The organism is Undibacterium sp. Ji49W, from assembly GCF_049340205.1.
Taxonomy (GTDB): domain Bacteria; phylum Pseudomonadota; class Gammaproteobacteria; order Burkholderiales; family Burkholderiaceae_D; genus Undibacterium.
In genome coordinates this window covers 57,672-106,192 of sequence record NZ_JBMPOW010000022.1, presented here as the reverse complement: position 1 = coordinate 106,192, position 48,521 = coordinate 57,672, and the positions used below count along the sequence as shown (strand labels likewise).

Annotated in this window: 44 protein-coding genes (1 of these 44 only partly in view); 20 read left to right on the top strand and 24 right to left on the bottom strand. The window is 51.9% G+C overall.

The genetic code is table 11. From position 1 onward, the window contains the following. Positions 1-202, top strand: a 202-nt coding sequence (locus ACO0LK_RS23230; protein WP_422979304.1) for a hypothetical protein, incomplete at its 5' end; no start/stop codon positions are given. Between the two features lie 89 nt (positions 203-291). Here the strand turns inward: ACO0LK_RS23230 and ACO0LK_RS23225 are convergent. From ACO0LK_RS23225 to ACO0LK_RS23210, 4 genes are all read right to left on the bottom strand, one after another. Next, positions 292-801 carry a Crp/Fnr family transcriptional regulator gene (locus ACO0LK_RS23225; protein WP_422979302.1) on the bottom strand — a complete coding sequence of 170 codons (510 nt, stop codon included), beginning with the start codon at positions 799-801 and terminating at the stop codon, positions 292-294. A 163-nt stretch (positions 802-964) separates the two neighbouring features. Further along, positions 965-2,464, bottom strand: coding sequence for a serine hydrolase (locus ACO0LK_RS23220; protein ID WP_422979300.1), 1,500 nt, complete (start codon positions 2,462-2,464; stop codon positions 965-967). A 282-nt stretch (positions 2,465-2,746) separates the two neighbouring features. Then, a complete protein-coding gene (locus ACO0LK_RS23215; RefSeq protein WP_422979298.1) occupies positions 2,747-3,730 on the bottom strand; it encodes an aldo/keto reductase in 984 nt (327 codons plus the stop codon). A gap of 220 nt (positions 3,731-3,950) precedes the next feature. Next, positions 3,951-4,889: an AraC family transcriptional regulator N-terminal domain-containing protein gene (locus tag ACO0LK_RS23210; protein WP_422979296.1), complete on the bottom strand. Its 939-nt coding sequence runs from the start codon at positions 4,887-4,889 to the stop codon at positions 3,951-3,953. Positions 4,890-5,041: 152 nt separating this feature from the next. On the opposite strand from ACO0LK_RS23210, the gene ACO0LK_RS23205 reads away from it, so the two are divergent. The 4 genes from ACO0LK_RS23205 (at position 5,042) to ACO0LK_RS23190 (ending at position 9,473) form a co-directional block, all read left to right on the top strand. Further along, the gene (locus ACO0LK_RS23205) at positions 5,042-5,425 is read left to right on the top strand and encodes an NAD(P)H-dependent oxidoreductase (RefSeq protein WP_422979294.1); all 384 of its coding nucleotides are present in this window, start codon (positions 5,042-5,044) and stop codon (positions 5,423-5,425) included. A gap of 282 nt (positions 5,426-5,707) precedes the next feature. Next, positions 5,708-6,181, top strand: coding sequence for a (2Fe-2S)-binding protein (locus ACO0LK_RS23200; RefSeq protein WP_422979292.1), 474 nt, complete (start codon positions 5,708-5,710; stop codon positions 6,179-6,181). A gap of 10 nt (positions 6,182-6,191) precedes the next feature. Continuing rightward, a complete protein-coding gene (locus tag ACO0LK_RS23195) occupies positions 6,192-8,420 on the top strand; it encodes a molybdopterin cofactor-binding domain-containing protein (RefSeq protein ID WP_422979290.1) in 2,229 nt (742 codons plus the stop codon). 12 nt (positions 8,421-8,432) lie between these two features. Continuing rightward, positions 8,433-9,473, top strand: a complete 1,041-nt coding sequence (locus tag ACO0LK_RS23190; protein WP_422979288.1) for an XdhC family protein — start codon at positions 8,433-8,435, stop codon at positions 9,471-9,473. A gap of 242 nt (positions 9,474-9,715) precedes the next feature. Here ACO0LK_RS23190 and ACO0LK_RS23185 read toward each other — a convergent pair whose 3' ends face one another. Further along, positions 9,716-11,851 carry a serine hydrolase gene (locus ACO0LK_RS23185; protein WP_422979286.1) on the bottom strand — a complete coding sequence of 712 codons (2,136 nt, stop codon included), beginning with the start codon at positions 11,849-11,851 and terminating at the stop codon, positions 9,716-9,718. Between the two features lie 199 nt (positions 11,852-12,050). Between ACO0LK_RS23185 and ACO0LK_RS23180 the strand changes: the two genes are divergently transcribed. The 4 genes from ACO0LK_RS23180 (at position 12,051) to infA (ending at position 17,428) form a co-directional block, all read left to right on the top strand. Beyond that, positions 12,051-13,829, top strand: a complete 1,779-nt coding sequence (locus ACO0LK_RS23180; RefSeq protein WP_422979284.1) for a histidine kinase — start codon at positions 12,051-12,053, stop codon at positions 13,827-13,829. After that, positions 13,810-14,529 (top strand): LytR/AlgR family response regulator transcription factor, encoded by a 720-nt coding sequence (locus ACO0LK_RS23175; protein ID WP_422979282.1) that lies wholly within the window; start codon positions 13,810-13,812, stop codon positions 14,527-14,529. The genes ACO0LK_RS23180 and ACO0LK_RS23175 overlap by 20 nt, the downstream gene beginning before the upstream one ends. A gap of 375 nt (positions 14,530-14,904) precedes the next feature. Beyond that, entirely contained in the window at positions 14,905-16,662 is a 1,758-nt protein-coding gene (locus ACO0LK_RS23170) for a phospholipase D-like domain-containing protein (protein ID WP_422979280.1), read from the top strand. Positions 16,663-17,164: 502 nt separating this feature from the next. Further along, positions 17,165-17,428, top strand: coding sequence for a translation initiation factor IF-1 (infA, locus tag ACO0LK_RS23165; RefSeq protein ID WP_162039515.1), 264 nt, complete (start codon positions 17,165-17,167; stop codon positions 17,426-17,428). Positions 17,429-17,521: 93 nt separating this feature from the next. On the opposite strand, the gene ACO0LK_RS23160 is transcribed toward infA, so the two are convergent. Genes ACO0LK_RS23160 through dctP form a run of 11 tightly spaced genes read right to left on the bottom strand, consistent with a single transcriptional unit; the run spans position 17,522 to position 27,306 of the window. Continuing rightward, positions 17,522-18,154, bottom strand: a complete 633-nt coding sequence (locus ACO0LK_RS23160; RefSeq protein ID WP_422979277.1) for a carboxymuconolactone decarboxylase family protein — start codon at positions 18,152-18,154, stop codon at positions 17,522-17,524. 35 nt (positions 18,155-18,189) lie between these two features. Next, positions 18,190-19,125 carry an ACP S-malonyltransferase gene (locus ACO0LK_RS23155; protein ID WP_422979275.1) on the bottom strand — a complete coding sequence of 312 codons (936 nt, stop codon included), beginning with the start codon at positions 19,123-19,125 and terminating at the stop codon, positions 18,190-18,192. Continuing rightward, positions 19,118-20,047: a triphosphoribosyl-dephospho-CoA synthase MdcB gene (gene mdcB, locus ACO0LK_RS23150; protein ID WP_422979273.1), complete on the bottom strand. Its 930-nt coding sequence runs from the start codon at positions 20,045-20,047 to the stop codon at positions 19,118-19,120. The genes ACO0LK_RS23155 and mdcB overlap by 8 nt, the downstream gene beginning before the upstream one ends. After that, complete coding sequence (gene mdcG, locus ACO0LK_RS23145; RefSeq protein WP_422979271.1) at positions 20,041-20,757, bottom strand: malonate decarboxylase holo-[acyl-carrier-protein] synthase; 717 nt, start codon at positions 20,755-20,757, stop codon at positions 20,041-20,043. The genes mdcB and mdcG overlap by 7 nt, the downstream gene beginning before the upstream one ends. 3 nt (positions 20,758-20,760) lie before the next feature. Beyond that, on the bottom strand, positions 20,761-21,471 hold the full coding sequence (mdcE, locus tag ACO0LK_RS23140; protein WP_422979269.1) for a biotin-independent malonate decarboxylase subunit gamma: 711 nt from the start codon (positions 21,469-21,471) through the stop codon (positions 20,761-20,763). Further along, the gene (locus tag ACO0LK_RS23135) at positions 21,471-22,388 is read right to left on the bottom strand and encodes a biotin-independent malonate decarboxylase subunit beta (RefSeq protein ID WP_422979267.1); all 918 of its coding nucleotides are present in this window, start codon (positions 22,386-22,388) and stop codon (positions 21,471-21,473) included. Before ACO0LK_RS23135 ends, mdcE begins: the two co-directional genes overlap by 1 nt. Next, entirely contained in the window at positions 22,385-22,705 is a 321-nt protein-coding gene (gene mdcC / locus ACO0LK_RS23130; protein WP_422979265.1) for a malonate decarboxylase acyl carrier protein, read from the bottom strand. The genes ACO0LK_RS23135 and mdcC overlap by 4 nt, the downstream gene beginning before the upstream one ends. Positions 22,706-22,716: 11 nt before the next feature. Next, positions 22,717-24,384, bottom strand: a complete 1,668-nt coding sequence (gene mdcA, locus ACO0LK_RS23125) for a malonate decarboxylase subunit alpha (RefSeq protein ID WP_422979264.1) — start codon at positions 24,382-24,384, stop codon at positions 22,717-22,719. Further along, a complete protein-coding gene (locus ACO0LK_RS23120) occupies positions 24,381-25,730 on the bottom strand; it encodes a TRAP transporter large permease (RefSeq protein ID WP_186950060.1) in 1,350 nt (449 codons plus the stop codon). Before ACO0LK_RS23120 ends, mdcA begins: the two co-directional genes overlap by 4 nt. Continuing rightward, complete coding sequence (locus ACO0LK_RS23115; protein ID WP_422979261.1) at positions 25,727-26,281, bottom strand: TRAP transporter small permease; 555 nt, start codon at positions 26,279-26,281, stop codon at positions 25,727-25,729. The genes ACO0LK_RS23120 and ACO0LK_RS23115 overlap by 4 nt, the downstream gene beginning before the upstream one ends. Then, positions 26,278-27,306 carry a TRAP transporter substrate-binding protein DctP gene (dctP, locus tag ACO0LK_RS23110; protein WP_186950056.1) on the bottom strand — a complete coding sequence of 343 codons (1,029 nt, stop codon included), beginning with the start codon at positions 27,304-27,306 and terminating at the stop codon, positions 26,278-26,280. The genes ACO0LK_RS23115 and dctP overlap by 4 nt, the downstream gene beginning before the upstream one ends. A 197-nt stretch (positions 27,307-27,503) precedes the next feature. On the opposite strand from dctP, the gene ACO0LK_RS23105 reads away from it, so the two are divergent. From ACO0LK_RS23105 to ACO0LK_RS23095, 3 genes are all read left to right on the top strand, one after another. Continuing rightward, positions 27,504-28,157, top strand: a complete 654-nt coding sequence (locus ACO0LK_RS23105; protein ID WP_422979259.1) for a GntR family transcriptional regulator — start codon at positions 27,504-27,506, stop codon at positions 28,155-28,157. Between the two features lie 291 nt (positions 28,158-28,448). Next, on the top strand, positions 28,449-29,159 hold the full coding sequence (locus tag ACO0LK_RS23100) for a queuosine precursor transporter (protein WP_422979257.1): 711 nt from the start codon (positions 28,449-28,451) through the stop codon (positions 29,157-29,159). Between the two features lie 141 nt (positions 29,160-29,300). Then, entirely contained in the window at positions 29,301-29,615 is a 315-nt protein-coding gene (locus tag ACO0LK_RS23095) for a hypothetical protein (RefSeq protein ID WP_422979255.1), read from the top strand. A 19-nt stretch (positions 29,616-29,634) separates the two neighbouring features. Here the strand turns inward: ACO0LK_RS23095 and ACO0LK_RS23090 are convergent, their stop codons facing one another. From ACO0LK_RS23090 to ACO0LK_RS23080, 3 genes are read right to left on the bottom strand one after another with little or no spacing between them, the layout of a single operon-like run. Next, the gene (locus ACO0LK_RS23090; RefSeq protein WP_422979253.1) at positions 29,635-29,844 is read right to left on the bottom strand and encodes a YgaP family membrane protein; all 210 of its coding nucleotides are present in this window, start codon (positions 29,842-29,844) and stop codon (positions 29,635-29,637) included. After that, complete coding sequence (locus ACO0LK_RS23085; protein WP_422979251.1) at positions 29,841-33,059, bottom strand: efflux RND transporter permease subunit; 3,219 nt, start codon at positions 33,057-33,059, stop codon at positions 29,841-29,843. Before ACO0LK_RS23085 ends, ACO0LK_RS23090 begins: the two co-directional genes overlap by 4 nt. Before the next feature lie 8 nt (positions 33,060-33,067). Then, positions 33,068-34,132, bottom strand: coding sequence for an efflux RND transporter periplasmic adaptor subunit (locus tag ACO0LK_RS23080; protein WP_422979249.1), 1,065 nt, complete (start codon positions 34,130-34,132; stop codon positions 33,068-33,070). Positions 34,133-34,299: 167 nt separating this feature from the next. On the opposite strand from ACO0LK_RS23080, the gene ACO0LK_RS23075 reads away from it, so the two are divergent. Further along, positions 34,300-34,641, top strand: coding sequence for an ArsR/SmtB family transcription factor (locus tag ACO0LK_RS23075; protein ID WP_422979247.1), 342 nt, complete (start codon positions 34,300-34,302; stop codon positions 34,639-34,641). Between the two features lie 87 nt (positions 34,642-34,728). Here the strand turns inward: ACO0LK_RS23075 and ACO0LK_RS23070 are convergent, their stop codons facing one another. Further along, complete coding sequence (locus tag ACO0LK_RS23070) at positions 34,729-35,541, bottom strand: sulfite exporter TauE/SafE family protein (protein WP_422979245.1); 813 nt, start codon at positions 35,539-35,541, stop codon at positions 34,729-34,731. Between the two features lie 185 nt (positions 35,542-35,726). Between ACO0LK_RS23070 and ACO0LK_RS23065 the strand changes: the two genes are divergently transcribed. After that, the gene (locus ACO0LK_RS23065) at positions 35,727-36,587 is read left to right on the top strand and encodes an MBL fold metallo-hydrolase (protein ID WP_422979309.1); all 861 of its coding nucleotides are present in this window, start codon (positions 35,727-35,729) and stop codon (positions 36,585-36,587) included. 186 nt (positions 36,588-36,773) lie between these two features. Further along, complete coding sequence (locus tag ACO0LK_RS23060; protein WP_422979243.1) at positions 36,774-37,259, top strand: hypothetical protein; 486 nt, start codon at positions 36,774-36,776, stop codon at positions 37,257-37,259. Here the strand turns inward: ACO0LK_RS23060 and ACO0LK_RS23055 are convergent. After that, positions 37,256-37,450, bottom strand: coding sequence for a hypothetical protein (locus ACO0LK_RS23055; RefSeq protein WP_422979241.1), 195 nt, complete (start codon positions 37,448-37,450; stop codon positions 37,256-37,258). The two genes, ACO0LK_RS23060 and ACO0LK_RS23055, sit on opposite strands and share 4 nt — an antisense overlap. Here ACO0LK_RS23055 and ACO0LK_RS23050 point away from each other — a divergent pair. Next, entirely contained in the window at positions 37,358-37,708 is a 351-nt protein-coding gene (locus ACO0LK_RS23050; protein WP_422979307.1) for a DUF4214 domain-containing protein, read from the top strand. The two genes, ACO0LK_RS23055 and ACO0LK_RS23050, sit on opposite strands and share 93 nt — an antisense overlap. A gap of 25 nt (positions 37,709-37,733) precedes the next feature. Continuing rightward, on the top strand, positions 37,734-38,846 hold the full coding sequence (locus tag ACO0LK_RS23045) for a 6-phosphofructokinase (RefSeq protein ID WP_422979239.1): 1,113 nt from the start codon (positions 37,734-37,736) through the stop codon (positions 38,844-38,846). Positions 38,847-38,852: 6 nt separating this feature from the next. Here ACO0LK_RS23045 and ACO0LK_RS23040 read toward each other — a convergent pair whose 3' ends face one another. Then, on the bottom strand, positions 38,853-42,488 hold the full coding sequence (locus ACO0LK_RS23040) for a bifunctional diguanylate cyclase/phosphodiesterase (RefSeq protein WP_422979237.1): 3,636 nt from the start codon (positions 42,486-42,488) through the stop codon (positions 38,853-38,855). 291 nt (positions 42,489-42,779) lie between these two features. Continuing rightward, positions 42,780-44,081 carry a hemolysin family protein gene (locus tag ACO0LK_RS23035; RefSeq protein ID WP_422979235.1) on the bottom strand — a complete coding sequence of 434 codons (1,302 nt, stop codon included), beginning with the start codon at positions 44,079-44,081 and terminating at the stop codon, positions 42,780-42,782. 202 nt (positions 44,082-44,283) lie between these two features. Here ACO0LK_RS23035 and ACO0LK_RS23030 point away from each other — a divergent pair, with 202 nt between their 5' ends. The 3 genes from ACO0LK_RS23030 to ACO0LK_RS23020 all read left to right on the top strand — a co-directional run bounded on the left by ACO0LK_RS23030 (position 44,284) and on the right by ACO0LK_RS23020 (position 48,224). After that, positions 44,284-46,314, top strand: coding sequence for a site-specific recombinase (locus tag ACO0LK_RS23030; protein WP_422979233.1), 2,031 nt, complete (start codon positions 44,284-44,286; stop codon positions 46,312-46,314). Between the two features lie 101 nt (positions 46,315-46,415). Further along, the gene (locus ACO0LK_RS23025; RefSeq protein WP_422979231.1) at positions 46,416-47,405 is read left to right on the top strand and encodes a tetratricopeptide repeat protein; all 990 of its coding nucleotides are present in this window, start codon (positions 46,416-46,418) and stop codon (positions 47,403-47,405) included. A gap of 183 nt (positions 47,406-47,588) precedes the next feature. Continuing rightward, entirely contained in the window at positions 47,589-48,224 is a 636-nt protein-coding gene (locus ACO0LK_RS23020) for a YitT family protein (protein WP_422979229.1), read from the top strand. Here the strand turns inward: ACO0LK_RS23020 and ACO0LK_RS23015 are convergent. Next, a protein-coding gene (locus ACO0LK_RS23015) for a GlxA family transcriptional regulator (protein ID WP_422979227.1) crosses the window boundary here: on the bottom strand, positions 48,184-48,521 show its end. 709 nt of this gene lie beyond the right edge of the window; only the last 338 of its 1,047 coding nucleotides appear in the window; its start codon lies off the right edge, out of view; its stop codon occupies positions 48,184-48,186. The two genes, ACO0LK_RS23020 and ACO0LK_RS23015, sit on opposite strands and share 41 nt — an antisense overlap.

The window sequence follows — 48,521 nt, the reverse complement described above, 5'->3', positions numbered from 1 at the left end:
GCGTATTTCATCATGCGTCAGCAGTCATCAAGCGGCTGCAATAAAGACCGAATGTATGGCTGCAATCGACTACGTCAGGTTTAATTTGAAAATGCTCTTGCAAATGGGGGGCGTCCATGTATGCGCTGAGCGCACCGAACTTGCCTGGCTTTACTGCTATGGTGCGCGCGGCGCACAGGTACTGCGTGCGTTAACGCTCTAATCGCACACACGGGGCATTTGATCACGAAGTTGCGGGTGTAAAAAACGGTGCGCGTGGCGCACCCTAAGTACGGTTATTTACTATCGTGCTCACAAATACTCAACCAGTTGCCCACTGACGCTGCGCAGGCGCTGGCTCATCAGCTTTGCCAGTTTCGCCAGGATGTGGACGGCCAGTAATGGTTTTTCCTTGATGATGCGTGCGTAGTTGTCTTTGGTCAGCAGCAGCAAGATGCTGGTTTGTGAGGCGACGCAGTTAGCGGAACGTTTTTCGCCGTCGATGATGGACATCTCGCCCACGGTCTTGCCGTGGCTTATCCGGACGATGCTGTGCAGGACGCTGTCCTGGTCGGACTTGAGTATTTCGACCTCGCCTTTCACCAGCAAGAACATGTAAGTGCCAGAATCACCTTCCTTGAAGACGACGGTGCCAACTGACACTTCATAGCATTGCACGTAGCCCGCCAGGGCCTGGATGTCTTTCCATTCCAGGTCGGCAAACAACTGGGATTCGGCGATCATGTCGCATATGTCTGTCGACTGGAATGTCGTACCTGTACCCACGAGGCGAAAACCGTCCAAAGCATGATCTGGATTCATTGTGTACCCGTCAATTTGATATTCTTGCCTGTCATAAACCACACACGCAACTGCACGTATCAACTGTACTTATTCATCAATAGTCCGTCAACTGGGCGCAGCAATGTCATCCCTGATGATAGAAAGTGTATCGCCGTCCAGCTGGCTGTGGTAGCAGCATTCATTACCTGGCACCCAACGCCTGCAGGCGCTCTGACGCATGCTTGTTCTGCACATCAAGCGCCAGTGACAAGCGATAATGTTTTACGGCTGATACGGTATCGGCCTTGAACTCATATACCTCTGCCAGGCTGTCATGGAGGTTGGCACTGTTGGGATAAACCTGTATCCCCAGGCCAAATACCGCTACGGCATGATCGGCCAGCTTCTTGCCAAGCAAACGATATCCCCAGGAATTGAATTCATCTTCTGATGGATCGGGCAAACCCTGGTCCGTTTTGATTTTTTTTAATTTGTCCGCCAGCCTATCGTAACCACTGTAACCACTCTGTGCAATCTGCTCACGCAAAAGATGTGCTGCGTAAGTACCGCCGTGCGCCTTTCTTAATCCCGGCAAATAGAAGCCGGCGATGTCATCGATCATCGCCTGCGGTTCGGCACCCGCCAGATTGGTCAGCGTGACAATGGCAAGATCATGATCGGGATACACATAAAACGCCGAACGCGCCCCGCCCATACCGGCGACAGCAGCATACTCACCCTGGCGCACCACTGGCCAGCCAAGCGCCCACACAGTCGGTTTGCCGTTATTGAGGGTAGCGGGCGTCCAGAGTTGTTTTAAACCTGCGGCAGAAATCAGCTTGCCCTGTTGCAGCGCGATGAGCCAGTTGGCAATATCTTCAGCACTGCTGTTCATGCCCGCACCAGTGCGCAAGAAAGGAGGAAAAACCTCAACGACATGCTTCAGGTTGGTACTCTGTCCTTCATATCGGTACGATAGCGCCTTGTGTGGAATGACATCGCGTGAATCACCAAAGCCAACGCTACGCATACCGGCCACGGCAAACTGGCGCTGCTGGAAAAAATCTGTAAACGGCATGCCACTCAACCGGTCAATCATCTTGCCCAGCAAAATATAATTGGTCTGGTTGTAGCGATAACGCTCACCTGTCTTGAATTCCATAGGCCAGGTTTGAATCGCCGCCCAGGCAGCGTCGACTTCTTGCGGCGTCGCCAGCGATGGTATTTTGCTGCTGATGATGTCAGGAATACCTGATGTATGCGTAAGCAACTGCCTGACAGTTACCGTCTGCCAGGCGACCGGCAAACCATCCAGATAACGCGACACCGGTGCCGACAGATCCAGCTTGCCGTCTTCCACCAATTGCATGATGGCTACGCCAGTAAACGACTTGGTTGCAGAATTGATGGAAAACACATTCTGATCATTGACTGCAACCGCGTTGGGAATCTCCGCCAGCCCATATGACTGCAACAGAACAATCTTGCCACCCTTGACTACGGCCAATTGCATGCCCGGAATGCGCCGTTCTTGCATTTCGCTTTTCACATAACGCTCAATTTGCTGCCTGATGTCTGCGTCCGGGGACGGGGACGGGGACGCGTTTGACACGGCAGTATCACTGAGATTTGCAGAAAAACTATCTGTTACCGTCCCGACCAAACTGCCGGCCAGGAAGAGTGATGCGATCAGTCTTGTCATTTACATGTGCTTTCGAGCGGAAAATATCTCTGGGAGAAAGTAAATCTGTGTATATACAGCGCATACACAGATACTACTTCAAGCTGGCACTTGTTAAATGACATGCCAGCGCTAAAAACAATTCGACTTGCTAATGGTCAAATAGTTCTATGCGCATGGCCAGTCCATGAAGAAGCAGGCATCAGGATTGCTGACATGCCAGGGTCTGTTAAAACTACAATCAAATTGAGAGATACCTTGATTGACCACAGATCCCGAAGACGCCCCCAATCTTATTGTCTGTCAGCGATTCACCATTTTTTGGTTGCTTTCCGAATAGCGACCACCCTGCACCGTGAAGCTGGCAAGAACGTGCTGGATATCTTGCAGATCGTCGGCAGTCAAGACTACATCCGTGCCACCGATGTTTTCGACCAGGCGGTGCTGCTTGGTGGTGCCAGGGATAGGAACGATCCAGGGCTTGCGTGCCAGCAGCCAGGCGATTGCTATCTGCGCTGGTGTTGCCTGCTTGTGGTCGGCGATTTTCTTGATCAGTTCAACCAAAGCCTGATTGGCTTTGCGTGCCTCCGGCGCGAAACGGGGCAGAGTGTTTCTGAAATCTGTGCTGTCAAAGCTGGTGCTGTCGTCAATGGCGCCTGTCAAAAAACCTCTCCCCAAAGGACTGAATGGAACAAAGCCGATTCCCAGCTCTTCCAGCGTTGGCAGTATCTCTTGCTCTGGCTCACGCCACCACAGGGAATATTCACTTTGAAGTGCAGCGACAGGCTGCACGGCATGGGCGCGACGTATCGTTTGTGCGCCAGCTTCAGACAAACCGAAGTGCTTCACTTTACCTTCTTCGATCAGGCGTTTCACAGCGCCGGCAACGTCTTCAATAGGGACATCCGGATCAACCCGGTGTTGGTAGAATAAATCGATGCAATCTGTCCGGAGCCGTTTGAGAGCGGCTTCGGCGACTTCCCTGATATGTGCAGGCCTGCTGTCAAAACCAGCTTTTGCATCGCCATTTTTAAAGCCGAATTTGGTCGCGATCACTACCTGATCGCGTATCGGGGCCAATGCCTCACCGACGACTTCTTCGTTGATGAACGGGCCATAGACTTCGGCAGTGTCGAATAGGGTAACGCCGCGTTCGGCGGCAGCACGTATCAGTGCAATCGCCTCTTGCCTGTCGATGGCTGGGCCATAAGCATAACTGAGCCCCATGCAGCCAAAGCCGATTGCTGAAACCTCCAGGCCGGTATTTCCAAGTTTGCGCTTTTGCATATAATTTCCCTTTGAGTGAGAAGCAACATCAATGCAAGCCGGTTTGCTTGCATGTGCCATGGTGTTCACTTTAGCTTGTATGTATTGCTTTGATTAGATGGCTGGTCCAGCATGCGCTTATGAACTGTACTCATGAATGGTGTACTGCTTGCAGTATCAAAACTGGAACTCACTTCATTATTCACTCATTGACAATTGTCACCCGCTGTTCACCGGGCATTTACGTCGCCAGCCTCACCCGCTTGATATCCCGCAACGGTGGTGCGCCAAACAGTCTGGTGTATTCACGGCTGAACTGGGATGCACTTTCATAGCCTACCCGCAAAGCGGCGCTGCTGGCGTCGATGTCTTCATTGAGCATCAGTTGCCGCGCATCTTGCAGCCGCAAATGTTTCAGGTATTGCAAGGGGCTCATGCCTGCGACTGCACGAAAATGCTGGCGGAAGGTGGATGGGCTCATATGGGCTTTGTCTGCCAGATCGTCCATGGCTATATTTTCGGTGTAGTGCTGTTTCAGCCAGGCGATGAGCTTGGCGATTTGCTGGCCAGGTGAGCCAGCCGTCATCAACTGGCGCAATGCCGGGCCATGTTCACCATTGAGCAGACGCACGATGATTTCCTGCTGTATCAGCGGTGCTACCAGTGGTATCAGTTGTGGTTCGTTTTGTAGGCGTACCAGGCGGGTAATGGCATCCAGCAGCCCTTCATCCAGCGTCACGACCGACATCGCCAGTGAGGTCGATGCTTTCAGCGGTGCCGAGAAATTCATGTCAGCTGCGCATTGGGTAATGACGCGGGCGTCCAGCACCAGGCCCATTCCCAAAAATGGCTGCGCACCGCTGGCGCGCGTGACGTAAGACACCACGGGCAGGTCCAGCGAAGTCACCAATGATTGCCCGGGTGCATAGTCAAATATCTCGTCCCCCAGCATGACGCGCTTGCCGCCCTGCACGGTCACGCCCAGGCCCAGACCATAGATGCAGGGCATGGGGTCGGTCACCCTGCTGCGTCTGTACATCATCAGGCCAGGGATATGGGTGGTGTAGTCGCCATCGGATTGGGCAATATTGCCGACCAGTTCAGCCAGCGTGTAGCTATTCGCAGATGGTGTTGGATGTCCGGGTTGCATGGCGGTGCCAGAGAATTCTTGAATAGGCATAGCCTACCATTTTCAATGCGGTGTTTTCCATTTCTGCGGATGATTCATCAAATTGGGCAAGAAATGCATCGAATCAGGCAAACGTCTTTTATGGCTGTGGGCACACAATAGCCGTCAATAAAAGTATTCCGGCATATCAAAAGGACTTATCAATGAAACATGCACTGATCATCAACGCACACCAGTTTTATGAAGGCATTTCTACCGGCAAGCTGAACCAAAGCGTGGCCAGCATCATCCAGACAGAACTGGAAAACTGCGATTACCAGGTCAGGCAAACCCGGATTGAGCAAGGCTATGACATCAACGCCGAAGTACAAAGTCATCTGTGGGCCGACCTGATCATTTTGCAGTCACCAGTGTACTGGTTTGGCATGCCATGGATATACAAAAAGTATGTGGATGAAGTCTTCACGGCGGGCATGATGCAGCAAAGTTTTCTGGATGGCGATGGCCGCACCCGTGAAGACCCTAGCAGGCAATATGGCAGCGGCGGCAAGATGTTCGGCAAGAGGTATATGTTGTCACTGACCTAGAATGCACCGCAAGAAGCCTTTGGCGACACCGCGCAGTCATTATTTGAAGGCAGGACGGTTGACGATGTCTTCATTGCCAACACGGCCAATTACAAATTTTGCGGCTTTGATGTCTTACCCTCTTTCTCTTGCCATGACGTGATGAAGCAGCCAGATATTGAGAATGATATGGCAAGGCTGCGCACGCATCTGGCGCAGGTGATCTGATCAATTTTCGTCATCAATCCAAACTCATCAATCCCACATCAGCAAGCGCACATCATTCCCATTCTGGAGGTTTACATGATCAATACGACGATTAACGGCAAGAATACCAGCGTTGATGTCACACCCGACACACCCGTACTGTGGATGCTGCGCGATGCGTTGCAACTGACCGGCACCAAGTTTGGTTGCGGCGCTGCCTTGTGCGGCGCCTGCACCGTGCATCTGGATGGGCAGGCGATACGTTCCTGCATCACGCCTGCTTCTGCCGTGCAGGGCAAGAAACTCACCACGATAGAAGCAGCGACCGGTGGCAATGACAAGGTAGGCAATGCCGTCAGCGCCGCCTGGATCAAGCATGACGTGGCGCAATGTGGTTATTGCCAAAGCGGGCAGATCATGAGTGCCACCGCGTTTTTAAAATCGCTGCCGCGTGGCAAACAGCCGACGGCTGCGGAAATTGATTCGGCCATGGCAGGCAATATCTGCCGCTGTGGCACGTATGCCCGCATCCGCGCCGCCGTCGCCGACGCTGCCAAAGCCATTATTTGAAGGAGATACCATGTTGCCGAATATCGATTACAGCGAAATGCCGCGTGCCTTGCAACACATGCTGGAGCGCGACCAGCCCGCTAAAGTTCTCCCTCTCAGCCGCCGCAGCTTTCTCAAATTTGCCGGTATAGGTGGCCTGGCCCTGGGTGCATTCCCCCACCTTGCGCTCGCCCAGGCGGCCACTGCATTGAAACCGACACAGCAGCCATCTGCTTTCGTGCAAATTGCTACAAATGGCGAGGTCACGGTCATCATCAACAGGCTGGAATTTGGCCAGGGTGTGCAAACTGCCTTGCCAATGATACTGGCAGAAGAACTGGATGCAGACTGGAACCTGGTACGCAGTCACCATGGCAGCAGTGATGCGGCCTATCACGACCCTTTCTTTGGCATCCATCTGACCGGCGGTTCCAATTCCGTCAAGAACAGCTTCATGCAATATCGTGAACTGGGTGCACGCGCCCGTGCCATGTTGCTGGCTGCGGCGGCAGCGCGCTGGAATGTGGATGTGACCACGCTGCGCACGCAGGCAGGTAATGTGATTGCCGCCGATGGCCGCAAGCTGGGCTATGGCGAACTGGCCGAAGCGGCGATGGCATTGCCGGTACCAGAAAAAATTGAACTCAAAAATCCGAAAGACTTTCGCTTGATCGGCCAGCCAACCGGCCGCCTGGATGCCCGCCCAAAAAGCAGCGGCAAACAGGATTACGGCATCGACATGCACTTGCCCGGTCAGTTGACAGCAGTTGTGGCACGCCCACCGGTATTTAGCGCGAAACTGAAAACTGTCGATGACAGCGCAGCACGCGCCATCAAAGGTGTGAAGGCAGTTTTCCGCCTGCCGCTGGATCGTGGTGCCGAAGGCGTGGCCGTGGTAGCCGATGGCTATTGGGCCGCCAAGCAGGGGCGTGATGCCTTGAAGCTGGAATGGGATACTGCCGGTGTCGAAAAAGTCGATAGTACAAAACAACTGGCTGACTACCGTAAGCTGGCCAATGAGCCGGGGCCACGCCACTTTGATGCAGACATCGCGGCACTGAGTACAGCGCCAAAACATCTGGAAGCGGAATTCATTTTTCCTTACCTCGCACATGCCGCGATGGAGCCGCTAAACTGCACCGTTGCACTGAAGGATGATGCTGCAGATATCTATACCGGCTCGCAATGCCCCGGCCTGGATGCAGCAGCCGTGGCACGTACGCTGGGCATCAAGCCGGAACAGGTAGCCATGCATGTGCAGATGGCTGGCGGTGGCTTTGGTCGCCGCTTTGCCAGCAGCAGTGACTTTGTGGTGGAAGCCTGCGAGATCGCGAAAGCCACCCGTACGGCAGGTTTGAATGTGCCAGTGCGTACCATCTGGAGTCGCGAAGATGATATGCGCGGCGGCTATTACCGGCCCATGCATTTGCACCGCGCCCGCATCGGTTTTGACGACAAGGGTAAGGTATTGGCATGGGACCATGTGATCGTTGGCCAGTCCATCACTGCCGGTTCAGTGTTTGAACAATTCCAGGTCAAGAATGGCATAGACGCCACTGCCACTGAGGGCATGCGTGAGCCCTACCCTTTCCCCATGCGTTTAACTGTGCATCACCCAAAACTGAACGTGCCGGTGCTGTGGTGGCGCAGCGTGGGCTCTACCCATACCGCCTTTGTCATGGAAACCCTGTTGGATGACATCGCCCGTGCTACCAAACAAGACCCGGTGGCGTATCGCATGAGTCTGTTTGGCGACAAGCACCCGCGCCACCGCGCGGCCCTGCAACTGGCGGTGGATAAAAGCGGCTACGGCAAAAAGCGCCTGCCAGCAGGACGTGCCTGGGGCGTGGCGGTGCATGAATCCTTTTCTACCGTGGTGGCCTATGTGGTGGAGGCGAGCATGCAGCAAGGCCGCCCCGTACTTAAAAAGGTAACGGCTGGTGTGCATTGCAACCTGGCTGTCAACCCGCGTACGATAGAAGCACAGGTACAGGGCGCGGCGCTGATGGGTCTGGGCATGTGTTTGCCGGGTGCAGCTATCACACTCAAGGATGGTGTGGTCGAGCAAAGCAATTTTGGTGACTATACCGTGGCACGCATCACTGACATGCCCGCCATTGAGGTGCATGTGGTACCCAGTGCAGAACCACCTACCGGCATGGGTGAACCTGGCTTGCCACCGCTGGCACCGGCATTCGCCAATGCCATCGCCAAGCTGACTGGCAAGTCTTTGCGCCAGTTGCCTTTCAATATCAGCTAGAGCAAAAATACGATGGAAGATCTCGATACCCTGGTCTTGCGTACTGCACTGGCGTGGCATGTACAGAGATTGCCGGTCATCCTCGTCACGGTGGCGCGCACCTGGGGTTCATCACCACGGCCACCCGGTTCGCTGATGGCGATCAATGGGCGGGGTGAAACCGTGGGCTCGGTATCGGGTGGTTGCATAGAGGATGATCTCATCCATCGCATCAGGGAAGAAGGGGGGCAGACAGTCTGCGCAGGCGACCGACCTCTGGTGCTGCGTTATGGCATCTCCGCCGACCAGGCACATCGCTTTGGCCTGCCCTGTGGTGGTACTGTGGAACTGGTGCTGGAACCTGTTTCTGTGCATAGCCGTCTGGATGAACTGCTGCTGGCTTGTGAACAGCGGCGCAGCATACAAAGGACGCTGGATTTACAGACCGGCCATGCAGCCCTGCAAGCAGGCCAGCACGATGGCTTGCCACGGTTGGATGAGCACAGGCTGGTCACTTACCTTGGCCCGCAGGCCCGCATTATTGTTATCGGTGCCAGTGATCTGTCGGGTTACTTGTGCCAGTTTGCCTTAAGCCTGGGGTTTGAAGTCATCGTCTGTGATCCACGTGAAGAATACCGGGCCAGTTGGCAATTGCCGGGTGTCATGGTCAGCGAAGAAATGCCGGACGATCTGATACTGCGACTACAGCCCGATAGCCGCACTGCCATCATCGCATTGACGCATGACCCAAAGCTGGATGACCTGGCGCTGATCGACGCCTTGCAATCACAAGCGTTTTACGTCGGTGCCATCGGTTCACGTCGCAACAGCGAGCAAAGACGCGAACGCCTGCGCACGCACTTTGATATCGCCGAACCCGCTTTGCAAGCCCTGCATGGGCCAGCCGGTTTGTATATCGCCAGCAAAACCCCGGTAGAGATTGCACTGTCCATCATGGCCGAGATTGTGGCGGTGAAGAATGGCGTCAGTCAGGAATTGACCACGCCGGTGATGGTGGGAAAGGCTATGCATGAAAATCCTGTGTTGGCTGTGCCGCAAGCCGAAACAACTTGATTGCGGCATTTAATCCCCCGTCCATATCGCACTAAGCCAATGTGCGATGGAGAAAAAGATGGGGGGGGGGAAAGATAGAAAAAATCTGACAATGAACCATCTTTGTCACGAACTCTATTTCTGATTTTAGAAAACCCGGATACTACGGTAGCATTTTTGTTTCATGACAAAGGCAAGGCTACAAGAGTAGATATCAGTGGACTGTTACAGTCCACTAGTTGGCACTAAAAGCAAATTACCAGTCAATTTTTTGTCATGGTTAATTCTTTTATTGTTTGCCTGGCTGATTTTGCGTTTTGATAATCCGGGTTGATCTCCAGCGCTTTTTGATAAGCGAGAACCGCCTTCCTGTTCATTTTCAACACGACATAAAACTCACCCAGGCTATCGTATAAATTGACATCATCAGGATGCAACTCTATCGCAGCATGAAGAATTTTCAATCCGAATTCGGGTCCATTTATTTCTCTTAACCGGTAGGCCGCTCTATTGAGATTAGCGGCGCTGGCCTCGCCCTGAGGATTAAGGCTGAATGCCGTTTTGAGTGAGGCGATTCCCATATCTTTGTCTCCTGCTGAAACTTCCAACACACCTGCAAGTGCAAGGGCAGCATCAGACATGGGGTAAAGTTCCTTCCCTAGTTCTCCAATTTGCAGCGCGTGCACTGAATTGCCACTATGGATCAAATCTTGTACCAGGATATTCAAATCTGCGAGATAGTCAGGGGTTACTGCCGCATTTTGAAATGCCTTCTTCATATTTTGACGAAGTGTTGCCAGTGCTTTATCTAGTTTAGTCGCACTGTCGGCCATGCTTGTACCCCTGCCATTCATATATTTCTGTATATCAAAATCTTGCTTGAAGAATTTGATGCGGCTTGTTTTTTCCCACGCAGCATACAATTGCCCGACTTGACGTTCAAACGCCTCATCAAAACGAAAAGCAGCGGTAATAGCGCCGTCTTTTTTGTACAAGGCAATGTAGTCATGAAAGAAGGCAATCGCCCCGGTATTGGAATAAGCTGATAATTTGTGGTGCTTATCATGCAGTTTTTTCGCCATGTAAGAACCGACTTTACGTAATTGCAATCCCCCAGCCGGGTGTTGCGTTTCGCTGATAAAAAGCTGTGTCTGCACTGCATCGCTCTTCAAATTTCCGGACTTCATATTTTGATTGAACAGGCTGAATGCTTCACCCAATATTTTGTTCTCTTTGATTTCATCAAGATAGCTATACTGTGTGCGTTCAAAATAGGCATTGCCTTCATTGAACACCGTTTTCATGGCATCGTAATACACCCGTTTCTGCGGATCATGAATATACAGCGGGGTATCCCATGCCTCACCCGTGATGGCTTCAAATAATTGTTCGGCAAAGACGCTGGTATCGACTCTTTGCAGATTGGCAGCGACTGCAATCGTCAACTGCCGCGAAGGAAAACAGAATAAATAGGTGGATGTCTCTGGCTGCACTCCATCGTGTGAAATGGCAAACCTGCCATTGACAGGATTGGTAAGCCAGCCAGCACTGTAATTGGTAAATTTTCCTTGATTGGTCACCATGGAGCGAAACATCAGATCCTGACCGTCTTTGGATACGATGCGCCCACGGTTGATACCATCACCAAATTTGAGCATGTCAACGACATTGGAACGTGTTCCGCCAGCAGAAAAACGGCTGCTGATATCAATAAACTCGGCATGTTTTATTTGCTGATTGCGCAGCTGGTAGCCGCGTACCCTTTCAGGAATAAGGTCGTAGGGATCATCCAGCCTGGTTGCCGTCATGCCTAAAGAACCCCAGATATTTTTTGTCATGTAATCACTGTATGACATGCCTGATGCGCCTTCGATGATGGCACCCAGCAAATTATAGCCGTAGCTGGTGTAGCGAAACCGCGTGCCCGGTTCAGCGATCAGGTCAAAATTTTCAAATACGGCGATCGATTCCCGTGTATTTTTGTGGTCTTTAAAATGTTGTTCCAATTGTGGATTAACGTAAGCATTAATGCCCGCCAGATGACCAAGTAACTGACGCACTGTGACGGGATAGGCCTTTCGCGGAAAATACGGAACATAGCTTTGTACCTCGGCATCAAGCGAGATTTTTCCGTCATCCACCAATTGCAGGATTGCAGCCGCAGTCATGGGTTTGGTCACGGAAGCCAGCCGATAGCTGGAGCTTGCAGTTGCAGGAATCTTGTTTTCGAGATCAGCAAAGCCATAGCCCTTGGCCCACATCACCTGACCTTGCAGATAGCCTATCGATAACCCCGGAATTTTATCTCTCGTCATTTGGGTAGCGACGAATTGTTCAAATTTTTTCAGCCGGATTTGTGTATGTGCATCGCCCGGCACTGTCGCTGCCAGGCTATTCATGGCAGGGGAAATCAGTATGAAAAAAATGACGGATGGAAAAGACAGAAATATTTTTCGCATGATGATGACGCAGACGATAGGCAAAAGAGAACCGGCATCTTAGTCATGCATCAACAGGAAAAATGCAAAAACCACACGAACTGCACTTGTGCCACCTGATTTGCACTTTGCAGCCGAAAAACATGGATACAATCCTCTCATGACTTCGACTTTTACAAAATGCCTGCTATTCGTTCTTTTGCTCTTTGCGCTCGACCCCTGTCATGCGCAGGTAGATTTGATGGACCTGCGTTTCCAGCATCTACAGGGTGATTTTTCCCAATGTGGTAAAACGGGCCTGACATCCCTGACTGATCAATCCGGGCAGCCGGTTCAGGCAGGCTTTTCTTTGCACGATCTCAAAGCAATGCAGCATTACTGTCTATCAGCGCAATTTTTGATGCCTAAGACGCCAACGCGAAATAAAGTCTTGTCTTTTTCCTTGCTGGCAGCTTCCGAGTTATTTCTTGATGGTGTCAAAGTGGGACGCAATGGCAAACCGGGCATCTCGGCCAAAGAGGAAATACCTGGATTTATAGAATACAGTGTCAGTCTGACGCCTGAGCAATTACAGCAAGGCATGCACAGCCTGGTATTAAAACTTTCCAGCTATCACGGCAACAACCAGATCAAGAATCCCTTCTATGATTTGTCGATCACGGAACAGCACAGCCTGTATGTGGCCAGTAACACGGGGATTATTCTTCCCCTGTTGTTGGCCGGTGCGTTATTACTGGTAGTCTTGCTATTCTCAGGTCTGACTTTGTTTTACCAGCGGCATATGCACTGGGTACTTTTTTTAATATTGTGTCTGGTGGCGAGTTGCCTGCTGGTCGTTGAAGCCTGGCGCGGCCTGTTTGGCTATCTGTATCCATTTCACTTGATCAGGTTGTATCTGGTGGCAGGACTGACCTGCCTGTTCTCTGTCCTGTTACCGGTGTATTTTCTGGCTTACTTCCGCTTCAAGCGCCTGATGTTGATTACTGGCATCCTGGCCGTATTGACTGTCACGACGACTTTCATCAGTCCTTATTTTGATCACAAGAGTGAGGTGATGTTTGGCGTCGCCCTTGTAGCAAGTTTGGTCATCTGTATCATTGCGTATAAACGTCAGAAAAGTGCCAGTAAAAGAGGGTTGGTCGTCGTGATTTGTTCTTTGGGACTTTTTTTGATACCCGCTTTCCATTTCGTAGAAACGGGTTTTGGCCTGAGTGTCTGTTTTCTATTATTCAGCATCTTGCTGCAACTGCTACGGCAGTTTGTCCATGACAGGCAAAAAGCAGCGTTAGCCACTCAGTTGGAAAATCAGTTACTGCGACGCAGTTTGCAACCACATTTCCTCATGAATTCCTTGAGTCTGGTGGGAGAATTACTGCATCAGTCGCCACGACAGGCGGAAGAATTTATCCAGGCATTGGGGCGCGAATTTAGAATGCTGAACGAGTATGCCAATCACACGCAGATCGCTTTGACGCAGGAATTGGAGTTGTGTCAGAATTATCTGGAAATTATGAGTGCCCGCCTGCAAAAAAAATGCACCTTGCAGGTAGAAGGTGATCTGTCGGCGATCAGCATCCCGCCAGCCATTTTGTTGACTGTATTGGAAAATGCATTTTCACACAATAAATACAGACAGGAAACGCTGTTTGAATTGCATATACATCGCAGCATGGAGTCTGTGGGCATAGCAATGAAACTACCTGTAGTCAGCCCAAGAGCGCACACTGGGACAGGTACAGGAACTCACTATATTCAACAAAGTTTACAAGAAGTTTTTGATGGTCGCGCCAGCTATGTAACGGAGCAAGTTGGTGATTTTTGGCATGCACGATTCCAATTGCCACTGATATCTGAAACTCATTTCATCAATAGGGATGAGTTCTACATAGAATCTGTTCAGAAACAGACGAAGAAAACCCATGAAATTACTGATCGTTGAAGATGAGCCCTTGATCGCCCAACGCCTGCTGCGCGAGGCAAGGGATTATTTTGGAGAGCAGCTTGATCAATTGCATCAATGTGATGATATTGATGATGCCCTGGCCCTGCTGGATAAAACACGTTTTGATCTGTTATTGCTGGATTTGAATTTGTCAGGCCATGATGGTTTTAAAATTTTGCAATTGAATCACATGGATGCCAAGCCGGACGCGACCAATTTGCAGACAATTATTATTTCCGCACATACCGAGCAGGCAGTGACCGCATTTGGTTTTGGTGTTATTGACTTCGTACCCAAACCCTTTAGCCAGGAACGCCTGTTTTTGGCATTTGAACGTTATGAGAAACGCCGGCCACCAGATAATCAAAGCGCCAGCCTGGTGATTAAAAAGATGGGGAATATAGAATTACTGCTTATTGCAGATATCGATTTTGTGCAGGCTGACGGGCATTACAGCAAGATTGTCTGTTGCGACGGAAAACAGCACTTCCATGAGAAATCTTTAGAGAACATGCTGGGAATTCTGCCCCGGAGTTTTGTACGTATACATCGCTCGTATGTAGTGAATATGCAGCACTTCAAGCGCTTGTCTATCAATGCGGGAGGAAAGTATTCAGTCGATACCGCATTTTCAAGCGAGATTCCGGTTTCACGCTCCATGTATCCAAAAATCAAAAAAATACTTGGCGCTTCCTGATCAGTTTTCCAGCTATAGGGTAGACGCCACTATCCGAATTCCCGCCCTACGACTCTGGAATCTCTTTCAAGCAATGCAGCCGAACTTCATTTGTGCTTTAAATAGCAAGAAATAATGGCAACTATTATTAAAAAACCTTAAACTTGATCGTCCTGTCTTATTGCTGAAAAGTCTCGCGCTGTCACTGCGTATGAATTTCTTCAGGTAGCCATAAGTGCTGATAAAAAAATTACTAAAATAATAACAAATACACACAGACGCACCTTGTAAGGGCTGGGGGCGTGGCAGTGTCAGCGTGCGATGTTGGAGAGTTTGGATCAGGACGGAACTGAAGCTCATTTCAAAACAATGTGATTCATTAACTGGAGAAGCAACATGTCTGGCAATCTGAGTACTTCTGCACATTCTGCACATTCTGCCTCAGCAAGTTCCGGTGCTCTTACCGTTCGCGCTTATAGCGGTGACCAATGCGTGATGCTGGCCTTTAACGTGGCTGAACACAAGAGGAAGGACCTGGCTGGTTTTTCCATACGACGACGCTTTAAAGGTGGCAGTTGGAGCCCGCTGCTCAACAGACTGTCGTTTACATCGGATTACACCAACGAGACCACTGCCAAGGACAGAAAATGGCATTCGTCGGAAGATGCGCCATTCCAGAAGTTCTGGTGGGTTGATTTTCCGGCAAGTGATGCCTTTGGCGAGCTTGAATATGAAGTATCCGTCAAATTATTTTCAGCCGCGCATAGCGCTGCGCTGACTACGGGTGATACGGTCAGCATCAAGGCCATGTGCCAGCCATTTAAACAAAAGAATTTTGAACTGGCTTTCACAAGAGGGTATTTATCGTCTCAGGCTTATACCGACAAATTTGGTGCGAAAACGATCAGCCCGAAGCAGAAAGCGATTGATTTCCCCACTGCCGACTATGTAGCCCAGTATGAATGGCTGGGTGCGCATGCGCGGGTAGCGATCATTGACTTTCTGAACGAATGTTATTTGAACAAAGATGCCACGCTGGACGCCATGGTCTACGATTTCAACGAACCGGATATCGTCCGTGCGCTGGCAGTTCTGGGCAAGAAGGTACGCATCGTCATGGATAACTCTGCTACCCATGTCGGGGATAAGGCACTGGAACCACAGGCTGAGGCGTTGCTGCAAAAATCGGCCGGAAAGGCAAACGTAAAAACCGGGAAATTCTCAAGGTACCAGCACAATAAAGTCTTCGTCATGCGTATCAAGGGGAAACCTGCGCGCGTGCTGACCGGTTCCACCAATTTTTCGGTGACTGGCCTGTACGTCAATGCCAACCATGTTGCGATCTTTAGCGACAGTGATGTGGCCCAACTGTATGCGCAATCCTTTGAAGCCGCTTTCAATGGCGGACTGAGTACTCCCAAATTTACGGCCGACAAGATATCCCAACAAGAATATGCCATTAACAAACCTGGTCTGCCATCCAGTGTTTTCAGTTTCGCACCCCATAAGAAAAATGCCTTTTCTCTGGACAGGCTGCAAAACGAAATGAACACGGCAAACAGTTCTGTGCTGTTTGCTGTCATGGCACTGGTTGGGCAAAGTTCGGTGCTGGACACACTCAGGACCATCCACGACGACGGAAAAATTTTCTCGTATGGCATTACCGATAATCCTGGTGGTAAAGATGGCGAAAAAAATTCTGCTGACAATAAAAAATCCACTTCCGGCGTACAAGTCTATTCGCCCGGGAAACCTGGCGTACTGGTCACGTCGGCAGCCTTGAATAAACTGGTGCCGCCACCGTTCAATAAAGAAATGCAGGAAGGCCTGGCGCATAAAATCCACCATAAATTCGTGGTGGTGGATTTCAATGACAGCAAGCCAGTGGTTTTCTTTGGCTCATCGAATCTGGCGGAAGGTGGCGAACAGGAAAACGGCGACAATCTGATTGCCATTTACGATCAGGAAGTCGCTACTGTCTTTGCGATTGAAGCAGTGCGGCTGGTCGACCACTATGCATTCAGGGCCGCAGTCAGCACGGCACAAAAAGCCACCCCACTCAGGCTTAAATTCAATGATGAAGACTGGTCAAAAAATTACTATACGCCGGGGCATATCAAATTCAAGGAAAGGATATTGTTCTCAAAATCTTGATATTCCAGCATCATTCTAAAGAGTCTGGCTGCTGCGCCGTGTTGCAATTACCAATACGACTACATTGCTGATGCGCAAAAGCGAGGTGGAATTTCATTTAAATATTAAATTGATATTAATTTCGTCTTTTTATCCACGATCTGCAAGCAAATGCGGCGAAATTGGTGCAAGAGAGTATAATCCGGGTATAACTGAATTTCGCGCGTCTGAAAAAAGCCGGGTTTCTGTAATTGCAATACCGGCAGCAAGCTGCGAAAAGTGCTCCATCGCCCTTTGCATTACCTATCTGCCTTTGTATCAACGCACTGTGATGACCTGATGGCCACAGCCATGGGCTGCACAGCCTACTTCAACCTCGATGCACCGGCTTTCAGGCCTGACAGTCTGATAGTCCGACTACCAGCGAGTTCACTGTATTCCCTTGCAGATGATTGCGATCATCTGTTCATATGAGACGCCGTCTGTGTGCTGTTGTCTCACCTACTATAAAGATGAAAAACCCATGGCAAAAGAAGAACTGTTGGAAATGAATGGTCAAGTTGAAGAAGTGCTGCCCGATTCACGTTTTCGTGTGAATCTTGAAAACGGTCACAAGCTGATCGCTTATACGTCCGGCAAAATGCGTCAGCATCACATCCGCATACTCGCTGGCGACAAGGTGACGCTGGAATTGTCACCGTATGATTTGAGCAAGGGCAGAATTACTTTCCGCCATATTGAAACGCGCGGTCCATCAGGTGGTGGTCAGCAGCGTCGTCGTTATTGATAGCAGATAAACTGGCAGATTTAAAAAATATGGGGCATTGGCCCCATATTTTTTGTCCGCATTAGCTTTCCTTCAAGAAGAAGCTAACAAGCATCACTCTGGGAAACGTACCAATTTTTTCCCATCCTTTGGCAACTGGTACTGCGCCACATTCATCTGCATCGCCAGCAAAGTGTAGTAGGCATTGATACCTGTCAGATCAACTATACCTTTATTGCCAAAACGCTTTTCTGCACGTGCATAGGTACGGTCTGATACACGTTTGTTTTTGTGCAACTCTGTAGAAAAGTCATACACGATTTCTTCATCTTCAGTCATGCCTACCGGACGCCTGCCGTCAGCGATGGCGGCTGTCACTTCTGGTTTAATACCGGCTTTCAGGGCGATAGGATGGTGCACATACCATTCATAATCCTGCGACCATTCGCGCGCGGTGATAAGTATGACCAGTTCACTGAGTGTGGTACCAAGTGCAGACTGATAGCGCAGATAATCCCCCATGGAACGCGCCTGTGTCATCACCTGCGGGCTGTGCATCAGTGGTTCGAAAGGACCGAACACAGGGACTTTGCGTGTGGCGAGAAAATCCTCGGCCGCTTTTTTCTGTTCATCCGTATATTGTGACGGTGGGATGGTAGGCAAACGTTCGGCAGCCTGGGCCAGAGTATTGAGAGACATGGCGATAATAATGGAAATAAAGACAGGCTTCAGTGTAATGCGTTTCATGCTAACTCCAGGTTATAGTGGCTAAGGTAAAAAAATCAATTCTCTTGCTGGCGCTGTACCCACTGTATAACGCCTTCAGGACTACGGAAATCAGCTACGGAGCGACAGGTAATCTGCGGGTGGCGTGTTTGCAGCATTTTTGATAATGCTGATCCTGGCCCCAGTTCCAGCGCAAAGCGGATGCCATTTTCTGCAAGGGCATCCATGCAGGTATGCCATTGTATGGTCTGTGTCATCTGGTCCAACAAATTTTTGCGTATTGTTACAGGCTTGGTGACAGCCTCCCCGCTCACACCAGCCAGCACAAATGCATCAGCTTCACGCATGGCTGTGTCTTGCAGCAGTTGGGCGAAGCCTGGTGCCGCGGCCTGCATAAGCGGGGTGTGTGACGCGATATACACTGCAATTTCGGTGTAAGTAATATCATGCCCGGGCAAGCACGCTATGTCGGGTAAAGCAGCGCTGATATGTTTTTCCAGACCCGCGATAATGGCCTTGTTATCTGCTGTGATGATGGCGACATGCAAATCATGGCTGGCAGCAAAACTCTGTATATCGGCAATGGCAACACCAGACACTGCCAGCATGCGTTGCGGTGCCTGCACGCAAGCCTGCATCAGGGCTGCGCGCCCCTTGGCGAGTTCCAGTGCGGCATGCACTCCCAGGCTACCACTAACGGCGTGGGCTGCCACTTCGCCTACACTATAACCGGCAACCAGGTCGGGGTTGGGCAAGTACTCTCTTAACGCCAGCCAATTGGCCAGGGTAGCGGCAACCAGCAAGGGCTGGGCATAGCGGTTTTCAAACAAGAGTTCTGTCGACGACAGCGCATCTGCAAGCATATGCTGATGGATAGTTTGCTTTAATACATCCTGTAAAAAACTGGCAGCACCAGCATGTTGACTGGCCAGCGAAAACATCTGTGCTGACTGCGCACCTTGACCCGGACAAAGCAGGGCAAATTTATTCATGACCAGTACTTAGAGAGAATATTTCTGCACAATGATGTACGAAGCACGTTGCAGCCAGCATGTCTGCTGCGCCGCCGGGTGACAGCCTGCGCGCAATGAATTGCTTATGGCAGCATTCTGCAATGTGTAGCCATTGTGGATGAGCTGTGCCCCCCTGATCCAAAAACTGTTGCGCGGCATGCCGTGCATAGGCAATCCCCTCGGTACCGCCACGGTGATACAGATTGGTGTCGCTGATACGTGCCATCAGGCTAAAAAAACTGTCCACTTGTGCCAGATACAGGCTGCGGCCTTCATCCAGACTTTGCTGCAATCGCGGCAACGCCAGTTCGAAGATGGAAGGAAAACCCAGCGCCGCTTCTTCCCTGGCACCGCTCGCTGCATATTGCTTCGCTGCCTGCTGCCCATGACTGTGCGTCTCGCTCACGGGTGGCAGGCTATGCATGCGCAGTGCCTTGCCCCATTGCGTGACAATGGTTTGCCGTAATGCCGCAGCCGTCACGGTCTGATCACGGGCAAGGCAATATCCGGCAGCCGCACTAAGCATGCCCAGGGCAAAGATGGCACCGCGATGGGTATTGATGCCCCTGGTCGCCTGCAACATGCGCTGCTCTGCCACTATGCCCAGGGCTTTCAGTTCGTGAAATTCAGCACCCTGTGCACCGGCGATGGCGATGGCCCTGAAATAATGGCGCAGCGAAAACAGACTACGCATGAAGCATGATGCATCCATATCATGGTGGCTGCCATTGTCCCGCAGGGACACCAGACCCGGTTTGGGATACAGGACTAGCTCGGCATACAGACTGCGCACAGCCAGTCTGGCGATGTGTTTTGCATAGGGATATTGCCGGCCTGACTTTGCCACGCTTTGCCACAAGGGAAAACCAGATTCAGCAACGGATTTTAGCCGCGTCAGCATGGTAATTCACCTTCAGACAAATGCGCAAGCAGACTCTGCCGGGTACGCAGACTGACACTGTGCATGCCTTTGACGATGACACGTTGCTGGTTGAATTCCTGTTCTGTATCGGCGGGCAAGGCCCATTCCTTCCATGCGACTGCTGCTTCACCGGGGAATACGATTTCTCCATCCAGCGGCAATAGTTGTTGAAATTCTTGCAGCAGTGCCAGACCGGCACGCAATTGCGCCTGATGGAAAGGACGAAACAGGATGTCGATGTCGGATGTTGCACTCAGATAGTTTTGTCCGGTCAAAAACTGCATCGCCAAAGAACCATAGACACGCAACTTGATACCCGCTATCAATGCCTGCTGATGCAGGTTCTGTAGTGCAGCCTGCCAGTTGACCGGGGCAACCGCAAGCACACCATGTAAAGATAGGGCCGACTGATGGACTACAATGTGTTCTGCCTTGACAACGGCGGCAAACCTTGGCTTGTTGCCATCCACAGGTGGCAAGGGAAAACCTATGCAAACTTCATCTTCTGCCACGTCGGGATGACGGCGCGTCACCACGGCTGGCCATTCCTGCTGCTGCCACTGCCTCAGCATGTCTGGCGCTGCGGCGGTCTGCAATAATGTAGTCTGCAATACAGCGCCCCAGGCTTCATCATCAAGCCAGACCAGATCATGCCTTTGATATTGCGGAATGCCAGACATGCCATCCATACCTTAGTCTTCTTGTGCCTGTAGCAGTATCGCGTCTATCACCTGCTGCGCCATGCGGCGGCCACCGCGCTGCTGGCCCAGGGCGCTGCGTTGGTCACTTGCATCGGCCTGTGCCAGGGCTGTGCGCAGGCAGGCGGCAAGATCGCCGTCCCAAATTGCCTGCACACCACCCATGCGTTCATAGTTTTTTGGACCTGGGGCAAATACCGGATTATCCTGCGCCAGTTCGGTCAATCTGTCTTCTGCCACTTTGGTAATGCGTGCCATGGCGGGCAAGCCCATGACGCGTATGGTCGCTTCCGGCAAGGCATAACAGGCATCGGCCATCATGCCGCTGGTGATAAAGCCGCCAGACAGTGCCTGGTCATAGACCAGGGCAATGATCTTGTGGCCAGAATGTCTTGCCAGCTCCAGACATTTTCCCAGATGTGCCATATAGCTGTTAATGCCCAGCATTTCATCACGATGACGCAGACGCTGGCCCTGGGTGTCCACCAGCAAGAGTATCGGCCTTTGCGGAAAATCCCGCACTGTCACCAGCACGGCCTTGGCCTGCGCCAATGCAATTTCCACACCTATGGGTGTATGACTACTGGTGCCGATCACACTGATGGCCTGTCCATCGATTTTTGCTGTACCAGATATGAAATCATCCGTGACCGTGACCTGATGGCCTTGTGGAAATAATTGTCCCAGCAATTGCATGCTATCCATTATTGCCCTCCATCCGTGTCAGCATAGTAGTGCTTGTTTTGCCTGAGCCCGGCTGTCAGTTGCAGAAAAGCCTGTGTATCGAGCATGGCCAGATCTTCGGGCTGTCTGACACCCATGGCAGACCAGATGTCCATCGGTTCTTTCTTGTCGCCAAAATCTTGCAGACGTTCGCTCAGCATGCGTTGTTCTGCTTCCAGTTCAGTCAGGCTGAGTGCGGCTTCGGTGGTAGAGTACTGGTCTATAGCCTGCGCAACTGCGGCCTTGAATGCAGCATCATCGTCTGCCACCAGCATCTGGCAATCGCCCAGCAGATAGCGGTGTTTGCCACCAGTGGTACGCCATACCAGGGCGCGGTCACGTGAATCAAATTCTTCTACGCCGTTGGCGGTTTCTATAACTTCGGGGCCAGACATGGCCAGCCGCGCTTCTTCCGACATGATGATGACATTCGCGCAGCGTGAAACGATGCCCATGCCACCAAAGCAGCCATTACTGCCACCAATGACGACGATGACGGGTATGCCTGCGGCACGTACAGCCAGCAAGGCGCGCATGACTTCAGACACGGCAATCAGGCCCGCATTGGCTTCATGCAGGCGCACACCACCCGATTCTGCCAGCAGTATCAGCGCCTGTGGCTTGTGGATGACAGCAGCACGCATCAGCCCCACCAGCTTGGCACCATGCACTTCGCCGACTGCGCCGCCCATGAAGCCACCTTCCTGTGCCGCGACATAGACCTGCTTGCCATCCAGCGTACCGCGACCGATGACGACGCCATCATCAAAAGAAACCGGTGCATTCAGTTGCGGCAGATGCGGGCTGGTCCATTGTCTGGCTGGTGGCAGAAATTCTGTGAAATCGCTGATCAGTGCGGTAACTCTTTGCCTCGCACTTGCTTCCAGATAGCTGCTCATTTGTTCTGCTCCAGACAGGCTTCTATCGCCTGATCCATGCGCAGGCTGACAACAGCCGGGGTTGCGCCCATGTCGTTGATGGCAATGCGACAATCGGCCAGTTGCCAGCGCTGGTTAAAGTCGTTCATGACTGCTTGCCAGATCGCGCCAAAGCCAACCGCAGCCGTGCTGATTTCTATCTCACACGCCGATTGTAAATCCAGCGACTGCACCAGCACTTCGAGGTTGCCTGAACTGACCACGCCGACCAGTTGCGCCGGCGCCCCCAATCCCAGCTTGCGCTGTCCTTGTTCAAAGCGGTATACCAAAGTTTCCATGATGACGATCCTTACCAGTTCCTGAAACGCTTGGGTGGTTGATATAAACCGCCAGATGCACGTACCAGGTCTTTCATATTCTTTGCGGCCAGCAGATCACGCGTGGCCATGCGCTTGTCTATGCCCATGTCTTCTGCACGTTTGATAATGCCACGGTCACGCAGGTTTTCTACCATGCGTTTGTCACGTGTCAGCCCGACCGGTGTATAACCTGCGACACCGCGTATGGCCTGTTCGCGCTCTTCTTCGCTACGGCACAAGAGCAGGTTGGCAATACCTTCTTCGGTCAGGATATGGGTGACATCATCACCATAAATCATCACCGGTGGTATGGCCATATTGGCCTGTTCTGCCAGTTGCCAGGCATCGAGTTTTTCTACAAAGGCAGGTTGCATGTGTTCACGGAAAGTCTCTACCATCTGCACCACCAGTTTTTGCCCGCGCGGTATCTGATTGCTGCCTGCCCTTGCTTCACGGCCAGCTTTTAACCAGGCCGGGCTGGCATGGCGACGGCCGCGTGCATCAGCACCCATATTCGGCGCGCCACCGAAACCGGCAATACGACCCAGCGTTGCGGTCGATGAATTGCCCTGCAAATCGATTTGCAGTGTAGAACCGATGAACATATCGCAGGCATAATGCCCTGCTGCCTGCGACAGCGCACGGTTGCTGCGCATGGAACCGTCTGCACCGACAAAGAAAACATCAGGTCGGGCGCGGATATAGTCTTCCATGCCCAGCTCAGAACCAAAGGAATGCACGGATTCGACAAAGCCTGCTTCTATCGCGGGTATCAGTGCCGGGTGCGGGTTCAATGCCCAGTGGCTGGCAATCTTGCCTTTCAGACCCAGCGATGCTGCATAGGTAGGCAACAACAATTCTATCGCGGCAGTGTCAAAGCCTATGCCGTGGTTGAGACGTTTTACTTCATATTCGGCATAGATACCCTTGATGGCCATCATCGCCATCAGGACCTGTATTTCGGAAATCAAAGCCGGGTCGCGGGTGAACAATGGTTCTATGTAATGCGGTGTCGGCGCCTGCACCACAAAATCCACCCAGCCAGCGGGTATATCAACACGCGGCAGGACATCGACGATTTCATTAACCTGGGCAATCACGATGCCGGATTTGAATGCCGTAGCTTCAACTATCGTTGGTGTGTCTTCGGTATTGGGGCCGGTATACAAATTACCTGCGCGGTCAGCCGATTGTGCTGCCACAAGTGCCACCCGTGGAGTCAGGTCAACAAAGTAACGCGCATACAATTCCAGGTAAGTATGGATGGCACCGATATTCAATTTCCCGCCAGAAGCAAGCTTGGCCAGGCGTGCCGCCTGCGGGCCGGAAAAAGAAAAATCCAGCTTGCTGGCAATGCCTTTGTCAAACACATCCAGATGTTCAGGCAAGGCCAGCACGGACAACAGCATGTGCAAATCGTGAATGCGTGCTGCATCCAGTTTAGTCAGTGCCCTGGCCAGGAAATCAGCCTGTTTCTGGTTGTTTCCCTCCAGGCAAACCCGGTCGCCTGCTTCCAGTACCGCATGCAGGCAGTCGCCTATGCGCTGCTGCGGAAATAGTTTGCCCTGCAAATCATTACCCAGTACGTCGGCAGCCCTTTGCAGGCGCTGCTGGCGGTTGGTTTGCAGGGTATTCCAGCGACCGGTTGCGGTCATCATTTTGCTCCCATCAAGGCATCAGGAAATGCGGTTGCGATATGCGGGAATACACACAATAAAATCACCGCCACCAGCATCAACAACAGAAAAGGCATGACACCCCAGACGATATCCTTCAAGGGTATGTCTGGCGCGATATTCTTGATGACAAAAATATTCAGGCCCACGGGTGGATGTATCAAACCCATCTCCATGACAATGGTCATGACCACACCAAACCAGATCAGGTCAAACCCTGCCACTTTCAATGGCGGCAAGATGATGGGACACATCATCAGGATAATCGATACCGGCGGCAGGAAGAAACCAAACACCACCACCATCAGCAAGATCACCGTCAGCAACATCCATTTACTCAGATGCAGATCGACCACCCACTGCGCGGCCGACTGGCTGATATGCAGATAACTCATGACATAAGAATAGAGCAGCGACATGCCGATGATGAACAGTAGCATCGTCGATTCTTTGATAGTCGAGGTGATGAAGGGCGAAATATCTTTTGGTCGCCAGACGCCGTAGACGATGGCGATCAGCACCATCGCCAGCAAGGCACCCAGACCTGCTGTTTCGGACGGTGTGGCATAGCCGCCATACAAGGCCACCATGACACCGATGAGCAGGATGACGAAGGGCAGCACACGCGGCAGCATTTCGACTTTTTGCGCGAGTGTGAAATGCTCTTCTTCCAGATAGGCTGATTTAACGCCGCCCTGCTGGTAAGCTTGATAAGCAACTGCATACTCACGGCGTGCGCGATATACGGCATAACCGGAAAACAGAATCACCAGCAGGATACCAGGGCCTATGCCAGCCAGGAACAAGCGTCCCAGCGACTGTTCGGCAGCAACTGCATACAGGATCATGGTAATCGACGGTGGCAGCAAGATACCCAGGGTACCACCAGCAGCAATGATGCCCGCAGCAAAGCCGGGCGAATAACCACGTCTGCGCATTTCAGGGATACCGGCAGAACCAATCGCTGAACAGGTCGCAGGGGAAGAGCCAGCCATTGCCGCAAACATGGCGCAGGCGAAGACATTGGCAATACCCAGGCCACCCGGCACCTTGTGCAGCCAGGCATGGATGGCAGAATACAGGTCACGTCCGGCTGGTGACTTGCCGATGGCTGCGCCTTTTAAAATGAATAGTGGTATCGACAGCAAGGTGATCGATGCCATTTCTTCATACACATTCTGGGTAATGGTATCGAGCGATGCCGCAGGCATGAAAAAATACATGAAACCGGTGGCCACCACACCCAGCGCAAAAGCGATAGGCATGCCGGAAAACATTACGATCAGGGTCACGATGCCATATAAAACACCTAGGGTAAGCGGACTCATGCTGCCCTCCGTTTGGCAGTGATGGCAGCCAGCACCTGTACCACTATTTGCAGCGACAGCAGTGTCACGCCGGCAGCCATCATGGCATAGGGTATCCACAGCGGCGGTGCAAATGTTGACGAGGTAGTTTGTCCATCTACCCAGGCTTCATGAAACAGCGTCCAGGATTTCCAGGAAAAAAACAGGCAAAACGCCGCGCTGATGATATCCACCAGCAATAGGCGAAAGCGGTTGATGGCTGGTGGCAAGATCGATGACAGTACCTCTATGCCTATATGACCGCGATAAGACTGCACATAAGCCGCAGAAAAGAAAGTCACGCCTATCAGCATGAAGACCGAGGCTTCATCTTGCCAGTCTGTAGGTATCTTGAACAGATAACGCGTGACGACAGAATAGGTAAGGATAAAAGCCGTCAACAGCATGGCGAACATGGATATGCGCACGATGGTTTTATTGATCCATTCCAATCCTTTGGCCAGTCTGGCGACAAAGGGATGGTCTGGTACCGGAAGCCCTTTCGGGCTTGCTATTTCAAAGCCATGACTCATAACAATTTCTCCGCCAGTTTCAGCAATTTGGCGCAGTTTTCATTTTTGTCGGCATAATCCTTCCAGGCCGTGGTGCGGGCAATTGCCTGCCATTTCTTGACGGTGGCGGCATTCAGATCAACGACTTTGGCACCTTTCTTTTCATATACGGTGGCAACGGCGATATCATCCTGTTTCGCAGCCTTGATGGCGAAGGCTTCCAGCTCGGCACCCACTGTCATGATGGTGTTTTGCTGGTCTTTTGTCAGCTTGTCAAAAATCGTTTTTGACATCATCAACGGCTCAAACATATACCAGTAACTTTGACCACGACCGCTGGTCAGGAATTTGGAGACTTCTTCCAGGCGGAAAGAGATCAGCGAAGTCGACGAAGTCATGGCAGCTTCCATCGCCCCTGTCTGCATGGCGGCATAAATTTCATTCGATGGCAGCGACACCACGGCAGCACCGGCAGCTTTCAATACCAGATCGACTTCGCGTGAACCACCGCGTATCTTCATGCCCTTGACATCATCCGGGTCCACCACGGCCTTGGTGCGTGATGCCACACCACCCGCCTGCCAGATCCAGCTGACGACAACGATGCCCTTGTCCAGCAAGAGTTTATTGAGTTCCTTGCCGACTTCGGCATTCTTCCAGGCGGCACCGACTTCATACGATGGCACCAGGCCCGGCATGAGGCCGATATTCACTTCTGGCACCTCACCACCGGCATACGACAAGGGTACCAGGGACAGATCCAGGGCCCCCTTGCGCATGGATGAGAATTGCGCATTGGTCTTCATCAGTGAAGAACCGGGATAGATTTCAAACTTCAGGCTGCCATTGCTGCGCTTTTGCACTTCTGCGGCAAACATGCGGCACAGACGGTCACGAAAATCGCCCTCTTCCAACGTACCACCAGGAAATTGATGGGAAATTTTCAGCGTCGTGGCTTGTGCCCACGCAGTCAAGGGTGACCATGCTGCGGCCAATGGGGCAAGACTCAGGGCTTGTAAGACTGTTCTTCTCTTCAGTTGCGACATGATGACTCCTAAGGTTTTGTGGATGAAACATCTCGTTTTGGCAAAATTCTGTCCCTTGCCCTGTGTCTTGCATATTTTGCCAGAATTTCTTCTGTGTATGCTTTTTTAATCTTCTTGTATACAAGATCTTATATTTTGCATTCAAAGTCAACTTGAATATATACTGGCTACATGATTTATATTGATGTACCAAAAAAATGAAAAACCGTTCCGCCAGCCTGCGAGAAGAAATTGAAGAATTGATAGCAACAGGACAACTCCAGCCTGGTCATCATCTCGATGAAACCGAGCTGGCAGAACAATTTGGTGTATCCCGCACACCGATACGTGAAGCCCTGATACAACTGGCTTCCATGGGCATTATAGAAATGCGTCCACGACGTGGTGCCCAGGTGGCAACCATCAGCCCACAACAACTTGTGGAAATGTTTGAAGTCATGGCCGAATTTGAAGCCATGTGCGGACGTATGGCAGCACGCCGCATGTCAAAACAGGAACAGGCCGATTTAAAAACCGCCCATGAAGCCTGCAAGGATGCGCGTGATGCCGAAGACCCTGACGAATATTTTTACAAGAATGAAGTCTTTCACTACCTGATTTATCAGGGTAGCCACAATGATTTCCTGGCGACACAGGCCATGAACCTGCACCGTCGCCTGCGCCCTTACCGGCGCCTGCAATTGCGCGTGCGTGACCGCATCGCCAATTCTTACAATGAACATGATGGAGTAGTGCAAGCCATCTTGCAGGGCGAAGCCGAGATGACCGCGAATTTATTGCGCGGCCATATCATGATACAGGGCCAGCGCTTTGCTGATCTGATCGCTTCGCTGCCACGCGTGGCAAACTGAAACTTCAGCCGCATCTACAGGGTTTTGCCGGATCATCGCAACTGGTAGAAACTTTAGTCGACCCTCTGATGTTCAACTCGGCATTGAATTGCACCAGCTTGATGCAGAAGTATTGATCACCAGCTATTTTCCAACACATCCTTTACAAATCTTTTGCTGCAGATTGACAAGCCTGATCGGCTTGCCAGATGATTCTGAAGGCTTGCAGGCAGGATTGCCCGTCTTGCTTTATATTAGCCAGCGAGTTCTTTATTCAAGTTTTCATTTCTTGCTTTGATCAGGACAATCCCTATGACACGCCCACTTGGCAGTTATAAATACTATGATTTTGTAATGGCGGCATTCGTCACGGTATTGCTGTGTTCGAACCTGATCGGTGCGGCCAAGGCGGCCCAGGTGACCCTGCCGATACTGGGCACGGTGACATTTGGGGCGGGTGTACTGTTTTTCCCTGTGTCGTATATTTTTGGCGACATCCTGACTGAAGTATATGGCTATGGCCGCGACCGGCGCGTGATCTGGGCAGGGTTTGGGGCACTGCTGTTTGCTGCCGTGATGTCCATCGTCGTGCTGTCGCTGACACCGGCAGCAGACCCGTTCAATACCGAATACCAGACGCATCTGAATGCCGTCTTTGGCAATACCCCCAGGATCATCCTTGGTTCCATTACCGCATTCTGGTGCGGCAGCTTTGTGAACAGTTATGTGATGGCGAAGATGAAGGTGGCCATGCAAGGCAAGCAGTTATGGATGCGCACCATAGGTTCCACCATATGTGGTGAATTTGTCGATTCCAGCCTGTTTTATGTGATTGCCTTTTATGGCATCTGGTCAAACAGTCAGTTAATCACTGTCATGGTGGCGCAATATATTTTGAAAACCGGCTGGGAAGTCGTGATGACGCCGGTGACCTACAAAGTCGTGGCTTTCTTGAAACGCATAGAAAACGAAGACTATTACGACAACGATACCAATTTCACACCCTTCCGCCTGAAGGTATGAAGCGTGAAACAATTCAGCAAATAATTTCACCATGGAAAAATTGGTTTAATCACAATTAAACCAATTTAGCTGCAATTTCTAAAGTTTTACACAATTTTACCGTTCTAAGTGTGAAGAGTCATATTCGCAAGCACTTAGGCCATGTTTCCATTAAAAGTATTCCGACTGTTTGAGCAGGCAGCAGAAACGCCGCAAAACACCACACAGCAACGTCGTCAAACAGCCGCAACTACGCAGGCGAGTGGTGGTGCGACTAGTGAGGCTGATGAAAGTACCTGGCCAGATGTGGATCGTCGTCAGACCGATGGTAGACGCCGTGCCGACCGTCGCGAAAAACAGCATGCCATTTTACTGAATACTCGCAAATTGCAAGGCAGACGCAAAGACCCGGGACGGCGCCTGGAAGACAAACTGGCAGCGCCGAATTCGCGTATTCATTTTTCCATCAAAGGTTAGGCCAGCTGTTCCAAGGCGCTTAGTTACCAGAACGCACGCCCAGCCTGCGCAAAATACTTTCCATCAGGCACCACTTGGTAATGCCACTCTGCAATAAATTAATTCCTACAAAAGCCGTAAAAGCCAGCCACCACTGATTCACAAACAGCGGGCTGCCGGGTATGCCCAGTGCCAGGCTCAGGAGGATGAAGCAACCTGCAACGATACGAACGATTTGCCAGCTAGTCATGATGAAGCTCCTTGTTGAAAATCAGGGTGGTTTTGGTGGTTTTTGTAGGCGCTGTAATACAGCAGCGGTATCACCACCAGAGTCAGCAAGGTGGATACCAAAATACCAAAAATCAGCGAGATGGCCAGGCCATTAAAGATGGGGTCATCGAGAATGAAGAAGGCACCCAGCATGGCTGCCAAACCGGTCAGCGCAATTGGCTGCGCACGCGTGATGGCCGAACTGACTATGGCATCCTTAAATGCCATGCCGGCAGCCACCTGCACATGAATAAAATCCACCAGCAAGATAGAGTTTCTGACGATGATGCCTGCCAGGGCGATCATGCCTATCATGCTGGTAGCCGTATATTGCGCGCCCAGCAAGGCATGGCCAGGCATGACGCCGATGATAGTCAAGGGTATCGGTGCCATGATGATCAGCGGTGTCAGGTAAGAGCCGAATTGCGCTACAACCAGCAGGTAAATCAATACCAGGCCCACTGCATAGGCAGCACCCATGTCGCGGAAGGTTTCGTAGGTAATCTTCCATTCACCATCCCATTTCAGGCTGAAATCGCGATACGGATCAGACGGAGTATGGATAAAGAATTCCTTGAGCTTGCCACCATCGGGGGCGATGATTTTTGCAATGTCGCTGCGCATGGCAAACATGCCGTATAGCGGGCTGTCTATCGCACCTGCCATGTCGGCAACAACGTAATTGACGGGCAAGCCATCTTTGTGAAACAGCGCCTGCTCGCGCAGGGTGTCAGAAATAATTACCAGCTCACGCACAGGTACCAGCTTCCCTTGCGCCGACATGACACTCAGGCTTAACAGGCTATCCAGATTGCCTTGTTCAGTCACTGGCAATTGCAACTGAATAGCGGTCGCATATTTACTTTCATCATGCAGATAGCTGGCTGCATCACCATGCAGGCCGGCAGGCAAGGTGGTGACGATTGCCGATTGACTGATACCAAGTGCAGCCGCCTTGCGCTGGTCTATCAGCAGGATTTTTCTTGGTGCATTGATGATACTGCTGTCATCAACATCGACCACACCGGCCGTCTTGTTAAATACTTCGCGTACTGCCTTGGCAACTTGCTGCCGTCCGTCATCGGTCGGGCCATAAATTTCTGCAACAATGGCTGACTGTACTGGCGGGCCGGGTGGCACTTCCACTACTTTGACATTGGCAGAAAAACGTTGACCGATTTCCTGTAAGGCCGGACGCAAACGGCTGGCGATAGCATGGCTTTGTTCACTGCGATGATGCTTGTCCACCAGGTTGACCTGCAAGTCACCGACATCACCACCAGAGCGCAAATAATACTGGCGCACTAGGCCATTGAAATTGATGGGTGCGGCAAGACCGACATAAGCCTGGTAGTCAGCTACCTCTGGAACTCTGGAGAGGTAAGCGCCAAGCTCACGCAATACCGCCGCTGTTTTTTCTACTGGCGTACCGGCTGGCATATCGACCACGACCTGGAATTCTGACTTGTTATCGAACGGCAGCATCTTCAATTGCACTAAACCGATTACCGGCAAGGCAACTGAAATGGCAATCAGTGCAAAGATGAACAGCGTAAGCTTCCAGCCATTCACCCTAGCCTTGCCTTCATCAAGAAAAGGACGAAATACACGCTGGAATAACACGCCCAGTTTTTTCTGCAATTTACTTTCATGCCCATCATGAGCCTGCTTCATCCAGATACGTGCCAGCCAGGGTGTGACGATGAAAGCAATAGCCAGCGACAGCAACATGCCCATGCTGGCATTGATGGGAATGGGACTCATATACGGCCCCATCAGACCACTGACGAATGCCATGGGCAGCAATGCGGCAATCACTGTCAGTGTCGCCAGTATGGTGGGGCCACCAACTTCATCGACAGCAGCAGGTATGATTTCTGTCAGCGACTTATCTGGAAACAAAGCCTGATGTCGGTGTATGTTTTCGACGACGACAATGGCATCGTCGACCAGTATGCCTATGGAAAAAATCAGGGCGAACAGGGATACGCGATTAAGCGTAAAACCCCAGGCCCAGGAGGCAAACAGGGTTACGGTCAAGGTCAATATAACCGCCGTGCCGACAATCGCGGCTTCGCGTCGCCCCAACGCAATGAATACCAGCGCCACTACAGACAAAGTGGCAAACAATAATTTCTGTATGAGTTTTTTGGCCTTGTCGTCAGCCGTCTGGCCATAATTGCGGGTGATGCTGACTTCCACACCTTCCGGTATGACGGTATTGCGTAACTCTGCAACGCGCTGTTTGACGGCATCGGCAACGGTCACTGCATTCTGTCCCGGTTGTTTGCTGATGGCGATGGTCACTGCCGGATATTCCCCAGCCTCTTTGCCGACCTGGCCATGCCATACAAAAGTACTGGTTGGCAGCGGGCCATCGACCACGGTGGCAACGTCGCTCATGAAGATGGGCTTGCCTGCCCTGACACCAACCACGACTTCAGACACTGCCTGTGCATCATGCAGAAAGGGACCGGCGTCGATGGCAATACTTTGATTTGCACGCGTCAGCTCGCCAACTGGCAAACCCAGATTGACGACCTGCAGACTGTTTTGCAAATCCATGACGGTCAGGCCATTTGCCGCCAGTCTGGTGGGATCAAGTTCTATATTGATGGCACGGCCAGGACCGCCTATGGTGCTGATCTCACGCGTGCCTTTTACACGTTTGAGTTCGGCTTCCATGCTGTGGGCGACACGTTCCAGATCATAGGCTGCGCTGTGCGGATTCTTGCTCCATAAAGTCAAGGCAACAACAGGCACATCGTCAATGCCCTTTGGTTTGACGATGGCCTCCAGCGTGCCCAGCTTTGCCGGGAACCAGTCACGGTTGCTGTGTACCACATCGTACAGACGCACCAATGCTTCGGTGCGTGACACGCCGACTTCAAATTGCACGGTCATGACAGCCATGCCTGGCCGTGATACCGACAGCACATGTTCGACATTGGCGATTTGTCCCAGCACCTGTTCTGCCGGTATTGCCACCTGCTGCTCCACCTGCTTGACGGATGCGCCAGGGAAGGGAATCAGCACATTCGCCATCGTCACATTGATTTGCGGTTCTTCTTCACGCGGCGTGACAATAACGGCAAATATGCCGAGCAAAAATGCCAGCAGAGCCAGCAAGGGTGTGATTTGTGCCGTCTGGAAAAATTGCGCAATGCGGCCTGAATATCCCAATTGTTTTACCATGGCCATCCTTATCGCGACAGCACAGCAGCCAAAGGAGAAAGCGCCACTTTTTCACCGGCAGCAACACCTGCCAGCACTTCCTGTTCGTTGCCGACGACGGGACCAGGCTTGATCTGTCTGAGCATGGCCTTGCCTTGCGAATTCACTACATACACTGCATACAACTCGGCACGACGCACCACTGCTTTGGCCGGTACATACAGACGTGCATTATCGTCCTTGCCCAATGTCTGCGCCGGCAATTGCAGGCGAGCAAACATGCCAGGAGCCAGTCCACTGATAGCTGGCAGATCAATTCGCAATTGCACCGTATGCGTACCGGCGTCCGTCACCGGCAGCACGGTAAGCCTGTCAACTTTGATATGTCGAATCGCAGCAGGCAGTCCAGGTATTTCTACCATTATCGATTCGCCTTTTGACAGATTGACGAGTTGCGCTTCGGGCAGGGTTGCGGTCACGCGCAAGGCACCCGGATCGAATACTGTCATCAGTGATTTACCGGGCGTCACCATATCGCCCTGACTGATATAGACATCTGCGATGCGGCCTGCGTAGGGTGCTGTCAGCGTGTAGAAGCCCGACTGTGTCTGCACCGCGCCAGCCTGCGCGATGAGCGCGCTGGCATCAGCGGTGGCCGACTTGAATTGCGCATCAGCACGATCAAGTTGAGCCTGACTGATGTACTGACGGGCAAATAACTGTTTCTGGCGCTCAAAGTCCTTACTTGCCAGTTGCAGGCTGGCGCGTGCCGCTTCTACCTGCGCCTGGCTGGCATGCGCCTGCTGACTTGCCGCACGCGCATCCAGACGCACCAGTACCTGTCCCGCTTTCATGCTGTCACCAGCCTTGACTGGCAAATCGGTAATCCCCCCCGATACCTGTGCAGCAATCACGGTCTGCCGGACAGCTTCGACAACGCCATCGGCGGTGATACTGCTGGCATTGCGGCTGCTTCTCACCCCGGCCACCTCCAGGTCTGTCGCAGCAACTTGCAGCGCAAGAAAGATTCCACAGAAAGCAAGTACTTGCTTCAATATGAAAGGTATCGATGGAGTCAAGAATCTGGGAGTCATGGACAAGGCTCATTAAAAAAATGGCACCTTTTTTTAAATTCTTTTTACCGGTACCATGAGCGCATAATATGCTTATTTGCGCAATTACGCAAATAGTAAATTAAGCATGGGAAATCCTCATCAGTCGGGGTATGATAGGAACATTCCCCACTATTACATTGATTGCTATGGACGGATTATCTGATCAGGCATTGATACAGATTGCCCATTATTTCTCAGCCCTGGCTGAACCAACCCGTTTGCGCATTCTTAATTGTCTGCGTGAAAAAGAACATAATGTCGGCGAACTGGCAGACCGTTGCGCCTGCTCGCAGGCGAATGTCTCGCGACATCTGTCTACACTGGCCAAGCATGGCCTGGTTGGGCGTGAAGGTCGTGGTACTTCGGTGTATTACCATATTGCCGACGAATCAATTTATGCCTTGTGTGATCTGGTATGTGGCAATGTCGCACGCCAGTTGGAATCTCAGGCTGCCTTGCTCAATGGCAGCCGCACGGGCACCGGCTGACTGTTTAACTATTTAACTGTTTAACTGTTTAACTGTTTAACTAATAATCAGGACTTACACTGTTGCCGTTGTTTTGCGTAAGTTCTGTTAATTTACTACGCGGTAAAACAGGCTGGCGGCCACACATGCCAACAAACAAATGAAAATAATTTGCACCTGATGCGGCGGAAGCCGGACGGCAATGCGTCGCGCTGCCACCATGCCACCGACCGTCGTGATCACGAAAAAAGCCGACAAGGTCAGCGGCAAGCTGGCACCACTCAGCAAGGCCGACCCCACCCCCATGCTACCTACCAGGCTGACCACCAGCAACGAGGTAGCGACCGCCACATGCATGCTGGCATTGGTGTAATGCCTGAGCATGGGAACGATGACGAAACCACCGCCCACACCCAGCAAACCCGTCATGAAGCCGGAGACAGCACCAATCGAGGCAATCACCGCCCCGGTCTTGAAAGACCATTCAAAGCGCCCCGTGCTGCTATTGATATGTGCCAGCGCAGAACGCGGGCCATCTGCATTGTCCGGTGTACGCAATTGCAGCACCAGACGCACGGCGACAGCACACAGGATCAGGGCAAAGGCCAGCATCAGCCATTGTTGTGACAGACGATGGGCAAGCTGCACGCCCAGCAATGTAGGCAGGCTGCCAGCCACCGCCATCAGCATCGCGGCACGGTAGCGCACCAGCTTGCGGTACAAGCCTTCAATGGCACCGATGGCAGCAGCCGCACTGACTGCCAGCAAGGCAACCGGCATGGCTTGCTGCATGCTCCAGCCCTGGGCGTAGACCAGGGCCGGTACCGCCAGGATACCGCCCCCCGCCCCTGTTAAACCCATGATCAGGCCGACCACGGCACCAATCAGGATAACGATGAAATCAGTCAGCGATAGCAGCATACAGGCTCGCAATCAAAAAAATAGCGCTAGTGTAGTCCTTGCTGCCCGGCTCGTCGAGTGAACCTCGCTTGAGATTGTTCATGAGATTGTTCACGAGATTGCGCAAGAGAGTTCCCATACAAGACGATATCAATTTCACCAACATCTTTGCTATCATCAATACATCACGCAAAACCGGGCTCGCCATGAAACCGCATATACAAAGCTTCTTCGATACCCAGACCTGCACTGCGACCCATGTCGTCTTTGATGAAGCTGGCGGCCATGCGGCCGTGATTGATCCTGTACTCAATTACGAACCAAAATCTGGCCGCACCAAAACCCAGTCTGCCGATCAGGTGCTGGAATTTCTTCAGGCACAGCAGTTGCAACTGCAATGGATACTGGAAACCCATGCCCATGCCGATCACCTGTCTGCGGCGCAATACATCAGACAACAGGCCGGCGGTACGATCGCCATCGGTCAGCACATCAGCCAGGTGCAAGAGGCATTCAAATCCCTGTTCAATCTGGAGCCGGCATTCGCCGTCGATGGTTCACAATTCGACCATCTGTTTGTCGACAATGAAGATTTTTTTATCGGCAAACTGAGGGCCCGTGCTTTGCTTGTACCGGGGCATACACCGGCAGACATGGCTTACCATATTGTTGACAGCATTTTCGTCGGCGATACCCTGTTCATGCCGGACGTGGGTACGGCACGCTGCGATTTCCCTGGTGGTGATGCCACACAGTTATACCATTCCATACACAGGCTGCTGGCCTATCCACCAGAGACACAGCTGTTTCTGTGTCACGACTACCCGCCTGCCGGACGCGAGGTCTGTACACACACCAGCGTTGCCAGACAAAAAGCAGAAAATATCCATATACGCGACGGCGTCAGCGAATCCGACTTTGTGGCTTTACGCCAGAAGCGCGACAGTGGCCTGGAAATGCCTTATCTGCTGATACCGGCAATACAAGTCAATATACGTGCCGGCACTCTGCCTGAAGCAGAAAGCAACGGCATACGCTATCTGAAAATTCCCTTGAATGCCATGTAAATGCCATGTAAATGCACAGTCTGGAATGCGGTATCCGCATTACTACCTGACACCTGTACCTCCACCTGACAGTTGTCACACTTCCTTGTGACTTCAGTGATATCATTTCAAACAATAACTTTCAGGCAACTATCATCAAGATAACTGGCATCGCACATGCAATCTCACTAAAGGCAAAGGGTAGCAATGGCAAACATCAAAGTAAGCGGTCAGGGTCTGTTTTTTTCTGCCCCATACAGCACGGCAATCAGTTTTGTCCAAAACCGGGAATCAGGTAGCTTCACCAGCAACGTGCTGCAAACGCAGTGGACGGGTATTAACCTGAGTTATAACAGCACTGAAGCGGCTCCTGTTGGTGGCACCCTGACCTCATTTTCCGTCAGAAACGGGCAAGGCGTCGAACAATTCAGTATCACTGGTGCAAATTACCAGATACAGCCAGGTGATGACTTGAACAAATCCGTTGATGTCTTCGCCAGAATAGTGGCTGGCAATGACAACTGGACAGGCACCAGCGGCAGCGAACTATTCATACTGGGCGTCGGCAATGACAGCTTCGATGGTGGTGCCGGACTGGACACCTTGTTGATACAGAATGTATCGAACTACTTTTCCATCAATCAACAAAAAATGGCTTCACTATCACCATCAATGCACCAGGTTGGGCTTTAAATGGCCAGGTTGATACCCTGGTCAATGTAGAACGCCTGCAATTTAACGACAAGATCGTAGCGCTGGATCTGGATGGCAATGCTGGTCAGGCCTATCGTCTGTATCAGGCGGCCTTCAATCGCACGCCTGATAAAGCTGGTCTGGGATACTGGATAGGTCAACTCGACAAGGGGGCAGAAAGTCTGAGCCATGCCGCAGCAGGATTTGTGAATTCCGCAGAATTCAAACAAATGTATGGCACAAATATTTCAGACAACATGTTTTTGACTGCGCTGTATAACAATGTCTTGCATCGCAATCCTGATCAGGCAGGTTTCAATTACTGGAATGGCCGCGTTGCAGCTGGCATGACACGTCCGGATATTCTTGCCAGTTTCAGCGAAAGCACGGAAAACATTGCCCAGGTCATCGGACAGATTTCTCATGGAATCGAGTATATTCCTTTCTGATAAACCTCAGACTCTCAGGAAAACCATGTCCGCATCCATCAAACGCATTGCCATCAGCACCGGTGGCGGCGATGCGCCTGGCCTGAATGCCGTCATACGTTCGGTGGTACTGGCGGCAGAGCAAAGGGGGTGGGCATGTTTTGGCATACGTGAAGGCTTCAACGGCATCTTGCTGCCGGAGCGCTATCCGCACAATGGGGTGGTGCGTCTGACCATCGATCAGGTGCGTGGCATAGGGCATCTGGGTGGCACGATATTGGGAACCACCAATCATGGCAATCCCCTGAAGTTTGCAACCACCATGCCGGACGGCAGCGTGCAAGAGGTCGACCGCAGCGCAGACATCCATCATTACCTGAAACAGATGGATATCGACGCCCTCATCTGTGTAGGCGGCGATGGCACCCTGACCATAGCCCACGCGCTGCATCAGCAAGGCTTGCGGGTAGTCGGTGTGCCCAAGACCATAGATAATGATCTGGACAAAACCTTCACCACGTTTGGTTTTGATACGGCTGTTTCATTTGCCACCGAATGTGTGGACAGGCTGCACAGCACAGCCGAAAGCCACCAGCGCATCATGGTAGTGGAAGTGATGGGACGTTATGCCGGCTGGATTGCCCTGCATACTGGTATTGCGGCCAATGCACACGCCATTGTGATACCGGAAATTCCGTACGATGCAGAAAAAATAGCTGCCATGATACGCAACCGCGATATCAATGGCAGGCATTATTCCATTGTGCTGGCAGCAGAAGGCGCTACACCGCTCGGTGGCCAGCATGCATTGCAGGCAAGCGCCAGTAGCGGCTATGTGGAAAGACTGGGCGGCATTGGCGACCAGTTGGCGCATGACTTGCAGAGACTGACCGGCAAGGAAGCTCGCTCGGTGGTTCTGGGGCATTTATTGCGCGGTGGCAGTCCGACAGCATTTGACCGCCTGTCAGCCATGCGCTTTGGTGCAGCGGCCGTACGTGCACTGGACGAAGGTCATTCCGGCATCATGGTGGCACTGGCTTTTCCGAATGTAAATTATGTCGCACTGGAAGAAGTGGCGGGCCGCATGAAGGCCGTACCGATGGACAGTGATACCCTGCAAACCGGAAGAGACATCGGTATCTGCCTGGGTGATAACTGATTCTACTTATTTCAAATTATTCCGGACGTAGGCTTCAAACTGCTCGGGTGGCAAGGGCCTTGAATACAGGTAACCCTGCACTTCATCGCAGGCTTGCTGGCGCAAAAATTCCAACTGCTCTGTAGTTTCGACACCTTCTGCAATAGTCATCAGGCCCATGCTTCTGGCCATGCTGATGACCGCACTGACGATGGCCCGGTCTTCCGGATCGGTGCTGATGTCGCGTACAAAACTCTGGTCTATCTTCAGTTTGTACACTTTGAACTGCTTCAGATAACTGAGTGAAGAATAGCCGGTACCAAAATCATCGATAGACATACGTACGCCACGCTCATGCAGATTATTCATGACGGCGATGGCACCTTGCGGGTCATGCATGGCGACCCCTTCGGTCAGTTCCAGCTCCAGACATTCTGGCGGCATGTCTGCCTCACGCAAAATGCGCGTGACCATCGCCGGCAAATCATGATGGCGGAACTGTACGGCAGACAGATTGACGGCAATCAGCAAATCCGGGAGGCCATTCGCTTGCCACTGCTTCCACTGCCGCACAGCAGCGCGCAACACCCATTCGCCGATAGATAAAATCAGGCCGCTTTCTTCCGCCACCGGGATAAATTCTGCTGGCGACACGGCACCCAGTACGGGATGCTGCCAGCGCAGCAAGGCTTCGGCACCAACCACTGCCCCGCTGTGCATGGCAATCTGCGGTTGATAATGCAATTGAAACTGCTGCTTTTCCACCGCCAGTCGCAAGGCGTTCACCAATTCCAGATGGCGGGTCGACCGTTCCTGCATTTCCTGGGTGAAGAAACGGAAGGCATTACGTCCTTCACGCTTGGCGCGATACATGGCGGCATCGGCATTGCGGGAAAGGGTTTCGAGGTCTTTGCCATCGTTGGGATAAATGGCAATACCCATCGATGCGGTGACATTCAGATCATATTCACCGATACGGAATGGCGCGTTCACGACCTGCATCAGTTTTTGCACGACCTGTTCCACCTTGTGTTCATCGACCCCTGTCAACAACAAGATAAATTCATCACCACCCAGCCGCGATATCGTATCGTTTTCACGCATGGCGGCCACCAGACGCTTGGCAAGCTCAACCAGCATGACGTCACCCAGGCTGTGACCGAGAGTATCGTTGATATCCTTGAAGTGATCCAGATCAAAAAATATCACTGCCAGCGCATCGTTGTTTCTTTCTGCAAGGCTAAGCGCATAACGCGCCAGTTCATCCAGCAGGGTACGGTTGGGCAAACCTGTCAATGCATCATAGTGGGCAAGGTATTTAATGCGTTCTTCCGTTCGTTTCTTGTCGGTGATGTCTTCCTGTATCGACAGGTAATGCGTGACCACACCTTCGCTGTTGCGTATCGGTGAAATATGCGCCAGGTCAGTATGATCAAGGCCATCGGCATAGCGATTGACAAGTTCACCTTTCCAGCTCTCACCGCGCTCCAGTTGCTGCCACATATCTGCATAAATCTCCGGTGCAGTCTGGCCAGAACGCATGATGCTGGGCTTGCATCCGATGACTTCATCAAGTCGCATGCCTGCGTTCTTCAGGTAGGCATCATTCGCGTATTCAATATTCACCAGCGTGTCTGTAATCACGATGGCGTTCGAGCTTTGTTCCAACGCCTGCGATAACTTGCGCAAGGTTTCTTCTGTCTGCTTACGCTCTATGCCTATAGCGATCAGGTTGGCAGCCATTTCCAGCATCTGCAAAGAAAACTTATCCGGGCTTAAAGGCTGCCGGTGGTAAATGGCGAAAGCACCGATCACCTTGCGCTGTGCCGAAAAAATCGGCTCTGACCAGCACGAACGCAGATTCGCCTGCTCTGCCACCGCCCAATAATCCAACCAATGAGGATGCGTGGATAAATCATTGGCAATGGTGCGCTCGCCCACAAACATCGCATTCCCGCAGGAGCCTACACCACTGCCGATAGCCACGCCTTCTATGGCGTGAACATAAAAGTCCGGCAGACTGGGGGCGGCCCCGGTGCGCAAACGCAGGCCATCCTTTTCCAGCAACATGATGGAACACAGGCAATCTGGCAGCAATGATTCAACTTTCAGCACAACATCATGGAACAATTCTTTCTGCGTCGCATTGCCGGTAATCCGTTCCAGCATGAAGCTACGCAATTCTTCCATCTGCAAGGCATGCAGGCGTTCAGCTTCCAGTTCAAAACGATTGAGTACATGGCTGACATCGACGGCAAATTCAATCAGTAAATCCTGTACTGCCTTATCAAAGGCATCTTCCTGGTCAGAATACAGATTAAACGTACCCACCACTTTGCCATTGTTGAGCAATGGCAGTGCTGCTGATGCCTGCCATCCATACTCAGCACTACGCATATGCCAAAGAGCAGTAGCCGCATCACTCTGAAAATGCTGACACCAGTATGGTTGTTTTTGCAGATAGGCCAGGGAACTGGGTCCCTGCGCCGTCGGGTCGTCAGCCTTGAGCGAAAAATGCAGATCACGCAGATAGCCGGCTCCGCTGCCAAACGAGGCAATCGGTTTCAACACCTGTTCGTTTTCATCAGCCAAGCCTATCCAGGCCATTTTAAGGCCGCCAATAGTAACGGCATCTTCACATATACGCGGCATCAACTCGGCTTTATTATCGATGCGCAAGATGGATTGGTTACACTGCGCCAATGCACTGTAGAGCTGGCTCAGACGCGCACTTTTCTGTGCCGCCAGACGCTTTTCTTCTTCGATTGCCGCCAGCCTTTTGCGGGTGATGGCTAACCAGCCCATGATGCTTTCTTCTGCCCCCAGCCTGACGGGAACAGGGGCAGAGAAATTTCCCTTACCCAAATTCACCAGACCTGCATGCACATCTGCAATCGAACCTCCCAGTGTCAGATTCAGCGCACGGTAAGAACGCCACAGCAAACCCACCAACAAAACACCGACCACAATAAACAGCAAACGCAGGCGCAAGGCGAACTCTTCGGCGCCCTTGACCAAAGCAAGATTGCGTAGCTCTATCATTTCATGGGCTTCCGTTATCGGACGCAAGATGGCCAGTTTAGCCTGCCTGTACTGATTGTCGTACAACATGGCCATCGCCCGTTGCCTGGCGGATTGCGGTTCTTCTGCCGGGTCTTCGATCAAACGCATGGCAGCCCATTCTATCTTGGTCAGGGCATCGGAATTGGCTTTTGCCAGCTCCAGACGAGCAAATTCCTCCTTGCTGAGACCGGCATTGCCAAGCAAGTCAAGCAAGGGAACGCTGCTTCCTGCAACACTGGGGGCACCGGGATCATCACTGATACGTTTGCTGTTGATAGCGGGGACCAGATCCCAGAACAGGTTTTTTCCCATTGCGGGTCGTGGTGCCTTGCCATTGCGGACATCGAGAATATGCTGGTAATAGCGTTTGTAGTCAGGGTTACCGGTAGCGACATAGCTACGCACCATGCGCGTCAGGTCTTCCGAGGTTTGTTGCAACTCTGTGGACAGCACGTGGGATTCAAAACGGAGGTCGTTCACCCGGTCTATGGATTTTTCTGAATGCACATACCAGACAAAAACCAGTGTAAAAATGGCGAACACGGCCAATGTCAGCCAGAAGCTGCGTGTGTAGCTGGTCAAACTGTTGTGAGAAGTCATCGAAGGAAGGCTTTCCAGACTCGGGCAACAAAACGGCGTCAGTGCGCGGGCATTTTATAAAGTAGGACTTACGCAAAACCGCCCCAGCTGCGTTGCAGCTCCTTGCCGTACTGTTCGTACTGTCTTCGTCGCTACGCCTTGCTGGGACAATTTTGCGTAAGTCCTATAAAGATTATATTTAGGTCTGACCAATATACAGTGTACAGAACTCTGGCAACAGCTCAAACGCCTATTTAAGCCGGATTTGCGTTAAACCAATATTGCCCGTTTTTTTGTCAAAACCTGTGTGGTTTATGACTCGTTCTTTGGGTGAATACGGACGAGAATAATGCGCGGGCCATTCATTTTTTTGACCACGGCATCGAAGCGTTCAAATTCAACCTTTTGGCCTTCCACCGGCAAATCACCCAGCTTGTGCATGATCAGCCCACCAATCGATTCGACTTCATCGCTATCGACATCAAAGCCCAGTGCGCTACCAAGGGTAAACAGCGGCAGGCTGCCCTTGCCTATCAGAGTGCCGTCGTCCAGCAGGGTCCAGTCATTTTCATTCTGGCGGAATTCATCGCGTATCTGGCCAACCAGGGCACTGAGCAGGTTATCCAGCGTCAGAAAGCCGACCGGCTTGCTGCCACGGTTGCCGACAATGGCAAAATGCGGCGCGCCCTTGCGGAACCGGCGAAACAATTCCAGCGCAGGCATGGTAGGCGGAACAAATTCGACCTGGCGCAAATGCTTGCTCAGATCATCCAGCGGCTTGCCGGCCTGCTGGGCCAGGAACAGGTCTTTCAGATGCAGCATGCCGAGTACGGTTTCGTCATCTTCATCAAAATAGGGATAACGGCTGAAGCGGTTACGGGCCGCGGTTTCCATGTTTTCTTCGAGCGACACGCTTTTATACATGGCCACCACTTCATTGATGGGGCGCATCAGGTCAGAAATTTCCAGGCCACCAAAATCCAGCACCTGGGCCATGATGCTCCATTCATCACGGGTTTCTTTTTTGCCGCCGTGGCTGCCGCGCAGGATCAGTTTCAGTTCTTCCGGCGAATAATGGGCGTCGCCACCGTGCTCGGCACTCAGACCTATCCATTTCAAGACCTTGTTGGAACTCCAGTTCAGGGTCCAGATAGCCGGATACATGGTCCAGTAAAACGCATACAGAGCCGGTGCCGTCCACAGAGATACCCGTTCAGGCATGCGGATAGCCATGGATTTGGGGGCCAGTTCACCCACCACGATATGCAGGAAGGAAATGACAAAGAAGGCGAAGAAGAAGGAAATGCCGTGTATCAATTCTTCCGAATTGACGCCGACCAGGATAAAGACGGGGTGTAGCAGGCGAGCAAAGGCAGGTTCACCGATCCAGCCCAGGCCCAGTGAAGCCAGCGTAATGCCTAACTGACAGGCAGACAAGTAGGTATCCAGATGCTGATGGACCGTGAATAGCAAACGGCCTCGCAAACCCGAGGTCTTCGCAATACTGCGTACCCTGGTCTGACGCAACTTCACCAGACCAAACTCTGCTGCAACGAAAAAGCCGTTTAACAAGACCAGTAACAGGGCAGCAAGCACCAGCAATAAATTTTCCAACGTCTGACCTTTGTTATGTACAAGCCGACACTTTAGACTAAATTGTCCTTACTTGCATGCAAATGCTCTGGAATAAGCTGTACAAAACCCCATTTCATGAGGACCAACCACATTTAAGGGCAAAAACTTCTGACTTGTTCACATGACAAATGGCGCAAATTGCGTTACAACTTACGCTCTATAGTATTTTGAGGAGAAACGTTTGAGCATCGACAAGGTTTTAGACGAGATTCAACTCCGCCTTACCGAACACCCTGCACTGAACGATATCCTGCACCTGCGCAAACTGGTAGCAGAAATAAGACCACAACGGCCCCATGATATCGGCCGTGCAACGGACAATCTGCGGGCACTGTGTTTTGTCTTGCGGCAACGACCTGCATGGCGCGGTGCACTACGCACCTACCTGATGCAGGTACTGACCACGCGCAAGCTGGTGCATTTGTTCACCGATACCGGCATTACCCAGAACGTTGGTTTCTGGACCGCAGCCCGCCAGCGCCTGTTCAACAAGATTTTGCCGCCCCTGGTCAATGAAGCCTACATCAAGGATGTATTTGGGCAATTGTTTCACGAAGAGACTGACCATATCTGGGTGAATGGCATTGAAGACCAGGCCTGGGTAGATTTGATCGCCGCCATCGGCTTTCGCTCACGTAAGGCGCGCCTGACTCATGGCACTCTGACAAGCGAAATCCTGAGTGCAGTGCAGGTGCTGTCGTATCGCATCACGAATATCGGGCTGGAAGCAGAACTGGTACGCAATCACCCGGATATAGAAAAGTTTGAATCCCCCTTCCTGCGGCAAAACGATGCCATCAATGACTATGTGCTGAGTTACAGCCAGTGGCTGATCGATCAGGACAAGTTGCGCGAAGACAGCAAGCACATCGAAGTCTTGCTGACACAGTGTGAAGACATCGCCAACCGCATACGTCGTACTGCGTCTTTGCAAGGCGTCTCCATCAGCCTGACGCGTTTGCTGCTGCAACTGACGCAGAGCATTGCCCGTTTGCGCAAATTGCTGGATGTGCTGGATAGCCGCGCCACAAGCAACACCGCTCAACTGGGCGTGCAATTGCTGAAAGAACTGGTCAAGGCAGACAACGAGCGCCACAGCCTGCGCAATCTGATACAGACCAGTACCGAACTGCTGTCGCTGCAAGTCACGGAAAGAGCGGGCCGTAGCGGCGAACATTATGTCACCAACAACCGCAGCGAATGGCTGAGCATGCTGCGCTCGGCCCTGGGGGCTGGCTTTATTGTCGGCTTCATGGCGCTGATCAAGATCCTGTTTGGCAGTATGGCGATGGCACCGTTTGGTTATGCCATGCTCTATAGCCTGAATTATTCATCCGGCTTCATGCTGGTGCATGTACTGCATTTCACCATCGCCACCAAACAGCCTGCCATGACGGCCGCCCTGATAGCGCGGGCAATTGACGAAGGCAAGCAAAAACTGGATGAACTGGTGGAATTGATTGTGCGTGTCTTGCGCTCACAATTCATCGCTATTATCGGCAACGTTGGTCTGGCCATACCCACGGCCTATGCCATTGCCTGGGCCTGGGTTGAAATCACAGGCAAGCACCTGGTGTCGCCAGAAAAAGCAGAGCACCTGCTGCATGACATCGATCCATTCAACAGCCTCGCCCTGCCGCATGCGGCAATTGCCGGCGTCTGCCTGTTCTTGTCGGGCTTGATTTCCGGTTATTACGACAACAAGGCCAGCTATGCCTACATCCCTGATCGCTTGCGGCAACTCCGCTGGCTGAAGGCAATACTGGGTGAAGACAGATTGCTGCGGGTGACGACTTATATCGGTAATAACCTGGGTGCTTTGGCTGGTAATTTTTTCTTTGGTGTCATGCTGGGTACCATAGGCCAGCTCGGCAGTTTCTTTGGCTTGCCGATTGATATACGTCATATCACCTTTGCCAGCGCCAATTTTGCCTTTGCCCTGGTTGGCCTGGACAACCATATGAGCTGGCAGGTAGCGGCTTATTCGCTGTTTGGCATCATGACAATAGGTATGGTGAACCTGGGCGTCAGCTTCAGTCTGGCGATGCTGGTTGCCTTGCGTTCACGGCGTGTCAGTTTTGGTCAGGGTGGCCTGTTGACTGTCTTGTTGTGGACTCGCTTCTGGCAAGGCCCGCGTGATTTTTTCCTGCCACCAGCAGCTCGGGAAGAAACTGCTACCGAACAAGATGATGTCAAGGATGAAGTCAAATAAGTTGAATATGATCACGTAAAAATCGGGTAAAACGGTGGCCAGGTCAACCAAAACTGGCATGGCACCGTTAAGCTTGAGTCATCATCCTGATTGAGAACACTATGAAATTGTTGCAGACCCTGATTGCCACATCGATCACGTCGCTTGCCATGATGGCGATACAAACCGCCAGCGCCCATGAATATGAAGCGCTGATGAAAGCCAAGAAATATGCCGAAGCCGATAAAGCTGCCAGCGCAAAATTGGCCAGCGACCCGAACAATGCCGATGCCCTGCTGGCAAAGGCTGACCTGATACTGACCGAAGGCAAGCTCGATAAACTCGATGATGGTGCAAAGTATGCCGAGCAATGCATCAGCGCTCATCCACAGATGTCCGAATGCCATGAAATGCTGGGCAATGTGCTGGGAACCAAAGCCACCTCAGGCAGCATGTTTGCCGCCATGTCCTATGCCGGTAAAATCCGCGATGCCTTCATCAAGGCGGTGGAGCTGGACCCGAAAAATTTCAGCGCCCGCAATTCGCTGTTGCAGTATTACCTGCAAGCGCCGGCCATTGCCGGTGGTGGTAAAAGCAAGGCACAAAACCTGGTACTGGAAACCGCCAAGGTCAGCAGCGCAGCCAGCAACCTGATGCAGGCAACGATAGACCTGTCGGACGAAAAAGCCAGCCGTGCAGAAACCAGTGCACTCTCGGCCATCCCCGGCAATGTCGAAGCCCTGGGCAGGATGCAGCGCAACGTGTTGTTCAACGTTGGTGCCGTGTATGTGCAAGAAAAGAAATATGCCGATGCAGAACGCGTCTTCAGTGAACTGCAACAGCGTTACCCGGACAAATACCAGGGTTCCTATGGCATGGGCCGCGCCTTGCAGGAACAGGGCAAACACAAGGATGCCATCAACTGGTTTGAAAAATCCCTGAGCATAGACGTCAATGCTGCCAGCTACTACCGCCTGGGCCAATGCCAGCAGGCCGTCAATGACAAACCCAAAGCCATTTCAAATTTTGAAAAATCCCTCTCTTACAAACCTGCCCTCAACAAAAAATTGCGGGAAGATGCAGAAACACAGTTGAAGACTTTGAAGAGCTGACAGCAAGCGGATTTGTTACAAGACTGTATCAAATCCGGCTGCGCTTGCCGGCAAATTTTGATGCATATCAACGAAGCTGATTATCACTCGCCAGACAGATAGGTAGCGGGGCAGGCGCCAAGTACAATCGTACTTTCCCGATCCTGCATTAGTACCTACGTACCTGCCTAACTGCCATCTGTCATGAAGACCGTCAGCAACACCCCGCCCCCATCCCTGGTAGCACACAGCCTGCTGGAAGATGTGCTGGCCATCATTACCGGCACCGTGCTGGTATCACTGGGCGTGGCTTTGTTTAACCAGGCAGGCTTGCTGACTGGTGGAACAGCCGGACTGGCCTTTCTGCTTCATTACAGTACCGGGCTATCCTTTGGTCTGGTGTTTTTCCTCATCAATCTGCCGTTTTACTGGCTGGCCTGGCGACGCATGGGCTGGCGTTTCACGCTCAAGACATTTTGTGCCGTGGCGCTGGTGTCGGTGTTTTCTGGCCTGCATCCCAAATTGATACACCTGACCAGCATGACGGCGCTGACGCCGTTCTATGTTGCGCTGATCGGCGGCTTGATGATGGGCGTGGGTTTTATTGTGCTGTTCCGTCACCAGGCCAGCCTTGGCGGCATCAATATCCTTGCCCTGTATCTGCAAGAAAAACGCGGCATACGTGCAGGCAAACTGCAAATGGCGGTGGATTTCTGCATCGTCATGGCGTCGCTGGCGGTAGTGGCGCCGATGGCGCTGCTGGCATCCGTCATTGGTGCCTTTGCCCTGAACCTGGCAATCAGCCTGAACCATCGTCCTGATCGTTATGTAGCGATGTAAAACTGTCGCGGTATTGCGTCGGCGACAGATGCAGGTGCTTTTGAAAGACCCTGCGTAAATGATCGTCACTGGCGAAACCACAGCGGGCTGCAATGGTCTTGACCGGCATGGCCTGTTCCGACACATCGGCCAATAAGCGTTGGGCAAATTCCAGACGTGCAGTTTCGATAAATTCTGAAGTACTGACGCCCACTTCACGCTGAAACAGGCGGGTGAAATTGCGCAGGCTCATACCGGCCATGTCGGCCAGTTGCGATACCGGCAGGCGCTGATGCAGGTTGGATAATATCCACTGTT

Bases quoted from the DNA above. Each gene is read 5' to 3' on its own strand.
- ACO0LK_RS23115 (WP_422979261.1), bottom strand. From the start codon at position 26,281: ATGAGTCATGGCTTTGAAATAGCAAGCCCGAAAGGGCTTCCGGTACCA.
- ACO0LK_RS23055 (WP_422979241.1), bottom strand. From the start codon at position 37,450: ATGGCTCAGACTTTCTGCCCCCTTGTCGAGTTGACCTATCCAGTATCC.
- ACO0LK_RS23075 (WP_422979247.1), top strand. From the start codon at position 34,300: ATGGACGGATTATCTGATCAGGCATTGATACAGATTGCCCATTATTTC.
- ACO0LK_RS23195 (WP_422979290.1), top strand. From the start codon at position 6,192: ATGTTGCCGAATATCGATTACAGCGAAATGCCGCGTGCCTTGCAACAC.
- mdcC (WP_422979265.1), bottom strand. From the start codon at position 22,705: ATGGAAACTTTGGTATACCGCTTTGAACAAGGACAGCGCAAGCTGGGA.
- ACO0LK_RS23170 (WP_422979280.1), top strand. From the start codon at position 14,905: ATGTCTGGCAATCTGAGTACTTCTGCACATTCTGCACATTCTGCCTCA.
- ACO0LK_RS23095 (WP_422979255.1), top strand. From the start codon at position 29,301: ATGTTTCCATTAAAAGTATTCCGACTGTTTGAGCAGGCAGCAGAAACG.
- ACO0LK_RS23185 (WP_422979286.1), bottom strand. From the start codon at position 11,851: ATGAATAGCCTGGCAGCGACAGTGCCGGGCGATGCACATACACAAATC.
- dctP (WP_186950056.1), bottom strand. From the start codon at position 27,306: ATGTCGCAACTGAAGAGAAGAACAGTCTTACAAGCCCTGAGTCTTGCC.
- ACO0LK_RS23105 (WP_422979259.1), top strand. From the start codon at position 27,504: ATGAAAAACCGTTCCGCCAGCCTGCGAGAAGAAATTGAAGAATTGATA.
- ACO0LK_RS23205 (WP_422979294.1), top strand. From the start codon at position 5,042: ATGAAACATGCACTGATCATCAACGCACACCAGTTTTATGAAGGCATT.
- ACO0LK_RS23025 (WP_422979231.1), top strand. From the start codon at position 46,416: ATGAAATTGTTGCAGACCCTGATTGCCACATCGATCACGTCGCTTGCC.
- ACO0LK_RS23225 (WP_422979302.1), bottom strand. From the start codon at position 801: ATGAATCCAGATCATGCTTTGGACGGTTTTCGCCTCGTGGGTACAGGT.
- ACO0LK_RS23135 (WP_422979267.1), bottom strand. From the start codon at position 22,388: ATGAGCAGCTATCTGGAAGCAAGTGCGAGGCAAAGAGTTACCGCACTG.
- ACO0LK_RS23065 (WP_422979309.1), top strand. From the start codon at position 35,727: ATGAAACCGCATATACAAAGCTTCTTCGATACCCAGACCTGCACTGCG.
- ACO0LK_RS23060 (WP_422979243.1), top strand. From the start codon at position 36,774: ATGGCAAACATCAAAGTAAGCGGTCAGGGTCTGTTTTTTTCTGCCCCA.
- ACO0LK_RS23180 (WP_422979284.1), top strand. From the start codon at position 12,051: ATGACTTCGACTTTTACAAAATGCCTGCTATTCGTTCTTTTGCTCTTT.
- ACO0LK_RS23215 (WP_422979298.1), bottom strand. From the start codon at position 3,730: ATGCAAAAGCGCAAACTTGGAAATACCGGCCTGGAGGTTTCAGCAATC.
- ACO0LK_RS23190 (WP_422979288.1), top strand. From the start codon at position 8,433: ATGGAAGATCTCGATACCCTGGTCTTGCGTACTGCACTGGCGTGGCAT.
- mdcE (WP_422979269.1), bottom strand. From the start codon at position 21,471: ATGGATAGCATGCAATTGCTGGGACAATTATTTCCACAAGGCCATCAG.
- ACO0LK_RS23220 (WP_422979300.1), bottom strand. From the start codon at position 2,464: ATGACAAGACTGATCGCATCACTCTTCCTGGCCGGCAGTTTGGTCGGG.
- ACO0LK_RS23090 (WP_422979253.1), bottom strand. From the start codon at position 29,844: ATGACTAGCTGGCAAATCGTTCGTATCGTTGCAGGTTGCTTCATCCTC.
- ACO0LK_RS23040 (WP_422979237.1), bottom strand. From the start codon at position 42,488: ATGACTTCTCACAACAGTTTGACCAGCTACACACGCAGCTTCTGGCTG.
- ACO0LK_RS23080 (WP_422979249.1), bottom strand. From the start codon at position 34,132: ATGACTCCCAGATTCTTGACTCCATCGATACCTTTCATATTGAAGCAA.
- ACO0LK_RS23210 (WP_422979296.1), bottom strand. From the start codon at position 4,889: ATGCCTATTCAAGAATTCTCTGGCACCGCCATGCAACCCGGACATCCA.
- mdcA (WP_422979264.1), bottom strand. From the start codon at position 24,384: ATGATGACCGCAACCGGTCGCTGGAATACCCTGCAAACCAACCGCCAG.
- ACO0LK_RS23045 (WP_422979239.1), top strand. From the start codon at position 37,734: ATGTCCGCATCCATCAAACGCATTGCCATCAGCACCGGTGGCGGCGAT.
- ACO0LK_RS23160 (WP_422979277.1), bottom strand. From the start codon at position 18,154: ATGAAACGCATTACACTGAAGCCTGTCTTTATTTCCATTATTATCGCC.
- infA (WP_162039515.1), top strand. From the start codon at position 17,165: ATGGCAAAAGAAGAACTGTTGGAAATGAATGGTCAAGTTGAAGAAGTG.
- mdcG (WP_422979271.1), bottom strand. From the start codon at position 20,757: ATGGATGGCATGTCTGGCATTCCGCAATATCAAAGGCATGATCTGGTC.
- ACO0LK_RS23155 (WP_422979275.1), bottom strand. From the start codon at position 19,125: ATGAATAAATTTGCCCTGCTTTGTCCGGGTCAAGGTGCGCAGTCAGCA.
- ACO0LK_RS23020 (WP_422979229.1), top strand. From the start codon at position 47,589: ATGAAGACCGTCAGCAACACCCCGCCCCCATCCCTGGTAGCACACAGC.
- ACO0LK_RS23085 (WP_422979251.1), bottom strand. From the start codon at position 33,059: ATGGTAAAACAATTGGGATATTCAGGCCGCATTGCGCAATTTTTCCAG.
- ACO0LK_RS23070 (WP_422979245.1), bottom strand. From the start codon at position 35,541: ATGCTGCTATCGCTGACTGATTTCATCGTTATCCTGATTGGTGCCGTG.
- ACO0LK_RS23175 (WP_422979282.1), top strand. From the start codon at position 13,810: ATGAAATTACTGATCGTTGAAGATGAGCCCTTGATCGCCCAACGCCTG.
- ACO0LK_RS23200 (WP_422979292.1), top strand. From the start codon at position 5,708: ATGATCAATACGACGATTAACGGCAAGAATACCAGCGTTGATGTCACA.
- ACO0LK_RS23100 (WP_422979257.1), top strand. From the start codon at position 28,449: ATGACACGCCCACTTGGCAGTTATAAATACTATGATTTTGTAATGGCG.
- ACO0LK_RS23120 (WP_186950060.1), bottom strand. From the start codon at position 25,730: ATGAGTCCGCTTACCCTAGGTGTTTTATATGGCATCGTGACCCTGATC.
- mdcB (WP_422979273.1), bottom strand. From the start codon at position 20,047: ATGCTGACGCGGCTAAAATCCGTTGCTGAATCTGGTTTTCCCTTGTGG.